Here is a 57671-nt window from a genome sequence, read left to right as displayed (position 1 = left end):
GCCATCGGCGTGCGACTGCCCGGGCGAAGCGCCGGAGTGCGCGTGCGGCCTCCGGCGTGGCGGGCATGGCGCAATGCGCCAGGCTTCGCAACGCCGAGGTGGGCCCGGCCCGCCCGGGGGCAGGGCTCGGTGCACGTTCCATGGCAATCACATGGGCTCCTGTTCGGTCGGGCGGCATCGCCCTGACTCAGGTCCAGCGGCCGGGGAGTCCTTCTCCAACCTGGCCGTCGAAAGCCACGCAGCTGTTCTGCGGCAACCCCAACACTCGTATCCGGACACCTCCCGTTCAATCAGGGACACTGAAACCCGTATACGTAAAGAATCGAAATGCCTTGGAATCTCCGAGGAGAGTGATTCGGTGGACACATGGAGTGACGAGGCGGCCGGCCGGTGGCTGGAGCGCGTGCTCGCGGGGCCGTCCGCCGACGGGCCCGCGCTGCTGCTGGTCGACGGCCCGGCCGGGACGGGCAAGACCCGCCTCGCGGCGCGTCTGGTGGACGGTGCCGCGGCCCGGTCCGTGCGGAGTGTGGTCGTCTCGTTCTCGTCGTCCGGAGCGGCCGTCGAGTGCCGGCCGCGGCAGAAGACGGCCGAGACGGCGGCCGGCAGCGTCCCGCGGCAGTCGCCCGCCCCCGCCGATCTGCCGGGCGCCCTGGCTCCCCTCCTCGAACGCGGCGAGCGTTTCCTGCTCGTCGCGGAGGACGTCCACCGCGCCGACCGCCCGGCCCTCGAACTTCTGCGCGCGCTCCTCGACCGGCCGCCGGACCGGCTCGCGGCGGTCGTCACGTACCGCCCGGAGGAACTGCGCGAGCCCGGCCTCGCCCTGGGCAGGGGGGCGCACTTCCCCGCCTCCCTCGCCGTGCTGCGGCTGCGTCTCGGCGCCCTTGACGCCCGGCAGGTCCGCGAGCTGGTCGAGGAGGGACTCGGCCCTGGCCGCTGCCCGTCCGATCTGATCGTCCGCGTCCAGGAGCGGTCCGGGGGCGTGCCGCAGGTCGTCGCCGACACGGTGCGGCTGCTGCGCGAGTCGGGCGACGGGCGGGAGCGCTACTCGGTCAGGGACCTGGAGGCGGCGGGCGTCCCGCCGCGTCTCGCCGAGCTCGCCCTCGGCCGCACCGCGGCGCTCACGGACCGGGCCCGGCACGTCGCCTGGGCCGCCGCCGTGCTGGACGAGCCGGTGGAGGCGGACGAACTGGCCGCGGTCGCCGGCCCGGACGGCGGCGAGGGCACGAAAGCCCTGGTCGAGGCGGTGCGCGCGGGCGTGCTGCGGGAGGACACCGAGGGCCGTTACGGATTCTTCGTCCCGATGGCGGCGACAGCGGTCTACGGGCAGGTGCCGGGCCCCGTCCGCCGTGAGATGCACCGCAGGGCCGCCACGGCCCTCGGCCGCAGGCACCCGGTGCCGTGGGTGCCGCTGGCCCGCCACCGCCGGCACGGCGGTCAGACCAAGGCGTGGCTGCGGGCCGTTGAGCACGCGGCGCTCCAGTGCGCGGCCGACGGCGAGCACCAGGCCGCGATCGACATCCTCGAGCGGGCGCTGTCCCGTCCGACGGTGCCGCCTGCCGCGAGGGCCCGGCTCGCGCCGCTGCTGGCGCACAGCGCCGTGCTGGGTCTGCGCAGCGACCAGACGGTGACGGTGCTGCGGCAGATCCTCGACGAGCAGTCCCTGCCGGCCGCCGTGCGGGGACAGATCCGGCTCGACCTCGGCCTGCTGCTGTGCAACCAGGCGGTCGCGGGCATGCAGGGCTGGCTGGAACTCCAGCAGGCGGTGGAGGAACTCGAGGAGCGGCCGCTGATGGCGGCGAGGGCCATGGCGGCGCTGGCGATGCCGCTGCTGTCGACAGTGCCGCTGGAGCGGAACCTGTACTGGCTGGAGCGCGCGGAGAAGGCCGGCGCGAACAGCGGCGACGAGGAGGCCCGTACCGCGGTCGCCGCCAACCGGGCGGGCACTCTCATGTACATCGGCGACCCGGCGGCGTGGCAGGTGCTCGAGCAGTTGCCGAGGGATACGGAGGACGCCGCCTGCCGCCAGCACGTCGCCCGCGGGCTGTGCAACGCGGCGGACGGCGCGCTCTGGCTCGGCCAGCTCGGACCCGCCCGCGGACTCCTCGCCGAGGGCGTGGACCTGGCGGCCCGCAGCGGAGCGACGTACGTCGAGCAGGGCGCCCGCGGCACCTCGCTGCTGCTGGACTGGGCCGAGGGCGACTGGTCGGAACTGACCGGCAGGGCCCGCGCGTTCGTGGCGGAGGCGGACACCATGCCGGGCCAGGGCGTCGACGGCCGTACCGTTCTCGGGCTGATGGCGATCTCCAGGGGCGAGTGGCAGCAGGCGACGGCGTGGCTGGCAGGCGACGGCTCGCGGGAGGCGGACGGTTCCGCCGTGCCGCACGTGGCGGCCGCCTCCGGCGCGCTGATCCGGATGGCCCTGGTCCGGGACGACGTCGGGACGGCGGTCGCGGAGGCGTCGATGGCCTGGGACCGGATCAGGGACAAGGGCGTGTGGGTATGGGCGGCGGAGCTGGCGCCGTGGGCCGTCGACGCGACGCTGCGCGCGGGCCGCCGCGACACCGCGCAGAAAATGATCGACGAATACGAGGCGGGCCTCGACGGCCGCCAGGCCCCCGCGTCGTCGGCGGCGCTGGACTGGTGCCGCGCGCTGCTCGCCGAGGCGGACGGCGACCCGCGGACCGCGGCCGAACGGTACCGCCGGTCGGCCCTCGAATACGCGGGCATGCCGCGTCCGTACGCGACGGTGCTCGCCACCGAGGGGGCCGCGCGCTGCCAGTTGGCCTCGGGTACGGACGCGGCCGCCGTGGTGGCCGAACTGACCTCGTGCATCGAGCAGTTGACCGAGCTCGGCGCGGTCTGGGACGCCGCCCGCATCCGGGCCGAGCTGCGGGCGCACCAGCCCGCCGACGAGCAGCGGCCGCGCGGCCGGCCGAGCTACGGCGACCGGCTCTCGCCGCGCGAGCAGGAGGTGGCGGACCTGGCGGCGACGGGCCTGACCAACCGGGAGATCGCGGCGACGCTGCATCTGTCGCCGCGTACGGTGGAGCAGCATGTCGGCAGGGCCCGCCGCAAGCTGGAGTCGCAGTCCCGGCAGAATCTTTCCCGGACGCGCGCCCAGCGCCCCGAATGAGCCGGGCGGCCGACGGCCCGGCGGCGGGCGGGACGGCCGCGTGGCACACGGGCCCGGTCGATTCTTTGCGTATAGGTAGATGAGCGGGTCCCTATAGGCAGCACCGGTCCGGCGGCCCTAGTTTCCGAGTGTGCCCGGGGCTGCCGGGAGGCCGACCGGCCACGCCGCAACCCCACATGCGGCCGTTGTCGGGACGTGGGCTTCCCGGCCCCGGGCACGACACGTCTCCCCTCGCGTACGGCGTATGCACCCGGCCGCCCACGCCGCTTCCCGCGGCCCCCTCCAGGCGGCGGTCACGCCACCAGCAGCACTCCCGCACAGGACAGCCCCGCCACGACCAGCCACGCCGACAGGCCGAGTGCCGCGACGCGGCCGCCGGTGCGGGTCAGGGAGGGCACGTCGACGGCGCTGCCGAGCCCGAACAGGGCGGCGGCGAGCAGCAGTTCCTGCGCGACGTGCGCGGTCTCCAGCGCCGCCGAGGGCAGCAGCCCGGTGCTGCGCAGGGCCACGGCGGCGAGGAACCCCACGACGAAGAGCGGCACCAGAGGCGCCCGTCGCGCACCGCTCGCCCCCTTCGTGGCCCTGTTCCCGCGGCGGGCGGCCAGCGCGACGACGGCGACGAGCGGGCCGAGCATCGCCACCCGCATCAGTTTCACGAGCACGGCCTCGCCGAGCGCGGCGTCCCCCGCGGTCTGCGCGGTGGCGACGACCTGGCCGACGTCATGGACACTGGCGCCCGCCCAGCGGCCGAACTCGGCGGCACCGAGCCCCAACGGCCCCTGGAGGAGGGGAAGTACGGCGATCGCGAGCGTCCCGCAGAGGGTGACCAGGGCGACGGAGGTGGCCGCGTCCCGTTCGTCGCTGTCCCGTACCTCCCCCACGGCGCCGATGGCCGACGCGCCGCAGACGGCGTATCCGGTGGCGATGAGCAGCGGCTGGTCACCGGGCAGTCCCAGCCGCCGGCCGAGCCACCAGGTCCCGAGGAGCGTGGCCGTCACGACGCCGAGCACCATGGCGACGGTGCTCCAGCCGAGGCCGCGCACGTCGTCGAGGCCGAGCCGCAGGCCCAGGAGCACGATCCCGGCGCGCATCAGCCGTCGCCCCGCGAACGAGAGTCCCGGCCGGGCCGGTCCACGTACGATCGCCCGCAGCCGGGGCAGGTGCGCGGCTGCGACGCCGAGTACGACAGCGGCGGTGAGCATCGGCACGCCGGGCAGGATCCGGTGGACGGACCAGGCGAGGGCGACGCCCAGGGCCGCCAGCGCGAGTCCTGGCAGCCGGGTGCCCTCGGCGCGGGCCCGGGGAGGTGCGGCGGGGCGGTCCCGCAGGAGCGCCATCAGCGGTCGGCCGGCAGGGCGTAGACGCGGCGGACGCTGCTGCCGAGCCGGGATATGTCGGCGCCGTAGACGTGCAGGGACACAGCGGTGGAAGGGCCCGGGTTCCAGACCCGGTGGATGTCCCCGGGCGGGGCGAAACCGCAGAAGTCGCCCTGTCCGCTGACCACGTCGGCGGTGGCGACGAGCCGCGCGGTGCCGTCCGCGCGGGCGGCGGGCACGAGCCGGTAGCGCCGCTCGTGCTCCTGGCCCTCGTGCACGCCGGTGGTGCACCAGGAGACGTGGTCGTGCACTGAGGTCCCCTGTCCGGGCAGCCAGACGAGCGCGACGACGGAGAAGCTGCCGTCGTGCTCGGCGTGCAGGAGGTGCTGCCGGTAGCGGTCCGGGTCGCTCTGCCGCTGCTCCGGAGTGAGCAGGTCGTCGGCGCCCAGGTGCGGCGCCAGACGTTCGCCGACCAGGTACGCCGTCGGGTCGGGCGGCAGCCCGCGCCCGACCACCTCGCGCACGCCGGCTACGAGGGCGTCGAGACGTTCGGTGGTACGGGGGGCCGTGAATGCGCTCTGTGCGGTCGGAGCCGGAGTCATACCGGCAAGCCTCGACCGGCGGAACCATTACGTCCAACGACTGTTTCTTCGGTTTCCCCAAGCTCTGCTTATGTATGGGCCTTCGGGGAGCCCGCCCGGCTGCCGCCCGGTCAGCAGCCGGTCTTGTTCGCGGCGACCGTCCTCAGCTCCTCGAGGACGAGCGCGGTCGCGGGGATGCGCAGATGCTCCTTCAGCACGTACGCCGAGATCTTGCGCCGTGAGGCGGGCTGGAGCGGGCGGCCGGCGACCTTGGCGTGGCGCATGAAGTTCAGTACGAGCGCCGGGATCATGGCGACGCCGAGCCCTTCCGCTACGAGACTCTGCACGGCCAGGTTGTCGTCCGTCATGAAGGCGATGTCGGGGACGAAGCCCGCCTCCGCGCACTCGTGGAGGAGGTTGGCGCGGCAGCGCGGGCAGCCGGCTATCCAGCGCTCCGCCGCCAGGTCGGTGAGCCGGACGACCCGCCGCCGGGCGAGGTGGTGGCCGCCGGGCAGCAGCACGGTCAGCTGGTCCTCGAGGAGCGGGATCTCCACCAGTTCCTCCGGCACCTCCTCGTGCAGCCCCGGGTAGGTGAACGCGAGCGAGATGTCGCACTCGCCCCGCGCCAGGCGCCGCAGCGACTCGGGCGGCTCGTTCTCCAGCAGGTCGACGCGGATGGCGGGGTGCGCGGCCGTGAGGCGGGCCAGCGTCTCGGGGACAAGGGTGGAGTTGGCGCTCGGGAAGGCGCAGAGGCGGACCCGTCCGGCGCGCAGCCGGGTCAGGGCGTTCACCTGCTCCTGGGCGGCCGACATGGAGTCGAGGATCGCCGTCGCGTGCCTGGACAGCGCCTCGCCCGCCTCGGTGAGCCGCATGCCCCGGCCGACCCGGACGAACAGCGGTGAGCCGACGTCGCGTTCGAGGGCCTTCATCTGCTGCGTGACGGCGGGCTGGGTGTAGCCGAGGGCACGTGCGGCGGCCGAGTACGAGCCGGTCCTGACCACTTCGTGGAACGTCTTGATGTGCCGGGAATCGAACACCGGTGCATCATAAGCGGATTTTGGGGGGTTCCGGCTCCCGGCCGCCGGCCCTGCGCCGGCTCTGCCCCTTCAGGCGGTGCCCCTGCGGACCGCGTCCCGTCCGTCCGCCCGGACCGGCTACGGCTTGCGGGCCACCGCCCCGTACAGCGAGATCACGGCGTTCTCGTCCACGCTCTCGCCCACGGCGAGTTCGGGGTGCCAGTCCGTCAGCCGCACGATCCCGGGTTCCACCGGCTCCAGGCCGTCGAAGAAGCGGGCGATCTCGTCCCGGGTGCGGGGCGCGAGGGTCACGCCGCCGGCCGCGTACATCGCCACGCCCCGCCCGACGGCGACGGGATCGAAGTCGGCGGTCAGCTGAGAGAGTACGAGGTAGCTCCCGGACGGGAGCGCGTCGACCAGCCGGGCCACCAGGTCGTAGGGGCGGTCGTCGTCGCCGAGGAAGTGCGTCAGCGCCACCAGGGAGAGCGCGACGGGCCGCGTGAAGTCCAGGTTCTCGCGGGCCTGCTCCAGGATGCGCCCGGGATCGCGCACATCGGCCTGGACATAGTCGGTGACCCCCTGGCGGCTGCTGCGCAGCAGCGCCTCCGCATGGGTCAGCACGATGGGGTCGTTGTCGGTGTAGACGATCCGGGCATCGGGGGCGATGCCCTGGGCCACCTGGTGCAGGTTGGGCTCGGTGGGGATGCCGGTGCCGATGTCCAGGAACTGGCGGATCCGGGCCTCGCCGGCCAGCCAGCGGGTGACGCGCTGCATGAACCAGCGGTTGGTCCTGGCGACATGCCGGGCCGTCCCGTCGACGCCCATGATCTGCCGGCCGAGCTCCTCGTCGACCGGGTAGTTGTCCTTGCCGCCGAGGAACCAGTCGTACACCCGGGCCGGGTGCGGCCTGCTGGTGTCGATGCGTGCTGCGGCCGGCTCGGTCCCGGTCATGCGGGGCTCCCTCACTGCTCGACGCCCGTTCTTCCCGGTCACGGGACGATCGCACGATCTTCGCAGGACCTGCTGCGGACGGCAAGCAACTCCCTTACCCGGGAAGCCAGTTGCGTCACAGATCCCGGCCGGCCCGTTCCGCCTCGCGGCGAGCGGGCCGGCTCCGGCGAGCGCCCAGGCGCTCGGACCACAGCGGCCGCTGCTCCTCGAACGCCTCGGTCCGGGTCACAGAAGGCCGTCCCGGAAGCCCTGCCGCCACGACGGATACCGCAGCTCCCAGCCGAGCTCCCGCTTGGCCTTGGCATTGGAGAAGCCGCGCCCCTCGGTCATCATCGTCACCGCCACTTCCCCGGCCAGCAGCCGGGCCAGCCACTTGGGGACCCGCATCGGCGGCTTCGCGCCCGCGCACGCCGCCAGGTGGGGCAGCCACTCGGCGGCCGGGGCCGGTTCGTCGTCGACGATGTTGAACACGCCCTTCGCCCGTTGCTCCACGGCCAGCACGGTGGCGCTCGCCGCGTCGTCGACATGCACCCACGAGCTGTGGCCGGTGCCGCCCCCGACGAGCGGGAACTGCCGCTTGCGTACGAGCTCGACCTGGTCGTCGGTGGCACCGGGCCCGTAGAACCCGCCGTACCGCAGGGCCGCGCCGCCGGCCTTGACGACCACGTCGTCGACGTAACGGATCGCCTCCATCCCCGGGCTCGCCACCGTCCCCGTCATCGGGTCGAGCGGGTCCTCCTCCGTCTTCACCCATCCGCCCTCGCGGATGCCGTTCCAGCCGGCGTAGCTCTGTGCGACGACGTGGGACACGCCGGCCTTCTCTGCGGCAGCGAGCAGGTGGTCCGTCCCCTCGGTGCGCAGCCGGTTGGTGGTGGCGAACCAGCGGTCCATGTGTTTCATGTCCGGCTTGCCGGAGTGCGCCACGGAGATCGCGGTCATCTGGTGCACGATCGCGTCGGGCCGGGCCCCGGCCACCGCGTCGGCGACCGACGCCGCGTCCAGCCCGTCCATCACGACGGCGTCCGCACCCAGCTTTTCCAGCAGGCCCAGTTTGGCGGCGCTCGTCGTCGTCGCCGTCACCTCGTGCCCCCTGGCCACGAGCTGCGGCACCAGTCGCCGCCCCAGGACCCCGGCCCCGCCTGCCACGAACACTCGCACGATCATCACCCTTCCTGGTTCCGAAACGGGCTCTCGCACAAGGGACGAGTGGGCCCGGCACGTCTGTGACATGGGACCGCGGCACCCGTGCCCAGCTGTACGGATCCAGTGGTCACGTCGGTACGCCCCAGTGATCACGTCCGTTACGGCGACCGGCTCCTTAGACTGATCAGCAACCCCTCAAAACAGTGCATAACGATATATAACGATCCAGGACACATCCTCTCCCTCGGGGAGCCGCTCCCGGGAGGCGAGCATGACCACCCGTCGCACCCCCTTGCCGGGCGTCGGCACCCAGTTCGACTTCAGCACGGAAAGCGGCCATCACGTCTCGGTCGTCGTGCACAACGACGGCCGCCGCTTCCTCGGCTTCTACGGCGCTGACGACCCCGACGCCTGCCTGCTCTCCGTGCCGCTGGGACCGGAGGAGGCCACGGCGCTGGCCCATCTCCTCGACGCCGAACCCATCGACGCCGTACGGACCGACGGCATCGACCTCGTCACCGAGCACATCCCCGTCGGCGCCCGGTCGCCCTACGTCGGGCGGCCGCTCGGCGATGCCCGTGCCCTGACAAGAACCGGCGCGTCGGTCGTCGCCGTGCTGCGACGGACAGGGGCGCATCCGTCCCCCGGCCCCGGCTTCCGGCTCGCCACGGGCGACACGCTCGTCGCGGTGGGCACCCGGGAGGGCGTCGACGCCCTCGCCGAGATCATCGCCGGAGGCTGACCGTGCACGACACGACGATGCTGCTGATCGAGCTCGGCGCAATCCTGCTCGGGCTGGGCCTGACCGGCCGCTTCGCGGGCCGCTTCGGTCTCTCCCCCGTACCCCTCTACCTCCTCTGCGGACTCGCCTTCGGCTCCGGCGGGCTGCTGCCGCTGAGCGCGAGCGGTGACTTCGTGGCCGTCGGCGCCGAGATCGGCGTCATCCTGCTCCTGCTCATGCTGGGCCTCGAGTACAGCGCGTCCGAACTGGTCGACAGCTTGCGCACCCAGTACCCGTCCGGCGTCGTGGACTTCGTCCTCAACGCCCTGCCGGGGGCGGGCACGGCGCTGCTGCTCGGCTGGGGCCCGGTGGGCGCCGTCGCCCTCGGCGGCGTCACCTGGATCTCCTCGTCGGGAGTCATCGCCAAGGTCCTCGTCGACCTGGGCCGCCTGGGCAACCGCGAGACGCCGGTGGTCATCGGCGTGCTCGTCATCGAGGACCTGTCGATGGCCCTCTACCTGCCACTGCTCACCGCGTTGATCGCCGGGCTGGGCCTGGCAGGCGCGGGTATCGCGCTGCTGATCTCGCTCGGCACGGTCGGCCTCGTGCTCTACGTGGCCCTGCGCCACGGCCGGCTGGTCAGCCGGGCGGTGTCCTCCGACAACCCCGAGATGCTGCTGCTCGTCGTGCTCGGCCTCACCCTGCTGGTCGCGGGCATCGCCCAGGAGCTCCAGGTGTCCGCCGCGGTCGGCGCGTTCCTGGTCGGCATCGCCCTGTCGGGCGAGGTCGCGGAGGGGGCGCGGAGAATCATCGCGCCGCTGCGGGACCTGTTCGCGGCGGTGTTCTTCGTCTTCTTCGGCCTCTCGACCGACCCGAACGAGATCCCGCCGGTCCTGCTCACCGCGCTCGCGCTCGCCGCGGTCACAATGCTGACGAAGACGGCTACAGGCTGGTACGCGGCCCGCCGCGCGGCCATCGGCGCCCGCGGCCGCTGGCGTGCGGGCGGCACACTGGTGGCCCACGGCGAGTTCTCGATCGTGATCGCGGGCCTGGCGTCCGCGACCGAGCCGAGGATCGGCCCGCTGGCGGCGGCGTACGTCCTCATCCTCGTACTCATCGGCCCACTCACGACCCGCTGGACCGAACCCCTGGCCTCCTGGCTGCTACGCCGCCCCCACACGGTGAGCGGCCCGACCCCCGACCGACTTACGGACACTCCGCCCGAGCGGACAGGGGGCACTCCGGCCGACCCGGCGGGCGCCGCAGCCGAGCCGGCGACAGACACTCCGGCCGGCCCGGCAAGGGGCACTCCGGCCGACCCAGCGGCCGCTACGACCGACCCGGCGAAGGGCGCACCGGCCGGCCCGGCGGACACTCCGACCGACCCTGCGGGCGCTCCGGGCAGCCCGGCAAGGGGCGCTTCGACCGACGCGGCGACCGACCTCTCGGGCGCTACCGACGACCCCGCGGCGGGTCCGGAAGCTGGCGCGCCCGAGGGGATCGCGCGTTGGACGAGCGGGCGACGACGGAGGGACGACCGCTCGTAACGTGGCTCGGGCGGGTGTCGAAACCGGCGGACGCCGCCGGTGCGTGGGGCCGCGAGGCGGTGAGGCCACCGGCCGTCGGGCGACGATGCGGCGAGGCCGCTGACGCCGCCTACTCGTCGGGCGTAGGCCGGCGCGGGCGCCAACGCGCGCGGGGGCGCCGGATGTCACGCACGAGGGTGTAGACCGCGCTCACGAGGACGATGACGCCGAGCCCGACCCACAGCGCCGAGGCGCCCGCCCGGTATTCGACGACGGCGGCGACGAGCAGCATCGAGGCGGCGAAGACGCCGAACGCGGAAATCAGGGTGCTGATGCGATGGGCCACCCGCCCATCCTCGCCGACGATGACGGCCGCCCACCGACCGGGTCCGCACAGGGGCGCGCTGCCGGCCCGTGCCAACGGTGGTGGCGCGGGCGGGCCCGGCCGCCGAGAGGGGCGCAGGGCTCCCGCCCCGGGCCGGGCGAGCGCGGGCGAGCGGCGTGCCCAGGCGGACGCTCCGGCACGCGGCGGCCCGGTTCGGACGGACGCCCGAGCGGTCTGCGCGTGGCGAAAGGCCGGCGAGCGGCGGTCCGGTAGGACGCCCCGGGGCGCGACCGTCCGGTGCGGACGGACGCCCCGACCGTCCGAGATCGTCGAACCGCCGACGAGCGAAGTCGCGCCCGCCGGACGCCTCAATGGGAGACGGCCCGGTTCGGGCAGACGCCCCAGCCGTGGCGGTCCCGTTCAGACCGGACACCCGACCGCCGCGTGCGTGGCGACCAGCCGAGGAGTGACGCCCGGTCGGACGCCCCGGGGCGAAGCGGCACGGTCCAGACGGACGCTTCAGAGGCGAGGCGGTCGTCCGGGCGAGGCCCCGGACCGGCCGCGATTCCCCGGCGCCCGTCCGGCCCGGCCCGGACGGGCACCCCGGCAGGAGCGGTGCCCGTTCAGGCGGACGCCCCGGCCGCCTGAACCGGGTTCAACGCGGCGCAGAGCCAGTCGTGGGCGGCGCCGGGGGTCGGCCGGGACGGGTCGAACAGTTCGCCGGCGAGCTGCCAGTAGCGGTCGATCCGAGGGTCCGCCGCGAGCTGGCCGGCGAGCAGCCGGCGGAAGTCGGGTGTGTCGCGGGTGCCGCACGAGTGGGCGTAGGCGGCTACGAAGCAGTCGAGCGCTTCACCCTCGTGCGGCGGTCTCCGTTCGAGCATGTGCCGCGCCGCGAGCCCGTACGCCTCGCCGAGACCCTCGTAGAGCACGGCCGGGCGGTACCCCGTGTCCGGCTGGTGCACCGCGGGCTGGCAGTCCTTGTTGCCGTGGCAGGGCCCGGAGACGAGGGCGTGCAGCCGCGCGAAGGCGAGGACCTGGGCCGGGGCCGGGTCGTCCGGCGGCTGCGGAACGGCCTGGTCGACGACCGCGGACGCCACTCGCGCCGGGAGCCGTACGGGCAGCCAGCGCCGCCAGAAGCGCGCCAGCGCGGCCGTACTGGGCGGGGCGGTCACGGAACCGATCAGCCGCAGCCGGTCCACGCGTTCCTCGGGGGTGCAGTCCTGGAGCAGCCGGAGGGCGGCCTCCCGCCAGCGCAGGGCGGTCATCCGGGAGCCGATCTCCCGCAGTTGCCCCGCCACGATGTCCTCCAGCGCGTCCTCCTCGTCGAGGACCCGGCCGACGTCGGGGACCGGCAGGTCGAGGGTGCGCAACGAGCGGATCAGGCGCAGTCGTTCGATCGCCTCCGGGCCGTACCGCCGGTGGCCCCCGCTGCTGCGGGCGGCTTCGGGCAGCAGTCCGCGGTCGGAGTAGAAGCGGACGGTCTTGACGGTCACTCCCGCGTGCTCCGCGAGCTCTCCGATGCTCCACATGCCGTCAGGGGACAAGGTTGAACCTCCCTCAGGGGGAGTTCCTACGGTACCGGCGAGCACGGACGGCCCGACCGGCCGGTCGTGCGGACCGCGTATACGAGGAGACGTGATGACGGTTTTCATCCTGGTGTCGGACGCCTTCACCGGCGGCTGGATCTGGCGCGACGTGGCCGCGAAACTCCGCGAGTCGGGCGCCGAGGTGCATCCCGTGACGCTCACGGGCATGGGCGACCGCCGCCACCTGGCGGGCACCGACACGGACCTGGAGACGCACATCCAGGACCTGGTGCAGCTGATCGATCATCTGGACCCCGCTCCGGCGGAACCGGCGGAACCGGACGTCGTGCTGGTCGGCCACGGCTACGGCATCCACCCCGTACTGGGCGCCGCCGACCGCCGCTCGGGGCGCGTCGCCCGGATAGTCCACCTGGACGCCGGCATGCCGCAGGACGGGGACGCCGCCCTCGCGCTGGTGCCCGACCAGACGGTCCACCAACTGCTGGCGGACACCACGCATGAAACGGGGACGACGGCAGAAGGAGCGGCCGTGGCAGGGCAGGCGGAGGACGGGCTGATCCCACCGCCGCCGGCCGACGAATGGCAGCGATGGGGCAGCACCGCCGGAGTCCCGGCGGACGCGCTGGCGCGGCTGGCCCGGCTCGCCGCCCCGCAGCCGAAGGGCACGCTCACCCTGCCCCTGCGGCTCTCGGGCGCGCTGTCCGGGGTGCCGACGACCGGCGTCCTGTGCATCGCCAACGGCTCGAGCATCGCCATGGTCGAGGGCCTGGTCGGCCTGGGCGACCCCCGCCTCCAGGTGCTCACCGACCCCCGGGTGACCTTCTTCGAACTCGACACCGGGCACTGGCCGATGCTCTCCACGCCGGACGAGCTGGCCTCGGTGCTGCGCCGGGCCGCCGCGGGAGAGGGCCACCGGATCTCCCCGTCCGTGAGCGAGCAGCCCGGGCACCTGCGGCCGTTCCTCCTCGACGTACCGGAGCAGCACCGCGAGCGCACGGGACGGGTGGACCTCTACCTCCCCGACACCGACGAGCCCCGCCCCGCGGTGGTCTTCGTCCACGGCGGCCCGGTCTCCGCCGAGGTACGCCCCACCCCTCGGGACTGGCCCGGTTTCGTGGGCTACGGCTCGTACGTGGCGTCGCTGGGTGCGGTGGGCGTGACACTCGACCACCGGCTGCACGACCTCACCGACTACGGGCGTGCCGCGGAGGACATCGCGGAAGCGGTGGAGCTCGTACGGGCCGATCCGCGCGTCGACGGGGAACGGGTGGCGCTGTGGTTCTTCTCCGGCGGCGGGCTCCTGTCGGCGGACTGGCTCGCGGCGCCCCCGGCGTGGCTGCGCTGCGTCGCGGCGACGTATCCGGTGCTCGCGCCCTTGCCGCAGTGGCCGCTCACCGACTCCCGGTTCCGCCCGGCGGCCATGGTGCGCAAGGCGGGCCGACTGCCGGTCGTACTGACCCGGGTGGGACTGGAAAGGCCCGAGATCGCGGCGACGGTAGAGGAGTTCCTGACCGCCGCCGAGGACTGCGAGGCCGCCGTCGAGATCGTCGACGTGCCGCAGGGCCACCACGGCTTCGAGACGATCGACCACACGGACGAGGCACGGGAGGCGCTGGCCCGGGCGGTGCGGTCGGTGCTGGGGCATCTGGAGGGCTGAGACGCCCCGGCGGGGGTGAGCATGCGGCCGGGCCGGCCACCGGCCGGACGACCGCGTTCGATCGCCGCCCGCCGGAAGCGGTCGGATGAGATCCTGGACCGGCCCGCGCAACCGTCGGCGCCTCCACGGGAACCGCCTGCCGGGAAGCACCCGGCGGGTCCCGCCGGTCGGGAATCCGCGCGCCGAGCCACCGACGAACCCGGATGAAAGCGCAGCGAGTTGACGACCGACACGAACGACTTTCAGGCGAAGGAACATCGGGGCAGGGCCGAGTCACGTGTGCGCGGTCTGATGCTCGGTCTGGCGCTCGGGGAGACGCTCGGCGCGACGGGCGGCGCGGCAGGCGACGCGTTGCCCGCCGCCGGGACGCTGCGGGCGGGTGTCGCCACGCAGTTGGCCTGCTTCACCGCAGAGGGGATCATCCGTGCCATGGTGCGCGGTGCGCACAAGGGCCTCTGCCACCCGCCGTCGGTGCTCTGGCACGCGTACTGCCGGTGGGCGGCGCTCCAAGGCATCGACCGGGACCGTTTGGCCGCCCGCTGGGGCACGTTCTCCGGCGGTGAGTGGCCGGACGGGTGGCTCGCCGAGGTCCCGGCGCTCGCGGCACGCCGGGGCACGGCTCCCGCCACCGTGGAGGCGCTGTCCAGCAGGGAGCAGGGCACGGTCGACAAACCCGCGACGACGAGCCGTGGTTGGCACGCCCTGGGCCGTACGCTGCCGATCGCCGCGCTCATCGGCCCGCGCGACGTACGCTCTTCGATCGCCCAGGACCGGGAGATCGCGGCGCTCACCCACGGCGACCCCGCCGCTGGGTCCGCCGCAGCACACGCCACCATGTTCCTGCGCCGCTGTATCGCCGGCGAGGGCGTCGTGGAGGCGCTGCGTTCGGGGCTCACGGCCCTCGGACCGGGCGAAGGGCCGTCCGACGGACCGGCCGCCGCCGCCGAGGACGAGCAACGCCGACTGGCCGATGCGCTGGACCGGTCCGCGGCCGACCCCGCCGACCCGGACGTCCTCCGGCGGCTGGCTCCCGACCCCACCGCTCCGTCGGCGCTCCTCGGCGCCCTCTACGTCGCCGGTTCCTTCCCGGGACGCGACCAGGTGCGGGCGGCGCTGCGCTTCGCGTCCACCGCACCGGACGGCGCGTCCGTGGCGTGCACGACAGGCGCCTTGCTGGGTGCCGCGCACGGCGCGGAGGCGCTGCCGCTGGACCTGGTGAGCCGCCACGAACTGGGCTGGGTGCTCGACACCCTGGCGCGCGACCTGGTGACCGAGCAGTTCGACTCCCCCAGCGGCAGCGAGTACGCGCGGGGATGGGACCCGCACTGGTGGGGACGGTATCCGGGCTGGTGACCGGGATGACCTGGTCGGCGCCTCTTGACGGTCCCGCTGATGGGGCGAGCGATGACTCCTTGTCGCTGTGGCAGTCCCACTTCTGACCGCACACGCGAGAAGGTGGCCCGATGACCGATCTGCACAACGTCCTGAGCGAGCACGTCGATACCGAGTCCCTCCCCGGCGCGGTGGCCATGGTCGCGCGGGGCGATCAGGTGGATGTCCAGGCCGTGGGCCACGTCGACGCCGAGCGCACGGCCCCGATGGCGAGGGACACGATCTTCCGTATCGCCTCGATCACCAAGCCCGTCGTGGCCGCGGCGGTCATGATGCTCGTCGAGGACGGCAGGATCGCGCTGGACGACCCGGTGGGGACGTGGCTGCCCGAGCTGGCCGCGCCCATGGTCGTCCGTACGCCGGACAGTCCGGTCGACGACGTGGTTCCGGCGGAGCGGCCGATCACCGTGTTCGACCTGCTGGTCTCGCGCGCCGGGTACGGCTTCCCGTCCGATTTCTCGCTGCCGGCGGTCGAACCGCTGGTCAGTGAGCTGAAGCAGGGCCCACCGCAACCGCAGGCCGTCCCTGAGACGGACGAGTGGATGGCGGCGCTGTCCCGGATTCCGATGCTCTACCAGCCGGGCGAGGCCTGGCTGTACAACATCTGCTCCGACATCCAGGGCGTACTGATCGCGCGGGTCTCGGGCAGTTCGCTGCCGGACTTCCTGGCGGAACGGCTCTTCGAGCCGCTGGGCATGACCGACACCGCGTTCGCGGTACCGCCGGCCAAGCGCGACCGCTTCACCAGCTACTACCGGGTGGACCCCATGGGCACCCTCGAGCTGGCCGACACACCGGACGGCCAGTGGAGCACGCTGCCCGCGTTCCCGTCGGGCGCGGGTGGTCTGGTCTCGACGGTCGACGACTACCACGCCTTCGCCCGCATGCTCCTCGACCAGGGTGCGACGGCATCCGGCGGCCGCCTGCTCACCGCCGAGTCCGTGGGGCGGATGACCACCAACTACCTGACCCTGTCCCAGCGCAAGGCCGGCGGCCTGTTCCTGGAGGGCATGGGCTGGGGCTTCGGCGGGGCGGTCGACGTGGAGCCGGTCGAACCCTGGAGCGTCCCGGGCCGCTACGGCTGGGTCGGCGGCACGGGCACGGCCGCCCACATCATCCCCTCCACGGGCACCGTCACGATCCTCCTCACCCAACGCCAGATGTCCGAGCCCTCGTTCCCGGAACTGATGCGGGACTTCTGGGGGTACGCGGCGGGGGTGTGAGCGGCCGGCACAACGGCGTGTGCGCACGTGCGAGTTGCCTCGCCGCATCGTGGTAGAGAGTGCGCATGGAATTCTTCTGCTATCACCGCGATCGGCCCGGTTCCCTGCCGCTGCGCCACGAGCTGCTGGAAGAACACTGGTCCTACATGGACGGGTTCGAGAAGGAAATGATCGCTCGCGGCCCGACCATGACCAGCGACGGCCGCACGCCCACCGGCAGCGTGCATGTGATCGACCTGCCGGACCCCGCCGCCGCCCACTCGTTCGCCTTCGGCGAGCCCGGCTACCAGGCGGGCGTGTACCGGGACGTCCTGGTGCGCCGGTGGCGCAACCTGCTGGACCGCACCATGTGGGATTTCCCCGGGGGCCGGACCGGTGGCAACCGCTACCTCGTACTCGGCTTCGGCACCGGGCAGGGCGCCGACCTCGCCGTGCCGGAGGACGGGGACGATCTGATCGCGTACGGCCCGCTGCTGTCGGACGACGGTACCGCCTGGCTGGGGACGGCGGTTCTGGTCCGTGCTCCTGATCCGGCCGCGGCACGCGCGGTCCTGACGGTGGGCGCGTATGCCGACATCGAGGTTCACAACTGGCAGTTCGGAGGGCGGCCGGCATGAACTGGGGGCGCGGCCCGGCGCCCGCTTGTTTCGACTCGCCGGTGCCGGTGCGGGCGGGACGGAAGTGACGCGTGCGCCGGCCGGGCTGGGAGCACAGGTAGGACACAAGAGCGTGCCACCAGGTGGTGTATATGCCACCTTCCAGGTTGTCGAACAGCTCCACCCACTCGGCGTATTCGTTCACGAACGGCAACCGATCGACGAGTCGGAGCGGGACATCATGCGAACTCTCTGGGCCGCGGAGCGGTCAAAACACTGGGGAGTTCGCACGCGGGTTGGTCGCCTGGCACTGCCGGACGGGTCACTCCGAAGTCCCAGTTTTCTGGGCCTGGGACAGCTCCGGGGCCCTCATGGGCCGCGTCCCGTGCTGGATCGCGTCGGCCGCCAGTGCTGCGACGATGCGCTCGGCGGTTTCGGACGGCACCTGCCGGTCGGCCAGTTGGCGTTCCGTCAGTCGGCGGACAAGGCGTGCTCCGTGCCGCGTGGGCGAGAGCAGCACTGTGAAGTGACGAGCGCTGCCGTCCGTCCGGCCCGGAGGATGGTGGGGTGACGAGTTGCTGAGGGTTCGGTGCGTTCACATCACCCAGCGTGTCCGCGCGGCAGGTTCTCGGCCAGGGTCGCCGACGGTACGGCCGGCGTACTGACGGTCCAGGCAGTCCGACGCATGCGGATCGCGCTCTTCTCGACACCCGCCCCGGAACATCCGACGGAGAACCCTCGATGACACGTGACGACTTGTGATGCGGCCGAGGAGGCCGTGGCCGCTGGCCCCACGGCGCCACCTGGACGGCCCGCACCGCCGTGTGCAGACTGGGATCCTCGCCGCACTCCGCATTTTCCGGGGCCGATGTCCGGAGACCGCGCCAACGACGACTGCAGCCTACGTACCAGCGGTGCCGACCGGTGCCGCCGATGCGCTGCTCATCCACGACCGCCGAGGTGGCGGCCGCTCCAGGGACCGGGCAGTTTGCCGGATCCTCCGCAGTTCGCCGCGGTGAAGGCGATCACAACGGACGTCAACGCGACAGGGCCAGCCACACGATGACCCGCTAGGGTGGTGCAGCTCACAGGACATCCGTTCATAGATGTGCTGTTACCGAGTCAACGTGTTGAGACGTCAGCCTTGTCCGCACGCGGCAACCCGGCTGGACGCCGAAGTGTTTGGGGGAACTCGCCATGACCGATACTCCGACTGAGGCTGTCGACGCCGGTGGAGACGACGATGCCGACCGGAAGGTCATCGAGCAGGAGCGGGCCGAGATACGGGAGTTCATCAAGGGACTGAGCGCGGACGACATCAAGTCGGGCGGCTGGTTCACCAAGCTCAGCGCTGAGGCCATGAGTTCCTACACCGCCAAGGTCGACTGGCAGTACTTCCAGGAACGGTATGCGGGCGTACCCGCTGACGCCATCGTCGACCAACGGATCAAGATGGCGGCTCGGTACGCCGCGCTCGAAGGCGGGCTCTCCGCCGGGGCCTACACGGCGGCCGTCGCAGCCACCATCGGAAGCCTTGGTGGTGCCTCGGCGGCGACTGTCCCGGCCGCCGTCGCGACCATGATGGTCGATGTTGCATACATCACCAGGCTCCAGCTTCGCCTGGCCTACGACATCGCAGTCCTCTATGGGGTCCCGCTCGACCTGTCCGACCCCGATGACATGTGGAAACTCATTCGAGTGGCCTTCACGATCAAGAGCGGGGAAGTGGTCCGGGGAGGCGTGGTCAAGGCGGTCCCGGCCATGATGCGGCCGGTGATCAAGCGCTTCTATTCCGGAGCGGTACTGACTGCCGGGAAGGGGCTCCCTGTCGTCGGGAAGTTCCTCCTGCAGCGCAACGTCATCAAGATCGGTATTCCCCTGGTCGGCGTTCCCCTGGCGGTGGTGCTCAACCGCTATACGACGCTGGTCGCGGGGCGGCACGCGCAGGCCGTCTTCCGGAACGAGGCGCGGGTGATCGAAGTCGCCGAGAACCTGAGCAAGCAGAGTCAGCACCCGCAGTTGATGCTGTGGGTCGCGTGGCTCGTCATCAGGGCGAACCGCAAGATGGCCGACGATGAGACGCTGTTGATGCGCCACCTTGTGAGGCTGGTCCGGGAACAGCATCAGGTGGTCGACGAACAGCTCGCTCGCCTTGTCGACATCGACCCCGCCGAAGTGTGGGAGCGCATAGACGCCGAGCAAGGGGATCTGAGCGACATCATCGACGTGGCCGCCCGGGTGGCCACGGTGGACGGTCCCATCAACGCGCGCGAGAAGGTCGTCATTTCCGAGCTTCGGGATCGCTGCCGCCGAGCCTGAACGCCATCGTGCGCCACCTCCCGCAAAACGCAGGGCTTCCGTCCTCCGTGCAGGACTTGTGGACACGGATGTGTTCCGTACGCACAGTCGGTGAAGCTGCCGAGTCCGTTCCCTGTCCAGGCATGGGCCGCATCTCCTGAATCTCTTAAGCCCTATCCGGAGACCCCTCGGCCGAACCGAGGAGATCGCTGACGCTCGGCACAGCCCGACCGACTGCCGCGATGGCACGTTAGAAACGCGGATGCCGCGGCGAGAACCCGACGGCGAACAATCTCAAGACCTGTGGATCGGCCTCGGGCCGGGCCTCACCGCGAGCGGACTGGATCACCGCCGCCGGGTGGAGTAGAGGTGGCGGCCATTACGCCGCCAGCTGCCGCACCCTGTCGTCGTCCGTGACCTCGTACACGTCGATGCGCAGGAGCCTGCGGACGTGCACCGGCACTCGTTCCGCAGCCTTGACGGACGAGGTCGGCACCACCAACGCGTAACGGATCGCTGAGTCCTGGCTCGTCATGCGGCGGAGCAGTTGACCGTAGGCGATGTCGGCGTCGATACCCTTCGCGCTGGTGCGGCCCTTGGCTTCGCAGATCAGCCGTTGATCACCTCGCACGGCTTCGAGGTCGGTCCAGGGGTCCGTGGGGTCGACCGGTGTCCAGCCCTCACCGAGCAGCCACGTACGGAAGGCATCGACGACCCGGTCCTCGTCGCTGTCGCGCGCGAGGATCTTCCGCAGTGCCACCAGATCGGCTTCCTGGTTGCGACGCAGCCGCCCGCGGCCGTCAGCGTCGAGGTCGGCCGGACGGATCACGATCAGCCGCAACGCGTGTGCGGGGATCTCCGTGTCACGTCTGGAGTCATAAAGTGCCCGTTGCTCGCCTCGGTGGACGCCACTGACCGTGAGCCTGTCCGGCTTGTCGAAGTGGGGCACGGGCTGGTCGTGCTGCCGTTCCCGGTACTCGACCACGAGTTGGTGCCCCGGCCAGTAGGCGTCGACCGGCAGCCTCACTCGCCGACCGCTTGTCCCGGGGTCCCCCAGTAGCCAGTCGAACTTGTGTTGAGCCAGGGCGGTTTCGCGAAGTATCCGGCTGCAAAGACCGACTACGTACGACTCGTCGCTGTCTTCTCTTGTCCCCATGGCGGCGCATCATGTCACCCCGAGCTGCTGGAGCGGTCCCCGGACAGGTGCAGTCAGCCGCTCACCGCGATGGGTTGCACGCCTGCTCGCTGTTCGCCCGCTTGTCACGGATTCGAACACGAGACGCCGATGAGCCCGTACGCCGACAGCGCGGTCCGGCCGGGCGTTCTGCACGGCATCCCCGACGTATGCGTCGACGAGCCGGCCTTCCCAGACGGCTACACCGCTCGGTCCGGCACTGGGCACAGTCACGCATTCGCGTGGAGCCTGTGACCGAGAGAGTCGCCAACGAGGCGATCGCCCTGCTCCGCGACGCATGGCTGCATTGCCACAAGTACGCCATTGATGCGGCGCTCGTGGCCGTCGCCCTGCGTCAGCGCGGGCCCGTGACCGCCTTCGCCTCGGACGAGAACGACATGCGCAGCCTGTGTCGGGACCGGGTGGTCGTCGTCAAGCTGTGACGGCTTCCGCGCCCGTCACACTGCCGCGACCTCCCTCTCCGCGCCAACCAGCTCGCGCAGTTTCTCCCGCGTCTCCGGGTCCGTCGAGTAGACGACCGTGCCGACCATCCCCCGCGTCAGCAGCACCTTGTACGTGTTGCGGATCAGACGGTCGACGTCGGCGTCGGAAGTCGACTTCTTGAACACCGGGTCCTTCGAGGCAGCTCGGTCGGTGACCCACTTGTCGCCCCGCCAGACCAGGTCGGGGCCGATGATGACGCCCGACCAGTCGTACTCGAAGCCCTGGGCCGTGTAGACGCAGCCGACCTGGCCGAAGCCTGCCGGGTCGGTGGCCCACAGCGCCGACGGCGGCGCACCGGAGACGGCCCGCTCACCGCGGAGGTTCCACGGGCGTGCCCAGTCGCCGATGAGGACGTCCGCCGGGAGCGGGTCGCCCGGCTTGGGTTCCTTCGACCAGGGCCAGCAGTAGCCGGCGGACATACGGGCGCCGTAGCCCTGGGAGCGGCGTCCTTCGAGGAACATCTCCATCTCCTCGGGGCTGTCGGCCGCCACGAGCTGCATGCGGTCGTCGGGGTCCCAGGTCACCGGGCCGCCCGGCTCCAGGCCGAGGAGTCGTACGACCCACCGCAGGTAGGCGTCGCTGCCACCGCAGCGGAACTGGCTGTCGAGCGGTACGACGTGGCACTCGAGGCCCTTCTTCGCCGCGGCTGCCTTTATCTCGGCCACCGTGCCCATCTCACCGGGCCGCACCACCTGGTGCTCGTCGAGGAGGAAGACGGGAACGCGCGCCACATCGATGAGTTCCTCTATCTGCGGCCTCCCCGTGCGGTGGGCGGCCGGGGTGTAACGGTTGGCCGACGTCTCACGGATGCGGTGGGCCTCGTCGCAGATGAGGACGTCGAGGGTGTTCCTCTCCGTCGTCATGAAGCTGTTGAAGTACTTGAAGAGCTCCTGCACCTCGCGTTTGCGTGCCCCCGCGACCTTACGCATCGTCTTGGTGAACGACTGGGATCCCGTGGCATGCAGTGCGGGGATGCCCTGCCGGTACAGCTCACCCAGCAGGGAGAGCGCGATGACGCTCTTGCCCGTGCCGGGCCCGCCCGTGACGATCACGACCTCCTTGTGGTCGGACCGCTTGGCCTTCCGGACCGCGTTGAGGACCATGCGGTAGGCGACGTGCTGCTCGTCCAGGAGGACGAACTGCTCGCGTACGCGGACCTCCTCGGCGGCAACGGACATCAGCTGCTTGGAAGGGATCGTCCTGCCGGCGAGGAGTTCGTCGGCGGCACGGCCTCCTGGGTGTTTGTCGCTCAGCTTGGTGCGGAGGTGGTCGAGGAACTCGCCTCGGCGCTCGGCGGTGAACAGCTGTCCATTGCCGTCGCGTTCGATCTCGCGCAGGCCGCTCACACCGAACTCGGTCGCGTTGTGGAGGAAGGCCACACCGCTGACGCGTCCCGGGTGCTCGGAGACGGCGCCGTTGAAGTTCACGAGGTACTCGCAGTACCGGCGCACCTGCTCGGCGGGGTTGAGGACGGGGTGTGCGTAGGCGTCGATGTGGCAGAGAGCGGGGTCGTCCTCGTCCGGTTCCGCCTGGCTCCACTGCTTGAGCTCGACCACGACATAGGACGGCTCTCCGGTGACCGGGTGCACACCGGCGAGCACGGCGTCCGCGCGCTTGCTGTTCAGAGGCAGGGCGTATTCGAGCATGACCTCGACATTCCCGAGGCCCGCGTCGTTGAGGGCGTTGGTGAGCGCGGGGATGCTCCGTTCCCAGGAACGGACCTCGGAAGGGCCGGGGCGGTAGCCATGCATGTGGAAGAACTGCTCGGTCAGGTGCAGGAACAGCGAACTGTCCAGTGCCGCGGCCGCGACTGACCTGGCTGACGCACGGAACAACAAGGACTTCCCCCAGGCAGCACGAAGTGACTCGTGCGGGTGGGGGCATGTCCTTCGAGACTCCACGGGGGTGGAGCGGAAGCCCGTCGGGCCGCGATGACGATGTGATCAAGAATACCTGTGCGACAGGTAGTGGGCAGGTCTTGGCCCGGAGCGGGTGACGAGCTTCTCCGTCCGTATCGAAGCGCTGCTGGATTTCTAGTTCGTCACTGCCCACGGCACCGCCGCCACCAGGCACAAGACCTCCGGCGGTGCCAACCTCCACATGTTCAGCGCGCGTCGAGCCGATGGGGTGAGGGTGATCAGCAGGGCAAGACCCGCTGCAGCGATGGTCAGCACAGAGGACAGGACGATCCCGGCGCCGGCATCGTCGTCCTACGGTCCAGAGGGCCGGATGGTGAGCGCTGTCCAGCAGAACCATCCTGCGACGAGGTACAGCATCACCAGCGGCACGCCGAGGCCACCGGAGGCATCTCTGAATTCGGCGATGGTCGACTGCGACGACCGGTCGTGCATCAGCACGGTGTTTCCCTTGCCTTGTCGAAGTTGCCCACCAGCCGGTTCCCGTAGCGCGGGGCCTTCCGGCTCCCTGTGTGGCCGCCGTTGAAGCCGACAGCGTGCCGCGGGAGTGAGGGCCGGTCGCCCGGTACGCGTTGGCGGGAATATACCGTTCGGCTCCAGCTTGGCCCGGCCATGGATCACGTCGGTTCCAGCAGAACGGCCATCAGAGTGCCGTGCACGATCGGATCTTTCGGCAGCGAGAGCCCGAAGAAGCGCTCGACGATGCCCAGTGCGGTGCGGTGCACGTCCTCTCTGTCCCACTCCGGGTCCGGCAGGCCGGCGGCGGCCATCAGGTCCTGCAGCCGGGCGGCCGTCGCCGGGTCGCCGACGACCCCCTGGTAGCCCCACGAGGCGTCGAGGTGCAGATTGAAGGCGCTCACCGGGCGGCCGTCGTGAAAGTAGGCGAAGTGCGGCGGGACCGGCTTGCCGTTGTCCTCGTCGTACTCCAGGAGGCAGACGTGCGCGCCGCCGCGCGAGACCGGTTCCGGCGAGTCGAACTCGCCCGGCCAACCGCCGTACGCCACCGCGTAGGTCCAGTCCCCGTCGCGGCCGAGGCGCAGGCCGATGCCGTCGTAGTAATCGCCGTACGTGTCCTTGATGAGCTCCAACAGAGATTCCCCGGTGTGCTCCCCGACCGTCACGGCGGTGTGCTCCGTGTCGTACAGGACGGTCGCCGCGAGGCGGTCGGCGAGCTCGTCCGGGGACAGCCCGCGGGCGAGCACCACATAGTGGCCCCCGAAGGCGATGGATTGGCGGGCAGCGAGCCAAGTCGTTCCGTCGGTGATGACGACCATCCTGACCGGTCCCTCTGACACCGACGTGCGAGTTCGCGCTCCCGTTGGCAGGCTCGGATCAATAGCGCAGCACACGTGGAGCACCGCGTCTCGGCGTCGGCCATGGACGCTTGGTTCGGCGCCCCCGTCTACCTGACGGGCTGTCCAGCCTGCGACTTGAACCGCCACACCGCGGGCTCCAGACCAGCAGGATCATGGCCGGGAACGGGGCAGTCGACTCGTACACCGCTCGCAACTCGGCGTACCTCGAACCGCGGACACCGGCATCTGCGGCGAATGCGCGCCGGTGGACGTCGACAGCGATCTACGGTCGGCCGACGAGATTCCGATGTAGTCCCCCGCCTTCGGCCCGACGCCCTTCACCGCACGCCCGGCGGCACGATTCGCCTGGCGGTCGAGGCACTTGCTCACCTGTGCCGGGACGAGGACCGCCAGCCAGCACGTGGGCGGTGTCCGGTGTTGTCGTCCAGAGCTTCTGGTTCGGTTACCGTTCCCGGTGGTTATGCTCCGTCCACGGCATCGATGTGCCTGTGCATCTCCGCACGGATGTCATCGACGTCGCCCTCCGCCGGGAGAGGCCACGGCTCTTGTTCTCCATTGGCCATCGCGAGACTGCTGGAGAAACGGACGAGGTGCGTCGCGGGTGCGAAGGAGCCGCGGAGCCACTCGGCGAAGACGGCGGCCTCGTCGGCGGTCACGTCGGTGAGCGTGATGTACGCGTAGTCCGGCGCTTCCATGGCCGCGGTGCCGTCGATCCAAACGTCCGGCGCGAGTTCGAGCTCGAAGTCGAGTACCTGGATGTGGTGGATGCCAGAAGTCCGGTATTCCACGGTCGGCTCAGGGAACGCCTGCCTCAGGGCGCGCTCGAGGGACAGCAGTGTGGACTGCCACGCGTCTCCGGCCTCCGCAGGCGGGTAGAAGGCGAAGTTGGTGCGGATGTTTCGTTCGGTCGGCACTGTGTTCCTTCTTGTCACGGCACGTATCGCGTTGAACCGGGCGTACCCGTCATGGCCATCATGGACTGCCAGTAGGCAGCGTTGTCCTGGCCGTTGGTGACGATCTCCAGGCCTCGTATGCGGCCGGTACGAGGGGACGCGCTATCCGTCTTGCCCCCTTCTCAAGGCGCCTCGAGCGACGCACGCCCAGCGGGGGAGGCGCTGCCGACGGCACACGCCTGGGGGCGGTGGGACTGGTTCGGGCGAATCGCGGGCTGGGGGGCGGGAGCGGGAAGGGGCGTTCACCCCTGGTGAGGGCCGCCCAGCAACGGTGAAGCGGACGGGCATCAGCGGTGGCCGGTACGGGTGACCGGCCACCGCTGCATTCGGCATGGCGGCGCGGCACCTCGTCCACGGGCGGGCTGCGGGCCGGGGCCTGCCCAGCCCCTCCAAGGCCGAGGCTGAACGCCCGAGGTCGGGATCGGTCAGGCGTCGCCGCTGGGCTTGGCGAACTCCTCGATCAGGACGGGATACTGCTCCCCGCCGTGCCCGGCGGCGATCGCACGGTCGGCCATCGCCTTGAACAGCCTCGGCAGTTCGGCGTTGACCCCCACCGCCTCGCTCTCCCCGATCAGATGCTCCATCGCCCGCGCGTCGGTCTCCAGCGCGGACACCTCGGCCGGGAAGGAGCCCCTGTCGATCTGCTCGGCATACCCCGGCAGCCATTCGGCCACGCCGGTAGCGATCTGCTGCGCGAACGGCGCATACGTCGCGGCGTCGACACCGGCCGTCCGCAGCATGGCCGTGCCCTGGAGCCAGGCGTTCAGGACGCTCCACATCATGGCCAGGCCGGCCACGTCGTACAGGGACGCCAGCCCATGGTCCGCACCGAGGTAGGTGACGGTGCCGAGGGCCTCGAGTGTGGGCTTGTGCACCTCGAAGTCCGGCTGCGGACCGCTGTGCAGAATCACCGCCTCCGCGGTTCCGACGGCCGGCGGGACGGCCATGATGGCACCGTCAAGGTAGCGGGCGCCTCGCTGTTCGGCCCATCGGGCGGCTTTCCGGGCCTGGGCCGAGTCGCCCGAGGTCAGGTTGATCAGCGTCGTGCCGTTCAGCTCGACATCGCTCGCGCCGAGCATTTCCCGCACGGCCTCGTAGTCGGTCACGCAGATGATCGTCAGGGAACCTGCCCCGATCGCGTCGCCGACCGTCGGCGCAAGCCGTGCGCCGTCGGCCACCAACTGGTCGGCCTTGGAGGCCGTACGGTTCCACACGGTCGTGGGATGCCCGGCTTTCAAGAAGGCGCCGGCGAGCGCCCGGCCCATGAGTCCGAGTCCGATGACTGTCACAGGTGTGTCGAGTTCGTTGTTCATGGCAGCATCGTCAACGTTGATACCGGTGTGAAGGTCAAGCGAGGTTTCGATGCGGATCGGGGAACTGAGTCGCCGGACGGGCGTCAACGCCCACCAGTTGCGCTACTACGAGGCCCAGGGCCTGCTGGAGGCAGACCGCGGCGCGAACGGCTATCGCGAGTACGAGGAGAGCGCCGTGCTGCGCGTGAAGCAGATCCGGCACCTGCTCGGTGCCGGGCTGTCCTCCGAGGACATCGCGTATCTGCTGCCCTGTGCGGTCGGGGAGGCGCCGGAGCTGATCGGCTGCCCCGAGTTGCTGGCCGCGATGCGGTCACGGCTGCGGCGACTGGACGACCAGATGGCCACGCTCGCCCGGTCCCGCGACGTGCTCGCCGACTACATCGACGCGGCCGAGCGGATGGGCGGCGAAAGCTATCCGCCCTTCGACGGGGCCGACTTGCAGCCGGTGCCCGCCTGAACGGCCGTGGTGCGTCGGCCTGTGGAATGTGCCCGGCCGCCTTCCACGATCCGCGTGAGCCGGACGCCTGCCAAGCGGGCCGGACAGCTGGTGGCGCTCAGTGCTGGATCAGGCCGCCGACCGGCACGGGAGCGACACGGCCGGTCGCCGGGACGGTTTGCGCCAGTGCGACGCCGACGTCCACCAGTGATGACCGACGCAGGCGAGTGACGTCGGGAACGGGAGTCCAGACCGGCTCGGCGGTCTCGCCGTTCGGCTCAGGCCGGAGTCGGCCGCCGATGATGCGGACCCGGTAGAAGATGCCGACATTCTGGTGCTCGACTCCCGCCCGCGCGGCAGCCGCGGGAATCACCCTCGAGTCCACACCCAGCAGGCGTTCGACCATCGCGTCGCAGCCGGTCTCCTCGGTGACTTCCCGGGTCACAGCATCGAACGGGTCCTCCGCGTGCTCGACCCTGCCGCCCGGAAGAGTCCAGGTCCAGTCGCCCTTCGGTGATACGTGCCGCACCAGCAGCACCTGGCCGTCCTCGATGCACACGGCGTACGCCGCCAACCGGAAACTCATCCCCGCACCTCCCGCCGGCCCCATTCCCAACGCCCAAGGTCTACCAGGCGTCAGACTCGGGGCTTCGCCCCGGCGAGCTCGGGGCTTCGCCCCGGCGAGCATCGCGGTCAAGTTCTTCGTGGCGCCGGATGACGTGTTCAGCGGCGCCGACGCTGCGTAGGAACGGCCTTGCCCGGCCCGTCCGGTGAGCCGGACGGGCCGGGCAAGGCAGGTTCCGTGCGCGGCAGGTTACGGCGTGACCGCCCTGCCCCCGAACGTGACCACGAGGCGGCCGTCGGACCCGTACGACCAGTTCAGGGCTCCCGCGTAGGAGGAGCAACGGGAGCCGTTGGAGCCGGTCCAGAACTGGTTCGTGCTGTCGGCGTTGCCCACGGTCTTGTCGTTCGAGCCGTCGCCGCTGCGGCACGAGACGTTGTTCCGGAACACCGAAGTGCCCGCGTCGAAGGAGAAGTTGCGCTCGGCGTTGTCGATGCTGATGTTGTCCGAGACCGTCATCGTGCCCGGGTTCCTGTTGTAGGTGAACCCGTGCTTGCCGTTGTCGTAGGCGATGCTGCGCCGGATGACGTGGTCGACCTCGATGTCCTCGCCGCCGAGCTTGTAGCCGTTGCGGTCCCCGCTCGAGTTCTGGGTGCCGTCGGAGAGGGTGCCGTTCCCGTAGGCGAGGGAGTCCTCGATGGTCACGGCGCCGATGGGCCCGGTGTCCGACTTGGTGTAGAGGTCCCAGCCGTCGTCGATGTTGTTGTGGGCCACGGCGTAGCGGAAGACGTTCCCGGGGCCGGAAGTGAGCTTCGCGGCGAAGCCGTCGGCGTCCTCGCCGTCGGAGTCGGCGTTGTCGTGCGACTCCGCGCTCAGGACGAGGTTGTTGGACGGCCACTGGTCGCGGGGAGTGCTGGAGAGCATGCGCGAGAGCTGCAGCCCGGTGTCGCGGTTGAAGCGTGTCACCGTGCGCTCGAAGATGTTGTTGCTGCCGCCGACGAAGATCCCGTTGTCACCGGCACGCTCTACGACGATGCCCTTGACGTGCCAGTACGACCCGTTCACGGCGAGCCCGCGGTTCGCCGGGTCCTCGCTCTGGGCCGAGAAGTTCAGTACGGGCGTCTCGCCCGGGTAGGCGGACAGTTCCGTGCGGTCGCCCGAGGTGCCGTTGTTGCCCTGGGGGATGGTGACCGTCTGCGAGTGGCGGTAGGTCCCGCCGCGCAGGTAGATCGTCCCGCCGGGAGTGATGCGGCTGATCGCGGAGGTGAGCGTCGTCGGGTCCGACTGTGTTCCGGACGCGCTGTCGGTGCCGTTCGGCGCCACGTACAGCGCCGATCCCGACGGCGGCGGGGTGGTGGTGTCGCCGCTCGTCTCGACATCGAGGTAGTCGATGTTGGGCAGGCCGGCGGAGGTGGTCGGGCTGAGCCGGACGGTGTTGCTGCCCGCCTGCACCGGCACCGTGAGCGTCTTCGTCGCCCACGTGCCCCAGGCGCCGGTGCCCTCGAACGACGCCGATGTGGCCGTCGAGCCGTTCACCGTGACGGTGGCGGGTCGTGCGGTACCGCTGCCGTTGGCGAAGCGCACGCCCAGAGTCGCCGTGCCGGCGGAGGGGGCGTTCACGGTGAACTGTACGTAGGCACCGGACGCGTTGGTGCCGTTGCAGAATCCGCTGCCGGAGTAGCCGGACCAGTCGGAGTCGATGGTGCCGGTACAGATCGCGGAGGTGTTCTCGGCCTCGTAGCGGATCGACGCGGCCTGCGCCGGGTTGCCGGACAGCGCGACGAGCGCGCCGGCGAGCAGGCCGGCGCACGCGAGGGCGGGGCGTAATTGCATCGTTCGTCTCCAGGTTGGTCGGCTCGTGCGACACGGGGTCGATGAAGAGGGGGGTCGAGCAACTGCGCGGGGCTGACGTCCGATCGGTCCGAACGCAATAATGGGGAGGCTCGGTAGTTCAACTCCATGAACTGCTCTACGAGTTCGGTATTGCGATGTCCATGGGGTAAGCGCTTTCCCCGGAACCTAAGCGTCTACCGTGCGAGCGTCAATAGACATGTACTTGATTATTTTTCATGGACATGAACGCGCTGTTGCCGGGTCGATGAGACCTGGGTCGGATGCTGTGCGGCGCAAGCGATCGCTTCAAACCTGCGGGGTGCTGCGTCAGGCGCCACCCAGAGTCCGTCAGCACCACGCGTCCCGGCGGACGTGTGCTTACCGCCTCGCGTGCGAGCAGGTCGAAACGGACGAGGACCGGGCCCGGGCGGCCACAGGGCGAGCGCGCGATCTCAAGTTCGTCGTACGGGACCACGGTGCAGGACGGCGCAGGGGCACTCCGCCGCGGGTGCGGGCGGTGCCGCCGTCAGTGCGGACCAGCGGGGGTACGGGCGGGCAGGCGGGTACGGGCGGGCAGGCGGCGGATCGTCGCCTGCGAAGGCGTTGCGCCCCGCCAGCCGCCCCTCACCCGCCGTCCCCCGGCCCCTCAGGCCTCCGCGTGCAGCACCTCGCGGAGAGTCTGCGCGAACTCGACCGGCGCCCCGTGCTGGCCGTACTCGCCGCCCATGAAGCCACCGTGGTCGCTGGGGAAGATCGCCGGCTCGGTGCCCAGTCCGGCGGCGACCTCCGCCGCGGCGCGGGCGCAGAACTCGCCCTCGGACTCCTTGCCCGCCGCGACGACGATGCGCGTGGAGGCGGCGCGCAGCGCGTCGAAGTCGGGCCGGTAGCCGGTGCAGCCGCGCATGTTCTGGCCCAGCAGCGGGTCGTCGCGCGAGCCGTCGTCCTCCGTCGGCAGTCCGAAGGCGGCGGGGTCGGGGGCCGGCTCGTCGGCCCAGTCGGCAGGGAAGGGCCCCTTGCGGCCGGCCATCGCGATGAACTTGGCCATCGCGGGCCCCAGTCCGTCCCGCATGTACGTCGCATGGATGTCCGCGCAGACCGCCAGCGCCGCCTCACTGTCCGGCAGGACCGGCGCCGCCGGCGGCTCGTGCGCGACGAGTGTGCGCACCAGTTCCGGGTGCCGCGACACCAGGGCGAGCGCGTTCACGGCACCACCGCTGCTCGCGAACATGTCCACCGGCCCGGCGCCGAGCGCCTCGATCACCCGCCGCAGATCGTCGGCGTGCTCCTCGGGCACGATCTCCGCCGCGCCGTCCTTACGCACGCTGCGGCCGGCCCCGCGCGGGTCGTAGGTGACGACCGTCCGGTCGGTGAAGTGCGACGCCAGCGTGACGAAACCGCTCGCGTCCATCGGTGAACCGACCAGGAACAGGACGGGTGCGTCGGCCCCGGCATCGGCCCGGCCTCCCCTCACGTCGTACCAGATCGTGGCACCGGGGGTCTCCAGCGTGCGGGTCTCGATCTCGACCATCGTCGTATCTCCTCATGTCTGTTCCGTCACTGAAGCAGACCGGTGGCCCTGCCGGAACTCATCGCTCCCGTGCGCATCAATAAGTGGGAAAGCGAAGGCGCCTCAGTTCTCGATCAGCGGCCGGCCCCGCGCGATAACCCCTGGACGTCGGTTCCGCCACCGGCGAGGATGCGAGTGATCGTCCTGTTCCGTGGTCCACCCGTTCCACTGTTCCAGCGTGACCTGGACGATCCGCCCCCGGCGGTGACCGCGCCGGAGGCGGATACAGGTACCCGAGGCGGCGTGGCGGCCAACTGCCGTGAGGCCGGCGCGTTGCGTGTTCAGGACCGACGGTCACGGTGCCTTGTGAGACCTGGGGGATCGAGTGCAGCCGACAGCGACGTCCGTACGTGCCGTGAACCGGCTCACCGAGCGGTGGGTCGGCAGCCTGCCGGGACCGGGCGGGACCGTCGTCTCCGCCACGAGCCTGTGGCCGCTGCTCGCCTGTCTCCAAGACGCCGCCTGTGGACCGGCGCGGGACGAACTCGGGGACGCGACCGGCCTCCCCGCCGCAGAGGCGGCCGGAGCCGCGCGCGGATTCCTCGAGGCGCTGGGCGCGATCCGCGGCACGCGGGCCGCGTTCGGTCTCTGGACCCGAGCGGATCTGCCGATGCATGCCGACTGGGCGGCACGGCTGCCCGCCGGAACGACCGGCACAATCACCGGAGACCAGACAACCGACCGCATGACGCTCGACGGATGGGCCGACGATCGCACCGAAGGCCTGATCCGCAGGATGCCGGTGGACATCGACGAGTCCACCCGGCTCGTGCTGGCCGCGGCGCAGTCGGTGCGGACACGATGGCTGCAGCCGTTCTTCGAGACGGAGGTGGTCCCGGACCACGGCCCGTGGCAGGGGCGTTTGCTGCTGGGGCTGCACCGCACCACCTCGCTGTTGGACCGGGTGGCCGTTGCGGAGACCCCCGACGGCCCTGTGACGGTGCTCAAGATCCTCGGCGGAACCGGTGTCGACGTCCATCTTTTGCTGGGCGCCCCTGACATGACGCCCTCCCAGGTACTGCGTCACGGAATCGGCACTCTCGCGGGCGCCGGCCCGGCCCCGGTGCCCGGTGACCGCCTTCCCCTCGGGGAGGCCGGCCCGGGTCTGCGCGTGTCGAACGTACGCAGCCGAACCCCGGAGCCCGTCCTCGAAGTCCTCACTGTCGGGTTCCGCGTCACGGCGGACCACGATCTGCTGAAGGCGCCTGCGCTGTTCGGCCTGTCCACGGCCTCGGACAGCAGTCACGGCCACTTCCCGGGCATCAGCCCTGATCCGCTGGCGGTCGGCTCGGCCGGCCAGGGCGCGGTTGCCGTGTTCGACGCCAAGGGCTTCGAGTCCGCGACCGTGACCGCGATCAGCATCATCGCCGCCGGGATGCCGCCTCCGCCGCGGTACGCCGTCCGCCACGTCGAGGCGGTTCTCGATCGCCCGTTCGGTTTCCTGACCGTCCACCGCACGTCCCGTCTGGTCCTGTCGGCGGGATGGGTGACCGAGCCCCTGCCCTTCCCCGAGGACCAGGAGTACGACGAGTACGACGAGCAGCGCGGGTACGACGAGACGGCCCGGACGTGACCGCGCTGCTCGTGGGCCCGGCCGTCAACCCGGCCGCCCCGTCAGCCCTGTTGCTGCGCCTGCTGGCGCCGGAGCACGAAGGTGTCTGGTCGGCGCCGGCGTCCCGGCGCGCCTCCTTCCCGAGATGGGCACGAGTTGCTGGGGTGACCCACGCGCCGGGCGGCCCCCGGAGGACGGCCGGCCGAAGACGCGAACACACCTTCGCGCGGCCGGCCGGCGAAGCGAACACGCCTTCGCGGCGACGTCACTCGCGTGGTCGCCCGGGCCGACGCCACGACCGGCGCAGGACGGCCGGCCCACCCGGTCAGTCGCGGGGACTCACGGTCATGGGGATGCGGTCCGCGTGCACGACGGCGGAGGCGACCTCCTTGGGCGTGTGTCCTGGAGCGGGGCTCAGCTTCCATCGCTGCAGGACGGTCGCGATGGCGATCGTCGCCTCGGTCCAGACGAACTGGTCCCCGATGCACTTGCGGTTGCCTGCGCCGAACGGGACGTAGGCGTGACGGGGGACGGCCGCTCGCCGCTCAGGAAGCCACCGGTCGGGGTCGAACGACGCGGCGTCGTCGTAGACGGCGGGGTCCCGGTGCAGGGCGTAGAGGCTGAACGCGACCTCGGTCCCGGCGGGGAGCCGGTGCCGGCCGAGCTGCACCGGCACGGTGGTCCGGCGCATCAGCAGGGTGACCCCGTGCAGCCGCAGCACCTCGTCGAGGACCCGGCGGATGCTCGTCAGCCGCGGGACGTCGGCGATCGTGACCGGCCCCTCCCCCACGACGGACCGGATCTCGGCGACGATCTGCTCCTCGATGTCGGGGCGGGCGACGAGCTCGTGGAACGCCCAGGCCAGAGCTGACGCGGTCGTCTCCGCACCCGCGAACATCACGGTGCTCAGCTCGTCCCTGACCTCCGTGTCGGTCAGCCCCTGCCCGCTGTCCTCGTCCTGGGCGGCAAGCAGCAGGGTGAGGAGGTCGGACCGGTCGGTCTGTCCGTCGCGGCGTGCCTGGGCCACCACCTCGTCGATCACGGAGCGCAGTTGGGCGGCGGCCCTGTCGAAGTCCCGGTTCGCCCGGATCGGAAGCCGGTCGAGGAACTTGGGCGAGGCCGCCCGTATGAGGAGATTCTTCAAAAGTACGGGGAGGTTCTTGCGCACGGCTTCGACGGCCGGCATGCCCATCTCGGTCGAGAACATCGTGTCGGCGAGCGTCTCGATGGCGTACTCGGCCATCGCCTGCTGGATGTCGACCACACTGCCGGGCGCCCACGAGTCGGCCATCGCCTCCGCGTTGCGGCGCATGGTGTGGGAGTAGCCGTGTATACGCTCCTTCGAGAACATCGGCTGGACCATCCGCCTGTGCCGGCGGTGCAGTTCGCCGTCGGCGTTCGCCAGGCCGTTGCCCGCCAGGGGGCGCAGCCGGTCGAAGAACCTTCCCTTCTCGAAGCTGCGGGCCTGGGCCACGGTGATCTCGTGCACGAGTTCGGGTGTGGTGGCCACATACACCGGCAGGCGCCCCAGGTCGACGCGGACCACATCGCCGTGACCGCGGAGCGACTGCACGAACTTGAGCGGGTCGCGCCACAACGTGAGCGCATGCCCCAGAAGAGGTACTGCGCCAGGGGCGCGGGTGACGACCGATTCGGCTCTGCCCAGCTCTTCAACTGACATAAGGGGGTCCTCTCTTGCTCTCTGCGGTCGGCCGTCCTGGGGATGACCTGGCCTGATCACACCATCCGCAGCGGTTCCGCGCGAGGGCGCACAGGGAGGGCAACACCCCCATGCGGCACCTGTGGTGTTATGTGATGTTGTGCTGACAGGGGGTCAAGAAGCGTATGCTGCGGACGCTTCCCGCTTCTCGATCCTCCGAAGAGGACGCCTCACGCGGAGGCAGCGCACCGCCTCGGTGCCCCAGCGACGCGCGTACCGAGAGGCCGCCGCTCGCCAGGACGCGGAGGGGTGCCACTCACGGGTTGAAAGGGCGGCTGGGGCATCACGTTGACCGCAAGCAGTCGCCCTCGGAGGGCCTCGTGACCATCCCGTATGCAGACGGCACCGGAACGCCTGCCGCCGTCCCGCCACCTCAGTGTCCCGCGCACGCCCACGGCCTGGACGGACGGCAGCGCCTGTACGGGCCCGAGGCGGACGCACCGTACGCCCTCTACGAGAGAATGCGCCGCGAGCACGGCCAAGTGGCGCCGGTGCTGCTCCCCGGTGACGTACCCGCGTGGTTCGTCCTCGGGCACAGGGAGAACCTCGACGTCATGCGCAGCCCGTCGCTGTGGTCGTGCGACTCCCGTATCTGGAACGTGAAGTTGGCGGCCGATTCGCCGCTCCTGCCGATCACGGCCTGGCAGCCGCTGCTCGTCTTCGCGGACGACCCGGAACACGCGCGGCTGCGGGCGGCGGTGACGGAGAGTCTGGGCAAGTTCAACCGCCACGGCATTCGCCGCTACGTGGTCCGGCACACCCAGCAGTTGGTCGACTCGTTCTCCCGCACCGGCCGGGCGGACCTCGTCACCGATTTCGCGGAGAAGCTGTCGGTCCTGGTCCTCGCGCGCCAGATGGGCGTGCGCGACGAGGACGCGCTCCCCCTCGGTACGGCCGTGCGCAACATGGTCAAGGGCACAGAGACGGCGCTGCAGAGCAACGAGTACGTCGTCTCCCTCATGTCCGACCTGGTGGAGCGGAAGAAGGCCGCCCCCGGTGACGACCTCGCGAGCTGGCTCCTGGCCCATGAGTCGGAGCTCAGCGACCAGGAGGTGATGGAGCACCTGCGCCACGCCATCGTGGCCGCACACGAGAACACGACCAACCTGATGGCGAACACGCTGCGGACGGTCATGACCGACCGGCGCTTCCGCGCGAGCCTCTCCGGTGGGTCCCTGACCCTGCCCGACGCCCTGGACCAGGTCATGTGGGACGCCCCGCCCATGTCGGTCGGCGCGTTCCGGTGGGCGCGACGGGACACCAAGCTGGGTGATCAGGTCATCCGGGCGGGCGACATGGTGATGCTCGGCCTGGCGGCAGGCAACGTCGATCCGGAGATCCGGCCCGACCTGAATGCGCCCGTGCACGGCAACCGTTCGCATCTGGCGTTCAGCGCCGGTCCGCACGAGTGCCCCGGCCAGGACATCGGCCGCGCCATCGCCGACACCGGCATCGACACACTGCTGGCACGGCTCCCCGACATCGAACTCGCCGTGTCGGAGGCTGAGCTGGACTTCACCTCCTCGCTCGTCTCCACCCGGCTCAACAGCCTGCCCGCACGCTTCACCCCGCGTCGCGGTGGAGTCGCGGAGGCACCGGAACCGAGCGCTCCGGCCAAGGCGCAGCCGCTGCCGACGGCCGTCGCGCCGGCCCGGCCGCCGATGCCGGTGGCGGCCGATGTCGCGCCGCCGCGGGCCGCCTGGTGGCAGCGCTTCCTCGGGATCCGCACGCGGTGACGCCCTCGGGCCCGAACCTGAGGTTCGGGCCCGCCACGGGCCGGGGCGGGGGCCGCCGAGCCGGGCGACACGGCAAAAGAATGTGCGTATCCGGATTCCGGTTGACACGCTGAGGTCATGAACCACCGGCCAGACCCCCGCCCCGCCGTCCCCGCCGCCCCCTCCGCGTCCCGTCCGAGGGAGTGGGTCACCACGCCCCTCACCGCGGACCTCGTGCGCGGTGCGCTCGATCTGGAGCGCACCGAGCAGGGCCTGCTGCCGCACCGGCTGCCCGCCCGGGCCCGGGCGCAGTTCCCCGACGGGCAGGTGGCCATGGCGGAGTCCCAGCCTTCCGGCGTACGGGTGGTGTTCCGTACCCGGGCCACCGCCGTCGAACTGGACGCCCTGCGCACCAAGGTGGCCTACGAGGGCGCTCCGCCCCGCCCCGACGGCGTGTACGACCTGCTCGTCGACGGCCGGCCGGCCGGGCGCGCCAGTGTCACCGGCGGCAACGTCCTCATGACGGACATGGCCACCGGGTCGGTGGAGAGCCGGCCCGGCCCGGTCGGCACCGTCCGCTTCACCGGACTGCCGGACCGGGAGAAGGACGTCGAGATCTGGCTGCCGTACAACGAGATCACCCTGCTGGTGGCCCTGCGCGCCGACGCCCCTGTCGAGCCCGTTCCCGACCGGGGCCGCAGGGTGTGGGTGCACCACGGCAGTTCGATCAGCCACGGCTCGGACGCCGAGAGCCCGACGACGACCTGGCCGGCGCTGGCCGCACTGCGCGCCGGTGTGGAGCTGACCAACCTCGGTCTGGGCGGCAGCGCCCTGCTCGACCCGTTCACCGCCCGCGCCATGCGGGACACCCCGGCCGACCTGCTCAGCGTCAAGATCGGCATCAACCTGGTCAACACCGACCTGATGCGTCTGCGGGCCTTCACCCCCGCGGTGCACGGCTTCCTCGACACGCTCCGCGAGGGGCATCCCACCACGCCGCTGCTGGTCGTCTCGCCCCTGTACTGCCCCATCCACGAGGACACCCCGGGCCCCAGCCTCCCCGATTTCAGCGAACTCGGCGCCGGGAAGCTGCGGTTGCTGGCGGCGGGCGACCCGGCGGAGCGCGCCGCGGGAAAGCTGACGCTCAACGTCATCCGGGCGGAACTGGCCCGCATCGTGCGAGAGCGGGCGGCCGACGACCCGCACCTGCACCACCTCGACGGCCGCGAGCTCTACGGCGAGGCGGACTTCGACGACCTGCCACTGCCCGACCAGCTCCATCCGGACGCCGCGACACACCGCCGCATGGGCGAACGCTTCGCCGAGCTGGCCTTCCGCGACGGAGGGCCGTTCGCGGTAAGCGCCGCATGACCGCCGCCGAGGGGTACTGAACGCCGGCGGAGAGTACCGGTCGCGGGGGTGGGGGCGGCGGGAGGTGGATCCGCGGGTGCTCGTCGCGGAGCCGAAGGGACGGGCCGCCGAGCGGAACGGACAGTTGATCGTCGTGCGGTCAACTGCCGTGCCGGTGCCATGGGGTTGGGCCCGTTGAGTCGCTCGCCCGACCGGGCCACGCCCACCCCGCGCGACCCGTATCCTGAGCCCCGCCCGCAATGATCATCGGTTTCCCGTATCGGAGGCGTCCCCGCGTTGGCCACGGATCTCAGTTCCGTCATCGGCGTCCGCCAGACCCTCGTCGTCATCGTGCCGGTACGGCTCACCGCCCGCCCCCTGTGGCAGGTCGGGCCCATACCCTTCGACCTGGGCAGCCGCCGCACCGACGCCGCGACCCGGGAGACGTACTTCACGCCGGCCGCCGCGCGTGCCCTGTACGGGACCCCGGAACGGCCCTGCCGCTGGCACCGGTTCATGGACGTACGGCACGAGGCGCTGCATCTGAAGGGCGTCGAGCTGCTGCGTACCGCCACCGCCCGGCATCAGGACCACGCGCTCGCCGTCCTCCACTTCGACGTCGAGGGCCCCGCACTGCTGGAGACGCTGCGCGCGATCGGCCGGCGCGACACCGCCGTACCGGATCCCCTCGACGGTCCCCTGTCCCCCGCCGCCCTGCTCCACGGCATCGCGACGCCGCGCGGCGTTTCCGCGCCCTTCGCGATCGCCCGCCCGTACACGGTCGCGTTCCTGACGCCCGACGTTCACCACACGCCCGCGCTGCGGGACGACGAGGGCCGGCTGCCGGAGAGCGCCGACCGGTGGCTGTGGTCCCTCGCCTCACGGTCGACGGCAGCCGACTTCCCCACGCCGCTCGAGGAGTGGCCCCGGCGGACCGAGCACGCACTGCGGATATCCGCCGACTGGAGCGCCCTCGTACTGCGACACGGCGCCGCGTTCCTCGGCCACCGGGCCGACCCGGGCGGCAGCGACTTCTACGCCTTCGCCGAGTTGCACTCCCGCACCGTCTACCTCGACGCCCTGCTCCTCGGCACCATCCAGCGCGACCACATCGACGAGCTCACCGACGGGCTGTCCGGCGTATTCGACGGGCCCAAGCTGGCCCGCCGGGTGTCCGCCCTGGAACGGCACATCGCCACCTTCCGCAGTACCTACTGGCGCCAGCACCTCACCGCCCACGGCCCGGCCAATGAACTGCTGCTGACGTTCCAGGTCCAGCACCGGCTGCCTGCCCGGTTCGACGAGATCCTTGCCGAGGCGGCCGACTATGCCCGGCTGGTCCAGACCCAGGAGAGCCAGCAGATCGCCGGCGCACTCGGCGTCCTGACGATCCTGGGTCTGCCCCTGGGCACGGCCCTGAGCATCCTCCAGGTCCTTGGCGCCAAGGGCCTCACCGCCCTCGCCGTCGCCCTGGTCGGAGCCCTGGCGGCGACAGCCCTGGTGCTCACCACCCGCTACGGACGCCTGGTCCTGTCCTCACTGCGGGGACGAAGCACGCGCGGCGACCGCTGACGGCCCAGCGCTGGCATGGCAGTCCCCCACAGACGTCGTTCCTCCTGACGCGTACGACGTCGATGTCGACGGTGACCGGTCGGATCACCTCGTTCAGCCCGGCCTTTGTCCGCGCCGCCTCGGCGTCGCGAGCATCGCCGGGCGGCACCCCTGCGGGCCTGTGACCCACGTCACAAGCGGTTCCTGTCAGGAATCAGGTCGCTGTTCCGCTCAACTCGCAAGGAGCAAGCGAACCGACAGGAGCGACACATGAAGCACCGCATCGTCGTCCTCGGCGCCGGCTATGCCGGGGCCTACGCGGCCGGGACCCTGGCCCGCCGACTGGCCCCGGCGGACACCGAGATCACCGTGGTCAACGCCGAGCCGGACTTCGTCCAGCGGCTGCGGCTGCACCAGCTCGCGGCCGGACAGGAGATCGAGGCTCCGAAGCTCGCCGACCTCTTCGCGGGCACGGGGATACGGCTGCGCCTGGCCCGTGTCACCGCCGTCGACCCCGAGCGCCAGGTCGTCTCCGTGGCCGACGCGGGCGGCGGCGGCGAGCTCGGCTACGACACACTTCTCTACGCGCTCGGCAGCCACGTCGCCGACCACGGCGTCCCCGGCGTGGCCGCGCACGCCTTCGACGTCGCCGGCCGACCCTCGGCGCTGCGCCTGCGCGAGCGCCTGGACAGCCTGGGCAGGCGGGGCGAAGGCGGGAGCGTGCTGGTCGTCGGCGACGGGCTGACCGGCATCGAGACGGCCACCGAGATCGCCGAGTCCCGGCCCGGCCTTTCGGTGACGCTGATCGCCCGCGGCGAGCTGGGCGCCCCACTCTCCCCGGGAGCCCGCAGCCACCTGCGCCGGGCCTGCGACCGGCTGGGCATCACCGTCCTGGAGCACACCGGCGTCGAAGCCGTCGAAGCGACGCGGGTGCTGTGCGCCGACGGCACCGTCCTGGCGTCCGACGCGACCGTGTGGACGGCCGGGTTCACGGTCCACCCCATCGCCGCCACCAGCGGGCTGGAGGTCACCGAGAACGGTCGGATCGTCGTCGACCGCACCATGCGGTCGGTCTCGCACCCGAACGTCTACTCCGCCGGTGACAGCGCCTACGCCGTCGGCGACAACGGCCGGCCGCTGCCGATGTCCTGTGCTTCGGCCGGCTCCACCGGCCAGCAGGCGACGGCGGCGATCGTGGGACGCCTGACCGGCCGCAAGGTCTCGAACGTCAAGCTGTTCTACCTGGGCAACCACATCAGCCTCGGCCGGCGGGACGGCATCCTGCAGACGGTCGACGACGAGGCGCGGGCGAAGCCGAAGTACGTGAGCGGCCGGAAGGCCGCGCGGATCAAGGCGGGCATCCTCAGGATGTCGCTGTGGGGCGTCGCGCACCCGACCTTCTATGTGCCCAGGCGCAAGAACCGCCTGGCCGCCGCACCGAATTCGACCATCGACCGGCGCGTGGCCGCCTAGGGTGGTCCGCGTGGACAGCACCGCCACTGATCGCTTCGACACCGGTCGGTTCGAGGCCAGCCGGAACCGGCTGGCCTCGCTGGCGTACCGTCTGCTCGGTTCCGCCACCGACGCCGAGGACGCCGTGCAGGACGCGTTCCTGCACTGGCAGGCCGCCGACCGGCGGCTGATCAAGGTGCCGGAAGCTTGGCTGACGAAGGTCGTCACCAACCTGTGCCTCGACCGGCTCCGCTCGGCACAGGCCCGCCGCGAACGCACCGTCGGCGCCTGGCTGCCCGAACCACTCCTCGACGGCGACCCCATGCTCGGCCCCGCCGACACTTTCGAGCAGCGTGAATCGGTCTCCCTGGCCGTGCTGACCCTCATGGAACGCCTGTCACCTCTCGAGCGGGCCGTCTACCTCCTGCGTGAAGCGTTCTCCCACAGTCACGCCGAGATCGCCGAGATCCTCGACATGACCGAGTCCGCAAGCCAGCAGCACCTCCACCGGGCCCGGCGCCGCATCACCGCGGCGCGCCGCCGCGGTGGCAGCGAAGTCGACGAGGCGTCAGCCCGCAGGATCGTCGAGGAGTTCCTCGCCGCGGCCTCCTCGGGCCGCACCGAACGGCTGGTGGCGCTGCTCACCGACGACGCGACGGCGATCTCCGACGGCGCCGGACTGGCCGAGAGGCTGCTGCGGTTCGACACTCCGCAGCGCGTCGCCGCCGTCGCACGGGCCGGCTTCAAACCCACCCCCGCCAAGCGGCGATTCGCCGGCGGCACGCCTGCCGTGCACTACGCGACCCTCAACGGCTCCCCGGGCGTCCTCTTCGTGGTCGGCGACCGAGTCATCGGCACCGTGACGTTCGACATCGCCGACGGCAGGATCGCAACCGTGCGCGGCATCGCCGCCCCCGCCCGCATCGCACGCGTCACCGAAGCCTGGCGGCAGCACGAACCGGACGCGCCGCTCATCACCCGATGGTGACCCGACGCCGACCCTGGCCGGGCACAGCACCGCGCTGCGGTGTACCCCTCGGCGTGGGCGACGCCCGAGCCGGTCCGGCCCGTCAGACCGGGTAGCCCATCTCCTTCGCCTCCTTCACGACCTGGGCGAAGGAAGCGGCCGGGTTCAGACGCTCCACCAGGTCCTGGGTCAACGGCCGCTGCTCATATATGCGGCGCACTGCGTCCAGGTCCACGGGTCGCTCGTAGTAGTCCTCGGCGAACGACTGGAACGCCTCCGGGCTCGGGTCGACGGGCAGGTCGAACATCCACCCGGAGCCGTCGGGGTCGTCACTGTCGTCGGGGAAGTCGATCCGGCCCGCGTGCCAGCGGTCGTCGCCCGTCCGGCGCCACAGGCAGAAGGTCACACTGGGCATGTCCTCGTCCATGAAGGCCGGCTCCTCGACGTATTCCCGGAACACGTCGGGCACGTCGTCAAGCACGCCCGGCCAGACCGTGTCGTCGGCGTACGGGCTCATCGGCGACTCGTGGTCGAAGCCGCGGACGTACACCCCCGCGGACGAGAACACGATGTCGAACTCGTCCCCGCTGCCGTTGCGCATGGCGAAGACCTCTTCCGTGTCCGACCATGCGGCGTCGAAGGTGTAGTACCGGTAGTCGCCCTGGTTCAGCACGGCTTCCGCCATGGCGATCGACCGGCACAACTTCAGCAGGTCGGGAATGGCGGGCAGCGCGGCGGCGACGTCATGAACAGTCATGCGCCCATACAAGCCCACCCCACTGACAACGCGGCGCCGACGGCGATCCTCACACCGCACGGGCGCGGCCGTCCGGGTCGTCCCGCCCGGTGAGGGGCGTGGGTCGCCCGGGTCGTCCTGGCCTCTGGGTCACCGGACGTCAGCGATGTCCTTGGGGAGGCCCGGCCGTGAAGTGCACGTCCGACGCGTGTGCCGTGATCTCGACGTCGTTCCCGAGGGCCCACTCGGCGACCCGCGAGACCGTCGCGGCGGGAATCGCGTCGCTGATGCCGGGCGCAGCCGGGATGTTCTGCGTCGCATGTGCGTCGTGCGGCAGGACGACCCGGTAGCCGAGCGCAAGGGCCGTGCGCGCCGTCGCCTGGACGCACATCTCCGACATCACACCGCAGACGGCGATCGACTTCACGCCCGAGTCGGTGAGCAGGCTCCCCAGCGACGTCCGTGCGAAGCCGTCGTCCTGCGGTTTGCGGATCACGACCTCTGTGGGGCCGTTCAGGACAGGGTGGTGGAGTTCCCAACCCGGGGTGTGTGGTTCGTCCTCCGACCCGGCGGGCCCGTCGTTCTGCAGGTGGACGACGAGCGCCCCGCTCTTCCGCGCCCGGGCTATCAGGTCGGTCGTCCGGTCCACCAGGCGCGCCGCGTCAGGGACGGCGCCGTCGCCGGTGACGAACGCCGACTGGACGTCGACCACGATCAAGGCCTCTACAGGAAGGGGGAGATGAGTCATGCGGCCCATCATGTCCGTCGCCGGCACGCACCTCCACCGGATTGCGGGCCGCCCACGCCGGCTCTCTCGCGGGCGGCCGCACCGCCCGGCACGGGGGCGCCGGGCGGGGGCCTGGGGTCGTTGTCGGACCCCGCCGTTAAAGTCGGTGGAGATCGTCCGCGCCGTCACGGCGACCGGGCGTCCCCATGGCGGAGAGGCGCGCTGCCTCCCCGAGTTCGAACCACCACAGCAAGGAACACCACGTGAACGACACCAGCACCCCGGCCTCCTACCAGCTCCTGCCCGGGGCGGCCGACTCCCCCGTGATCCTGCACGTCCCGCACTCCGCCCGGGCCGTGCCCGACGGTGTACGCGCCGGCATCGTGCTGGACGACGCGGCGCTCCAGACGGAGCTCGACCACATCACCGACTCCCACACCGCCGAGATCGCCGCGGGCGCCGCCGCGTCCGCGACCGTCACGCCCTGGCGATTCGTCAACGAGCTCTCGCGTCTCGTCGTCGACCCCGAGCGCTTCCCCGACGAACGGGAGGAGATGCTGGCCGTCGGCATGGGCGCCGTCTACACGCGTACCACGCACCGGGAACAGCTTCGCCCGTCCGGCTTCGACCCGGCGGCGCTGATCGCGGACTACTTCGTTCCGTACGCGCGGGCCGTGACCGACGCCGTGGACGCCCGCCTGGACGCCGTGGGGCGGGCGTTCGTGATCGACGTGCACTCGTACCCGACCGAGGCCCTCCCCTACGAGCTGCACGGCGACGGTCCCCGGCCCCCGATCTGCCTCGGCACGGACTCCTTCCACACGCCGCCGGAGCTGCTCGCCGCGGCGCGGAAGGCGTTCTCGGGCTTCGGCGGCACCGGCCTGGACAGCCCCTTCGCGGGTACGTACGTCCCGCTGAAGCACTACGGCCAGGACCGGCGGGTCGGCGCCCTGATGATCGAGATACGCCGCGACGTCTACATGTCGGAGTCCGGCGGCCCCGCCGGACCGGGCCTCGAGGCCCTGGCCGCGGCGCTCGCCGAACTGGTGGACGCGGTGGGGGCGTCGGCCTGAGCGGGCCCGTCCCGGGCCGTCGGCGCGGCCCGGGACCCCGTCGTCACCGCCCGAGGAAGTAACTCGGGTGCGGCGGCTGGTTGTACGCGGTGTTCTGCCAGGCCAGGCCGGTGCGGTACATGCGGTCCTGGAGCAGGGTGGTGAACCGCTTGTCCGTCTCGATGGGCGTGGAGTAGATCCGCAGTGCGGTGTCGCCGGTCGTCGGCCAGACGACTTCCTCGCGCCAGTCGCCGAGGATGTCGCCCGAGAGCGACGGAGTGGACTTCGTACCGTTGTTGGAGTGCACGCCGGAGGCGGTCAGCAGCCTCGTTTCGCCGCTCGTGCCGTACTTGTCGACGCGGGTGCCGTCCAGCAGCTCGCGCGTCGTGTCACCGTCCCACCAGGCGAGGAAGTTGACCGACGACGGCTCTCGGCCGCGGGTGCTGCCGGTCTTGTCGCGTATGGAGGAGTCGGCCGCCGACCACATCTCGGCGCCGGCGTTGCCCGCCCAGATGTCGCCGGCCACGCCGCGGCCGTTGTCGCTGCCCGATCCGGTCTTCCAGCGGACGCCGCCGTTCGCCGGGTCGATGTACAGCGAGGACGGCTGGCTGGTCGACTCGGAGACCTTGAAATACTCCAGGCCCGGGTCGTCCGGGTCCAGGTCCGCCAGATGCTGGGCGTCGCCGTGGCCGGTGCGGGTGGTCCACAGTCCACTGCCGTTGTCGTCGACGGCCATCGCACCGTAGACGATCTCGTCCCTGCCGTCGCCGTCCACGTCGCCGATGGACAGGCTGTGGCTGCCCTGTCCGTCGTAGCCCTTGCCCTGGTTGGTGGAGCTGTTGGTGTCGAAGGTCCAGCGGCGGGTGAGCCGACCGTCCCTGAAGTCCCATGCGGCGATGACGGAACGGGTGTAGTAGCCGCGGGCCATGATCAGGGAAGGAGTGCTGCCGTTCAGGTACGCCGTGCCGGCCAGGAAACGGTCGACGCGGTTTCCGTAGCAGTCGCCCCAGTTGCACACGGTGCCGCGCGCGGGCACGTAGTCCACGGTGGAGACCGCGGCTCCGTCCGAACCGCGGAACATCGTGAGGTACTCGGGGCCGGTCAGGATCCGGCCCTCGCTGTTGCGGTGGTCCGCACCGGAGTTGCCGATCACCGTGCCTGTGCCGTCGCGGGTTCCGTCGGCGGTCTTCATCGCCACCTCGGCCCTGCCGTCGCCGTCGTAGTCGAAGACCTGGAACTGCGTGTAGTGGGCGCCCGACCGGATGTTGCGGCCGAGGTCGATGCGCCACAGGCGGGTGCCCTCGAGGGTGTAGCCGTCGACGATCGTGTTGCCGGTGTAGCCGGCCTGGGAGTTGTCCTTGGAGTTGGTGGGGTCCCACTTGAGGACGATGTCCAGGTCTCCGTCGCCGTCGAGGTCGCCGACGGAGGCGTCGTTGGCCGCGTAGCCGAAGTCGGAGCCGCCGGCCGGTTTGGAGATGGGCACGTCGAGATACCCGGCGCGCAGTTGGACGGCGTGGGCGGAGAAGCCCTGCTCCTGGCCGTTGACGACGGCCTTCACCTGGTAGTCGGCGTGGGACGGCGCGTTCTTGTGCCGGAAGTTCGTCGAGCCGGTGATCGGCCGGTCGTTGACCTTCGTACCGGCACGGTAGACGTTGAACGCCACGTCGCCGGGGTCGCCCGCCAGCAGGCGCCAGCTGACGAGGTTGTCCGCCCCGTCGTGGACGCTGACCAGTCCGCGGTCCAGGTTCTCCGCCTGCACGGTGGCTGCGGCCGTGACCGGACCGCCGGCGCTCGCGGTCGAAGCCGGGGAGGGGGACGGGGCCGAGAGCGCGAGCGAGAGCGTTGCCGCCCCGCCGAGCACCAGGCCGCCGGCTAGGCCTGCTGCCCCGATCCTGCGCAGATGTCTCGGGCGCCTGTGGCGGCCGTCGAGTCCGATTCGCACGTGTCCTCCTGAAGTGGGGGATGGAAGTCCGGGCCGTTGCTGCACTGTTCGTCGCCGCCGTCCGTGGGAAAGTTGCCGCCTCCTCCGTGAAGAAGTCCCCGCGGTGCGTTCGGTGTGGGGGCGCACCGCCGATCCCTGACCCGACCGTGCGTCACGCACCCTGGGACACACGGCGGCACTGGGGCGGGGCCGGCCTGCCCGCCGCCGTGGTGGCCTTCCGGACATCGGCGCTCTGCGACAGACTTGGGCCCTGCGCAACGACAGGCGCCGCCGCCCGGCGGGTGACCAGGCGCTTCCGTGGAGGGGGACTCTGCGATGGCCGACGCACCGGACAACGCACTGCCAGACGATGAGGTGCTCGCGGCTGTCGCCGAGCACCGGGGACGTTCGGGCGACACGGAACTGCAGCGCCTGGCGAGCAGCGCCAGGATCGAGCACCAGCCTCTCCTCGACTGCACCGTAACCCGCTGCATCGAGTCGCGGACGACGGGCGAGCAGACCCGCCCGGCGCCGTTCGACCTGTCGGGACGCCCGGTCGTCGAGGACCTGGACGCCTATCGGCAGGACCCTCCGAAGGATCCTCGCCGGCGTGAGACCGTGCACGTCGTTCTGGAGGGTTCGGTCCGTGAAGTGCCGTGCCACGACTGCAGCAACGGCAAGCAGCAGTGCCCCAACTGCAAGGGGACGGGGCGCCTTCAGTGCGAGCCGCAGGTGCCGTGCACGGACTGCAAGAGCGTCACTTCCTGCACCAAGTGCCGCGGGCGGGGAGGATCACGCAAGGCTCCCGTGACACCCGTCGCGCCGCAGAACGTGAAGCGCCCCGGCGTACGCGTCGACTGCGCCCTGTGCGAGGCGTCCGGTACGGCGTGCCCGCGCTGCCTGGGCTGGGGAAAGACGCTGTGCACCGACTGCGGCGGTGACGGCAAAGTGAAGTGCCGGCATTGCCAGGGGCGGGGACGGTGGAGCTGCGACACATGTACGGGCAAGGGACGCCTCACCGTCTGGCGGGGCGCGACCATCACGCGGGCGCCGGAGGACGAGGACGTGACTCCCCCACCGCCGCGCGCGCCGTGGATCATCCGGTCACGGCTCAAGGGCAGGGGCGCGTGGCGGGAGACAGTGGTGGGGGCGAAGGACCGGCTGCCCACGGATCTCGCCGCTCACCATCGTTCCGCGATCGAGCGGAGCCTCGTGAAGAAGAGGGGCGAAGTGAGCAGGCAGGTCTCGATCCGCCACCTGCCGCTCGCGCGCGTGGTGCTGGCGGAGGAACAGGACCGCGTCTATTACGTCTACGCGGGCGTGACCCGGCCCCAGCTGACCTGGATCCCGTCGCGCCGATGGGTCTCGCGTGTCGCCGCGGGGGCAGCCGCCGCCATGACGACGGCCGTTCTGCTCTTCGTCGCGCTGCGGTAGGGGCTGTCCTGGCGTCCTGTGTGGAGACAGACCAAGTAGTGGGCCGCGACAAGCACCTGCGGGAAGTGGGCGCGAGCTCAGCTCGCTGCGGCAGTTCGAATCCCCAGAGCGACCAGTACGGCTCCCGCCAGGCGGTTCGTCCAACGCCGGAACCGGGGGGTGTCGATCCTTGTCCGCGAGGCAGCGACCACCGATGTCCAGAACAGCAACCACACCAGCACGACGGCCACATGCGCGACCGCAAGCGTGGCCATCTGCGGCGCGACGGAACTGTTGGAGGTGACGAACTGTGGCACCAGGGTGAGATAGACCGACGCTGCCTTTGGATTGAGGACGTTGGACCAGAATCCTTGACCGAAGCTCTCGAGCTGAGCCCACGGCAGGCGCCATCGCCCCGGCTCCGCCGGTTGGACACCCTGACGCGTTGAGCGCCACGTGGTGACGCCCAACCAGATGAGGTATAAGCCGCCCAGGAGCTTCACCACCGTAAGTGCCTGAGCTGACGCCATGACCAGGGAAGACAAGCCGATCGCGGCGAATGTTGCGTGCACCAAGAGCCCGCATGCTGAACCTAGTGCGACACGGACGCCGTCGGCCCGCGAACCAGCGATCACCCGCTGTGTGACGAGGGTGAAGCTGGTACCGGGGATCAGTGTGAGGGGTACGACTGCGGCCACGAAGGCAAGCACTTGATGCCACTGCACACAAAGAGCCTTTCAGAATGCGCTGCGAGTCGTCACAAGCACATGGTGATGCAGGCGAGTCGGAGGTCGCGCCAGGCGAAGGTCCGCTCGACGACCCAGCGGGCGAAGGGTGCGGCGGCACGGACAGCCTCGCATAGGCTGGCCGCCTCATCGAAAGCACTGCAACGAGGATCGGCCCATGGGCAGCAGCACCAGGATCCGCCTGATCGAGCCCACCGACGCCGCTCCGATCGCTGCGCACCGGGTGCGGGACTTCGAGGCCTTTCGGCCGTGGGAACCGGCCCAATCGGCCGACTTCTTCACCCCGGAGGGCCAGGCAGAGCGGATCGACAGCCTGCTGGCCGGATACCGGGCCGGCACGGTCTGGCCGGGGGTGGTGCTCGCCGATGACCAGGTGATCGGGCAGGTTACCGTCGGAGGCATCCTGCCGCAGCCGCACCTGCGCCGTGGCTCCGTCGGATACTGGATCGCGAGCGTCGCCCAGAATCAAGGGCACGCCGGGAACGCCGTCGGGCTCGTACTCCGGGTGATGACGGACGAACTCGGGTTGCACCGTGCCGAGGCGTCCACCAGTCTGGAGAATCTTGCGTCGCAGCGGGTGCTGCGACGCAACGGGTTCAGTCCGTACGGCGTCGCGCACTCCTCGATCTTTCTCGATGGGAGCTGGCGGGACGGGCTGCTGTGGGAGCGCCTCCTCAGCGACCAGGACTTGTCCGGTCGATCGTGATTACTCCTGGCTCATGTCGTTGATGTGGACACAGGACTGGGTGGTCTGAGTGATGCGGAGTGGGAACGGCTGCGGCCGTTTCTGCCGGTCGGTAACAGGCGTTGCGGCCGGTGGCAGGACCATCGGCAGGTGATCGACGGGGATTCTGCACCGGGGCGGACCGGTGTGCAGTGGCGTGATCTCCCTGAACGATTCGGGCGCCCTGGAAAACGGTCTACGAACGCCACCGGCTGTGGTCTACCTCGGTACGGCAACTGCGGCAGCCCTCATCATCTGACTCCGGACATGAGCGGCCGGACAAGTCATAGCCACGTCACTCCGCCTCGGCCGTGTAGCGGGCGTGCTGGTGCCGCACGTGGAGAGTGTCGGGGTGGTCCGGGCCGAGGACCCGCACGCGGTCGGGAACCAGGTCGGCGTACAGATCCCGCGCGGCAGCCGGGTCACCCGCCTCAGCCGTGCAGAAGGCATGCCAGTCCCGTGCGCGGAGGGTCTCCGGATCGTCAGCACCCAGCACCCGGATGTGGTCGCCCACCAGATCGGCATACAGATCCCGCGCGGCAGCCGCGTCACCCGCCTCGGCTGTATAGCGGGCGTGTTGGTACCGCACGTGGAAAGTGTCGGGGTGGTCCGGGCCGAGAGCCCGGCTACGGTCGGGAACCAGGTCGGCATACAGATCCCGCGCGGCAGCCGCGTCACCGGCCTCGGCCGTGTAGCGGGCGTGCTGGTGCCGCACGTGGAGAGTGTCGGGGTGGTCCGGGCCGAGGACCCGCACGCGGTCGGGAACCAGGTCGGCGTACAGATCCCGCGCGGCAGCCGGGTCACCCGCCTCAGCCGTGCAGAAGGCATGCCAGTCCCGTGCGCGGAGGGTCTCCGGATCGTCAGCACCCAGCACCCGGATGTGGTCGCGCACCAGATCGGCATACAGATCCCGCGCGGCAGCCGCGTCACCCGCCCCAGCCAGCGCCTGTACCTCACGGGCACGTTCTTGCAGGTCCGCCGCGAGGGGACGTGTCGTCGCAGGTGGTCGGAGCGGTTCGGTCGGGGCCGCGGATGTCGGACTGCCGAAGCCCTCTATTACGGCAAGCGCCTTGGCGGGGAGCCAGCTTGTGGCGGCGTGGGGGGCGACGGTTCGGTCCCGGTGATACCTGAACTCCTCCAGCATCTGGCTCAGGGTGGGCCGCGCCTGCGGCTCTTTGGACAGGCACCGCCCCACCACGTCAGCCAGCTCGCTGGGCAGGCCGTTCAGGTTCGGCGGCTGATACAGAGTCTGCGCCAGGACATCGCCCGCGCTCGGCCCCTGGAACGGTGCGTGCCCCGTTGCCGCGAACACCATCACCGCACCCAACGCAAACACATCACTGGCCGGTTCGGCGGCTCCCCGAATGTGCTCGGGAGCCATGAACCCCGAGGTGCCCATCACGTTCGTGGAAGCCGTACCAACTGCGTCCAGTGCCTTGGCGATCCCGAAATCGATCACTCGCGGTCCGTCAGCGGTCACCAGCACGTTCGCCGGCTTCAGGTCCCGGTGCACCAACTCCGCCCCATGGACCGACAACAGGGCCTCCGCGATACCGGCCGCTACCCACCACACGCCTGCCGGTGGCAGTACTCCAGCCCGCTCAACGAGGTTGTCGAGCGGCGGTGCGGCAACGAATGCGACGGCCATCCAGAGCAGTTCCGCGTTCGGCGGGGACACCTCGACCACAGGTGCGGTGAACGCTCCACTCACCGCCCGAGCCGCTGATGCCTCCCGCACAAAACGTGCCCGGAACCCTTCTTCGTCCGCAAGATGCGGCCGGATCACCTTGACCGCATACAACCGCGTGCCGAGGCCACGAGCCAGGTACACGCGGCCCATTCCGCCCTGCCCCAATACCCGCAGCACCGTATACGGACCCACCATCGTCGGGTCCCGGCCGTCCAGCGGACTGCCCCACATCAGATCCGCCACAGAGCTCCTCACACGCGAACTGGTCCCCGCGGCCCATCATTGCCCAGTCGAGGAGATCACCGCCACCGCCGTGTACGACTTCGCGGCGCACTGCCGCTGCTGGACCGGGATCGGCTCAGATACCCACGCGGCTCAGCACCGTGTCCAGCCCCGGCTCCAACGGATGCCCCCGGTGTGGCTGGTGTGATCACGGCGTCGGAGGCCTCCCTGCACATCCCCCTTACCGGGCGCCGGGCCCGCCTCGCGCACGAACCGGACGCTCCGCCGGCCCGCTCCGTCGTCCGGCGTCTCCCAGTGGGCTGCGCACCGCATCGTCCCGTCAGAGGAAATGCCCGCTTGCGAGATAGGGAGCCGGGGGCTCCATGTCGCGGACCGCGATGTATCCCTCCTGGCCGATGTCGAGGCGGGCGGCCAGACCCACGTCGAGTGCCCACTCGTTGGCGGTGGTGATGCAGTTGACGAGCGTCCTGTCCTTCGCGGACGCAAGAGCCTCCCACAACAGGTGCTGCGCGGTCTCCGGGTGCGCGGCCGCCAGCAGGACCGCCCGGCCCGCGTCGTCGATGTAGACATAGCCCGGGCGGCCGTTCGCCCGGGAGACGACGAGCCGCAGGGTGTCGAGCAGCTGGATGTGGTCGGGGCCGTGACCGGCGCCGCGCAGGTCCTGGTCCAGCCGGTCCATCCACTCCAGGTCGCCGGCATGCCCCTCGGCGAGCCCGGCGACGGCCCCGGTGGCGGGGAGGGTGGCACGGTCGACCGTACCGACCATGCGCATCTGCGGGTGCAGCGAGAAGCCCGCCATCCGGTACCGGCGGGTGGCGGCGGGGTGCACGGTGGAGGAGAAGATGCCCTGCCGGCCGTCGGCGTGGGCCAGGACGGCGTCCATCAGCCGCTTGCCGATGCCGGAACCCTGACGCCCCGGCAGCACGCCGTACGTGGCGAGGTACCAGAGCCGTTCGCGGTTCTGCGACATCGCGAAGCCGACGACCTCCTCCTCGTCGCCCTCGACCGCTGCCCAGCAGCCTGCCGGATCCACGTTCAGGAAGTGGCGCATGCGGTCGATCCACTGCGCGGACGCGGCGGCGGAACGCGGTTCCGGCTCCGGATCGCCGACCCTGCGGGTGCTTCTGTCACCTTCGAGGAAGACGATCCCCGAGGCGCGCTCCGCCGAAGGGAGGTCGTCTTCCCTCATCAGCCTGACGCGTACCGCGTCGGCCCGCCCCGAGCCGGTCGGAACACCGTCCGCCGGTACCTCGCCCGTCCCTGCGTCGTCCGTCGGTTCCAAATCCGCCCGTTCTGCTTTCGCCCGTGCCGAATCCATCGGCGCAGACTACCCACCGTCGCCACTGGTACGCGCCGCGATTTCGGGCAGTCCGACGCCGTCCCGGCCGCCCACTCAGCGCATGTCTCCCGCCCACTGCGTCAGTTCCGCGCGGGCCGCCCGCAGCAGGTCGGCGGAGGGCGCCGTCGCACCGTCCGTCACCAGGGCGACGTGGACGCCCGGGGCGCCGCCCTGTGACGTGAGCAGGAGGCGGCGGCTGCCCGTGCCGCCCGGTTCGGGGGCCCCCGCCACGGGCGTGCCGGGTTCGTACGAGGGCAGGCCGTGCAGCGCTCCGAGGTCGGATACCACCGTCGTACGGGCAGGGTCGAACGACGCCGGGAGGTGCAGCTCCGTCGGGGCGGACGTGCCGTCCGGGCGCCAGAGGAGCACCCCGTACCGGCCGCTGCCGACCAGTTCGGCGAGGCGTGGCATCGAGGCCGGGACCGGGTTCCAGGTGAGCGTGGTGGAGCCGTCGCGGGAGCGGTCCTCGTAGCTGAATCCGACGACGCGGCCCGCCGTCGCGCTCGGCCAGAGGCGGTCGAGGAGCCGTGCGTCCTGGCGGAGCACGGCGGTGCCCGAGTCGTCGAGGCGGACGGCGGACAGGTCCTCGTCGTTCCAGGCGTCGCCCTCGGTCAGGACCTTGTCGGGGTTGCCGTTCATGAGCTCGTGGTGGCGGCCGTTGTAGATGTCCCACTGCCACTGGGTACCGGAGAGGACCTGGCCGGAGTCCTGCGGCCGCGACCACCAAGTGCCGCCCGACAGACGGGAGTCGAGGGCCTGGTACATCGCCTTCAGCACGGTCGGCGCCTTGTCGGCGACCGCCCCCGCCAGGGGGTGGCCGAACTCGCTGACGATGCCGGCCGTGCCGGCCCCGGCCGCACGGTCGCGGACGGTGGCGAAGTCGCCCGCGTACTGGCCGTTCTTCGCCTTGCCCCACATGAAGACGCCGGAGATGGCCTTCTGGTCGTAGAAGTGTGTGTTGAAGACATAGCGGGGGCCGAGGGCGGAGCCCGCGTCGAGGAGGCCGCCTTCCTGCCGCTGGAAGTCGAGATTGGCGTTCCAGAAGAGGTTGGGTTCGACGAAGGCGGGTTTGTCGCGCCAGCCCGCCTCGTCCATCCGGGCTCGGAACTTCTCGTAGAACGGCCAGAGCACGTCCCGTTCCCATGCGCGGCTGCTCTGGCCCGGTTCGTACGTCCCCGCGTGCGGTTCGTTGTACGGGTCGAATCCGGCGATGCCCGCGAACTCGCCGGGGGTGAGATGTTCGGCGAGGTACGCCATCACCGACCGGGCGGTGTCGAGGAAGGCGTCCTGGACGCCGCCCCTGTTGTGCCAGAAGTCGTACGTCGCCTGGGTGACGGCCTTGTTCTGCGTGATGTTCTGGCCCCAGAACAGGCAGACGCCGCAGGATTCGCGCGGGTAGTTCCCCTGCGCCACGGCCCAGGCGGGGGCTCCGTCGCCGGTGTACCAGCTGTCCTCGTGGAAGAGGTGGCGGGAGTAGAGGTCCTGGTGGAAGTCGGGGTAGACGCGGATACCTGCCCGGAGGAAGGCGCGCAGCTGTTCGGTGACGGCGGCGAGGTAACGCTCGTCGACGCGGCCGCGTACCGGTTCCGCGTATGCCCAGGAGAGCAGGAACCTCGCGGTGTTGGCGCCGCCGAGTCTGCGCATCGCGGCCGCGGACTTCTCGGCGTCGGCGACGGAGGCGAAGGGCAGGCCGCCGTTCTCGTGGAGCTTGGTCCCGCCCGAGACGTTGTAGCCGCGCAGCACGACCTCGCGGCCGAGCCCGTCGGTGAAGCGTCCGTCCTCGACGGTGAGGGTGGCGGCGGCCGCCTCGTCGAACCAGAGGGCACCGGGCAGCCGGTCCGGGGCGGAGGCCGTGGCAGTGGCCGTAGCCGTGGCCTGGGACGCTTCGGCGCTCGTCAGTGCGGCAGTCACAAGGACCGCGGTCAGGAGAACGAGCAGACGCGCACGCATCTTCGCCATGCCCCACACCGTGACTGACGGTCCGTCAGCTTGTCAACGCCCGGGCCATCAGCACGTCCCCAGGGGGAACAGGCGTGCTCCGAGCCATGAGGGGCACCCGTATTCACGACACAGAACTACAGGAAGGGTACGGTCATGGAGATATCCGGCATCATCAGCGCGATCCTCATCGGCACCCTGATCGGCGTGCTCGGACGGCTGGTGGTACCCGGCCGGCAGCACATCGGCGTCCTGTGGACCATCGTCGTCGGCATCGCCGCCGCCTTCCTCGGCACCGCTCTCGCCGCCGCGTTCGGCGTGGCCGACACCGACGGCGTCGACTGGGTCGAGTGGCTGTTCCAGATCGCACTCGCCGCGGTGGGCGTGGCCGCGCTGAGCCGCGCGAAGGCGCTGCGCTGACCCGGAGCCCTGATGTCGCCCGTGTGAAGCCGGCGGTCGGCCGAGAGCGTCGCAGGCGACGTGGATCTTGCTGGTCAGGCCGCCTCGGGAGCGTCCGAGTGCGAGCCGCCGGAGCCCCTTCTTCGGGCTCCGGCGGCGTGCTGGTGAACACGGACGAGGGTGGAGTCGAACGACACCTGCCCGTCGATGTCCCCCGGACCGCGTCCGCCTGGGCGGCCCGGAGCATCCGCTCGAAAGTGCCGTCCAAGGCCGACCGGCGGAGGCGGGTGTGCAACATGGCCCCCCAAGGCCGTACCGCTCGGGCGCATCCCGCCAGGCCACCCCGGCACGGACCTACGTGGCACAGGCAGAGAGCTCTGCGGAGCAACGGGTGAGGAGAAACGGTCAATACCTGTGGATCAAGCGGTCTATAGACTCCCCCGATGACCAGCGATCTTCTCCGTCTCACCGTCCTGGGATCTGCGACGCCCTATGCGAGCGTGGACAACGCGTGCTCCGGCTACCTCGTGTCCGGCGGCGGCACCCACGTCTGGGTGGACGCGGGCAGCGGGACGCTGGCGCAGCTGCAGCGGCATGTCAGGCTCGATGAGGTGGACGCGATCTGGATCTCGCACCTGCATGCCGATCACAGCGCGGACCTGCTCACCGCCTACTACGCGGCGCTCTTCGCGGACATTCGACTCGCCGCGCCCATCCCTCTGTACGGACCGCCCGGAATCGCTGACCGGTTGGCCCATTTCCTCACCAACAGCACGACACGCAGCCCGGTCGAGCGCGCCTTCGCCGTCCATGAGCTGAGTGACGGGCATCAGGCGCGCGTCGGCGCGCTCACCATGACCAGCCGGGCAGTGGCGCACGGCATACCGGCCTTCGCCGTGCGCATCGAGGCGGAGGGTCGATCGCTGGTCTACTCCGGCGACACAGCACCGTGCACGAGCCTCACGGAACTGGCCGAGGGATGCGACGTGCTGCTGTGCGAGGCCGAGAGCGCCCAGGCGCCGACCGAGGGGGAACAGGTGCACCACACGCCCGAAGACACCGGCGACACGGCCGGCGCGGCCCGAGCAGGCCGGTTGATCGTCACCCACGTCGGCCGATTCCTCACCCCGCAACAGGCGGTGGCACGCGCCTCGGCCCGGTTCGACGGGCCCGTCGACCATGCCGCACCCGGTACCACGTTCTCGGTCGGCCAGGCCACAACTACCGGTCGGTAGACCCTCTTCTTGGTCCCGCTGCGCAATCGGTCCACTCGCGCCAGCCCCCCTCACGTACGGTGCCTGACAAGGCTTCACCGACCGTGAGCCGGCGCATCCACCGGGCCTGTGCTCGGCCTGGTGCGCCGTTGGGCCGAGTCCGCCTTCCAGCGAGTCAGCCGACGTTCGCAGGATCCTCGGTTCGTGCTCCGGTGCCGGCGAGGCGACCCGCTCCGCCCAGCTTCCGGCACAGCAGCGCGTCCGGTGTCCGGGACGAGCCCACGCGGCCGGTGTACGCGATACCGGCCGCGTACTCGTCGTCCGCGCACTGACCCTTGAAGCGGCCGTGGGCGAAGTCCCCACCGCGCGCCTCGGGCGGGCGGTTGTCGCCACGGTCGAACCAGACGGTCCGGCCGCCCGCGCCGAGCGGCGTCCGGGTCGCGACGCACAGGGCGGCCGAGACTGCTGCTCCGCGGACGCTGTAGCCGGTGAGGAAGTGGCCTGTGGGGCACTGGAGCTTGGTGTAGCCCGACGCCCAGTCGCCACCTGCCGCGACGTGGCGCTCGTCGCGCACCACCTCGTACGGGCCGTCGACCGCCCAGAGGTCTCGGGCTGTCGTGTCGGTGCACAGGCCACGCGCCCCGGTGTGGGCCAGGCCCGCCAGTCGCTGGCCGTCGGGGCAGGCCGCCTTGCGTGCGCCGACGTCCCAGTCGCCCGCGGCCCGCATCCGCAGCGACTGGACGAAGTCGCCGTGGTCCGGGCCGAGCATGGACCAGCGGTCCGTGGAGGGGACGGGACCGGTGCGCCCCTCGGCGGCGACGAGGCGGCTCCACGCGCCGGCGCGCCAGTCGTCACCGTCGAAGACGCCGATGCGCCGGCCTGCGGAGTCCCAGTGGAGCAGGGCCCAGCCGTTGCCCTTGCGGTCCTCGTGCCAGCCGACCATCGGCCAGTACGCGAAGTCGGCGTCCCTGGCGATGAGATGGTCGACGAAGTTCTCGAACCAGGCGCGTGGCTTCTCGCCGTGCTCGTCACGGCCGCCGATGCCGAACTCGCTGATCCACACGGGGGCGGTGAAGTGCCGGCCGGCCTGGCCGGACACATAGAAGGCCTGCCGGTCGAGTACGTCGAACAGCTCCTCGCGGCCGAGGTCGCGGTAGCGGTTGTCGGAGGTCTCGCCCACACCGGTGGCGCCGGTGTGGTGGGGGCCGGTGTAGTCGTAGAAGTGGGCGGAGTAGACGAGCTTGCCGGACCGTACGAGCGTGTGGGACAGCCGCTGCACGGGCTCGAGCGTGGGGCGCCCGTGCGGAAGGCCGTCGACGGGGACGCCGGTCCAGTTGATGCCCTCGACGATGATCAGGAGGTCGGGGTCGGCCTCCTGGAGGATGCGGTCACCGACGCGCTGCGAGGCGGCGAACCAGTCATGGCGGTCACCGAGCCCCCAGTTGGGGTCGTCCCAGACCGAGCGGCGCACCTCGTTGTAGAGGTCGGCGCCGACGACGCGCGGCTCGTGACGGTAGCGGCGGGCCATGAAGAGCCAGTCGGCCTCCCACTCGGCGTCGGCGCGGCTCGCGTTCCAGCGTTCGTTTCCGTCGACCCCGCAGCACCAACGGGTGGTGTTGGTGTGGTTGTTGAGGACGACGGCGAGTCCCGCGCCGGTGAGGGCGGCAACGACGGCGTCGTAGACCTGGAGGGGTGTACGACCGCGCAGGGCCGGGTTGGCGGCCACCGACGCGTCGGCGACGGGGCGCCGGTCGTGCACCATCTCGTTGGAAAAGGGCAGGCGGACGCTGTTGAGCCCCAGCTCACGGAAGCCGGCGACGATCTCGGACATGGGGGCACGATCGAGGCCGAGCGGAATACGGTCCGCCTTCTCGCCCGCGTGGTGGTTCGCCGGGTCCTCGCGGTCGCCGGTTCCGGTCCAGGTGCCGCTCGCGCCGTGCCAGTTGCCGGACTTGAGCTTGAAGCGGTTGCCGTCGGCGTCGACGATGTAGCGGCCGCGGGTACTCAGCGGCGGGGTCCAGTCGGGGGCGGCCGAAGGAACGGGGCCGGCCGCGGGCGAGGGGACGGGGGCCGAAAGGGGAGCGGCGGGAGACGGGACGGGGGCCGCCTCGTTCGGTAAGGCCACGGTCGACGCCGGCGGGAGCGGTGGCGCCGTAGCCGCCGCCTCTGCCGGGATCGTGGCCGCCGTGCTCGCCAGGAGCGCGGCCAGGGCGGTCACGACGA

The 57671-nt window shown here is 71.1% G+C and carries 46 protein-coding genes and 4 pseudogenes (2 of these 50 running past the window's edge); 22 read left to right on the top strand and 28 right to left on the bottom strand.

Going from position 1 to position 57671, the window contains the following annotated elements; all coding sequences use genetic code 11:
- Positions 1-67, bottom strand: the 5' end (the start) of a protein-coding gene (locus ACTMTU_RS03035) for an ATP-binding protein (protein ID WP_441261831.1). The gene continues 353 nt to the left of window position 1, outside the view; the window shows 67 of its 420 coding nt (coding positions 1-67); the start codon lies at positions 65-67; its stop codon lies off the left edge, out of view.
- Between the two features lie 291 nt (positions 68-358).
- Between ACTMTU_RS03035 and ACTMTU_RS03030 the strand changes: the two genes are divergently transcribed.
- Positions 359-3133, top strand: a complete 2775-nt coding sequence (locus ACTMTU_RS03030) for a helix-turn-helix transcriptional regulator (protein WP_441261830.1) — start codon at positions 359-361, stop codon at positions 3131-3133.
- Between the two features lie 293 nt (positions 3134-3426).
- Here the strand turns inward: ACTMTU_RS03030 and ACTMTU_RS03025 are convergent, their stop codons facing one another.
- The 5 genes from ACTMTU_RS03025 to ACTMTU_RS03005 all read right to left on the bottom strand — a co-directional run bounded on the left by ACTMTU_RS03025 (position 3427) and on the right by ACTMTU_RS03005 (position 8161).
- Positions 3427-4470: a YeiH family protein gene (locus ACTMTU_RS03025; protein ID WP_441261829.1), complete on the bottom strand. Its 1044-nt coding sequence runs from the start codon at positions 4468-4470 to the stop codon at positions 3427-3429.
- The gene (locus ACTMTU_RS03020; protein ID WP_441261828.1) at positions 4470-5051 is read right to left on the bottom strand and encodes a cysteine dioxygenase; all 582 of its coding nucleotides are present in this window, start codon (positions 5049-5051) and stop codon (positions 4470-4472) included. Before ACTMTU_RS03020 ends, ACTMTU_RS03025 begins: the two co-directional genes overlap by 1 nt.
- 110 nt (positions 5052-5161) lie before the next feature.
- Entirely contained in the window at positions 5162-6067 is a 906-nt protein-coding gene (locus ACTMTU_RS03015; protein ID WP_441261827.1) for a LysR substrate-binding domain-containing protein, read from the bottom strand.
- Positions 6068-6184: 117 nt separating this feature from the next.
- A complete protein-coding gene (locus tag ACTMTU_RS03010) occupies positions 6185-6997 on the bottom strand; it encodes an SAM-dependent methyltransferase (RefSeq protein ID WP_441261826.1) in 813 nt (270 codons plus the stop codon).
- A gap of 225 nt (positions 6998-7222) precedes the next feature.
- Positions 7223-8161: an NAD-dependent epimerase/dehydratase family protein gene (locus tag ACTMTU_RS03005; protein WP_441261825.1), complete on the bottom strand. Its 939-nt coding sequence runs from the start codon at positions 8159-8161 to the stop codon at positions 7223-7225.
- 250 nt (positions 8162-8411) lie between these two features.
- On the opposite strand from ACTMTU_RS03005, the gene ACTMTU_RS03000 reads away from it, so the two are divergent.
- On the top strand, positions 8412-8882 hold the full coding sequence (locus tag ACTMTU_RS03000; RefSeq protein ID WP_441261824.1) for a cation:proton antiporter regulatory subunit: 471 nt from the start codon (positions 8412-8414) through the stop codon (positions 8880-8882).
- A gap of 2 nt (positions 8883-8884) precedes the next feature.
- Positions 8885-10018 (top strand): annotated as a pseudogene (locus ACTMTU_RS02995) (cation:proton antiporter); the annotation flags it as partial.
- Between the two features lie 499 nt (positions 10019-10517).
- Here ACTMTU_RS02995 and ACTMTU_RS02990 read toward each other — a convergent pair.
- Together ACTMTU_RS02990 and ACTMTU_RS02985 are read right to left on the bottom strand one after the other, a co-directional pair.
- Entirely contained in the window at positions 10518-10733 is a 216-nt protein-coding gene (locus ACTMTU_RS02990; RefSeq protein WP_441261823.1) for a hypothetical protein, read from the bottom strand.
- A gap of 602 nt (positions 10734-11335) precedes the next feature.
- Positions 11336-12241 carry a helix-turn-helix domain-containing protein gene (locus ACTMTU_RS02985; RefSeq protein ID WP_441261822.1) on the bottom strand — a complete coding sequence of 302 codons (906 nt, stop codon included), beginning with the start codon at positions 12239-12241 and terminating at the stop codon, positions 11336-11338.
- Positions 12242-12350: 109 nt separating this feature from the next.
- On the opposite strand from ACTMTU_RS02985, the gene ACTMTU_RS02980 reads away from it, so the two are divergent.
- The 5 genes from ACTMTU_RS02980 (at position 12351) to ACTMTU_RS02960 (ending at position 19446) form a co-directional block, all read left to right on the top strand.
- On the top strand, positions 12351-13916 hold the full coding sequence (locus tag ACTMTU_RS02980) for an alpha/beta hydrolase (RefSeq protein WP_441261821.1): 1566 nt from the start codon (positions 12351-12353) through the stop codon (positions 13914-13916).
- A 219-nt stretch (positions 13917-14135) separates the two neighbouring features.
- Positions 14136-15269, top strand: coding sequence for an ADP-ribosylglycohydrolase family protein (locus tag ACTMTU_RS02975; protein WP_441261820.1), 1134 nt, complete (start codon positions 14136-14138; stop codon positions 15267-15269).
- Between the two features lie 110 nt (positions 15270-15379).
- Complete coding sequence (locus ACTMTU_RS02970) at positions 15380-16531, top strand: serine hydrolase domain-containing protein (protein WP_441261819.1); 1152 nt, start codon at positions 15380-15382, stop codon at positions 16529-16531.
- 65 nt (positions 16532-16596) lie between these two features.
- Entirely contained in the window at positions 16597-17148 is a 552-nt protein-coding gene (locus ACTMTU_RS02965; RefSeq protein ID WP_441261818.1) for a YciI family protein, read from the top strand.
- Between the two features lie 1176 nt (positions 17149-18324).
- Positions 18325-19446, top strand: a complete 1122-nt coding sequence (locus tag ACTMTU_RS02960; RefSeq protein WP_441261817.1) for a hypothetical protein — start codon at positions 18325-18327, stop codon at positions 19444-19446.
- Between the two features lie 358 nt (positions 19447-19804).
- On the opposite strand, the gene ACTMTU_RS02955 is transcribed toward ACTMTU_RS02960, so the two are convergent.
- The gene (locus ACTMTU_RS02955) at positions 19805-20452 is read right to left on the bottom strand and encodes a hypothetical protein (RefSeq protein WP_441261816.1); all 648 of its coding nucleotides are present in this window, start codon (positions 20450-20452) and stop codon (positions 19805-19807) included.
- A 398-nt stretch (positions 20453-20850) separates the two neighbouring features.
- On the opposite strand from ACTMTU_RS02955, the gene ACTMTU_RS02950 reads away from it, so the two are divergent.
- Positions 20851-21042 carry a hypothetical protein gene (locus ACTMTU_RS02950; protein WP_441261815.1) on the top strand — a complete coding sequence of 64 codons (192 nt, stop codon included), beginning with the start codon at positions 20851-20853 and terminating at the stop codon, positions 21040-21042.
- A 15-nt stretch (positions 21043-21057) separates the two neighbouring features.
- Here the strand turns inward: ACTMTU_RS02950 and ACTMTU_RS02945 are convergent, their stop codons facing one another.
- The 6 genes and pseudogenes from ACTMTU_RS02945 to ACTMTU_RS02920 all read right to left on the bottom strand — a co-directional run bounded on the left by ACTMTU_RS02945 (position 21058) and on the right by ACTMTU_RS02920 (position 26601).
- The gene (locus ACTMTU_RS02945; RefSeq protein ID WP_441261814.1) at positions 21058-22941 is read right to left on the bottom strand and encodes a DNA/RNA helicase domain-containing protein; all 1884 of its coding nucleotides are present in this window, start codon (positions 22939-22941) and stop codon (positions 21058-21060) included.
- Between the two features lie 372 nt (positions 22942-23313).
- On the bottom strand, positions 23314-23460 hold the full coding sequence (locus tag ACTMTU_RS02940) for a hypothetical protein (protein ID WP_441261813.1): 147 nt from the start codon (positions 23458-23460) through the stop codon (positions 23314-23316).
- A 176-nt stretch (positions 23461-23636) separates the two neighbouring features.
- A complete protein-coding gene (locus ACTMTU_RS02935) occupies positions 23637-24293 on the bottom strand; it encodes a DUF6461 domain-containing protein (RefSeq protein WP_441261812.1) in 657 nt (218 codons plus the stop codon).
- 500 nt (positions 24294-24793) lie between these two features.
- Positions 24794-25249 carry a hypothetical protein gene (locus ACTMTU_RS02930; RefSeq protein WP_441261811.1) on the bottom strand — a complete coding sequence of 152 codons (456 nt, stop codon included), beginning with the start codon at positions 25247-25249 and terminating at the stop codon, positions 24794-24796.
- Positions 25250-25263: 14 nt separating this feature from the next.
- Positions 25264-25371, bottom strand: a pseudogene (locus ACTMTU_RS02925) (restriction endonuclease fold toxin-2 domain-containing protein); the annotation flags it as partial.
- 342 nt (positions 25372-25713) lie between these two features.
- Positions 25714-26601, bottom strand: coding sequence for an NAD(P)-dependent oxidoreductase (locus tag ACTMTU_RS02920; protein ID WP_441261810.1), 888 nt, complete (start codon positions 26599-26601; stop codon positions 25714-25716).
- Positions 26602-26650: 49 nt separating this feature from the next.
- On the opposite strand from ACTMTU_RS02920, the gene ACTMTU_RS02915 reads away from it, so the two are divergent.
- Positions 26651-27058 (top strand): MerR family transcriptional regulator, encoded by a 408-nt coding sequence (locus ACTMTU_RS02915; protein ID WP_441261809.1) that lies wholly within the window; start codon positions 26651-26653, stop codon positions 27056-27058.
- Positions 27059-27155: 97 nt separating this feature from the next.
- Here ACTMTU_RS02915 and ACTMTU_RS02910 read toward each other — a convergent pair whose 3' ends face one another.
- The 3 genes from ACTMTU_RS02910 to ACTMTU_RS02900 form a co-directional block, all read right to left on the bottom strand.
- Positions 27156-27623: an NUDIX hydrolase gene (locus ACTMTU_RS02910; RefSeq protein WP_441261808.1), complete on the bottom strand. Its 468-nt coding sequence runs from the start codon at positions 27621-27623 to the stop codon at positions 27156-27158.
- Between the two features lie 228 nt (positions 27624-27851).
- Positions 27852-29432 carry a carbohydrate-binding protein gene (locus ACTMTU_RS02905; RefSeq protein WP_441261807.1) on the bottom strand — a complete coding sequence of 527 codons (1581 nt, stop codon included), beginning with the start codon at positions 29430-29432 and terminating at the stop codon, positions 27852-27854.
- Between the two features lie 646 nt (positions 29433-30078).
- A complete protein-coding gene (locus ACTMTU_RS02900; RefSeq protein WP_441261806.1) occupies positions 30079-30960 on the bottom strand; it encodes an alpha/beta fold hydrolase in 882 nt (293 codons plus the stop codon).
- A 364-nt stretch (positions 30961-31324) separates the two neighbouring features.
- Here ACTMTU_RS02900 and ACTMTU_RS02895 point away from each other — a divergent pair, with 364 nt between their 5' ends.
- Positions 31325-32572: a proteinase inhibitor I4 serpin gene (locus tag ACTMTU_RS02895; RefSeq protein WP_441261805.1), complete on the top strand. Its 1248-nt coding sequence runs from the start codon at positions 31325-31327 to the stop codon at positions 32570-32572.
- A 304-nt stretch (positions 32573-32876) separates the two neighbouring features.
- Here ACTMTU_RS02895 and ACTMTU_RS02890 read toward each other — a convergent pair whose 3' ends face one another.
- Positions 32877-34232, bottom strand: a complete 1356-nt coding sequence (locus ACTMTU_RS02890; RefSeq protein ID WP_441261804.1) for a cytochrome P450 — start codon at positions 34230-34232, stop codon at positions 32877-32879.
- Positions 34233-34591: 359 nt separating this feature from the next.
- Between ACTMTU_RS02890 and ACTMTU_RS02885 the strand changes: the two genes are divergently transcribed.
- The 5 genes from ACTMTU_RS02885 (at position 34592) to ACTMTU_RS02865 (ending at position 41327) form a co-directional block, all read left to right on the top strand.
- Positions 34592-36007, top strand: a complete 1416-nt coding sequence (locus ACTMTU_RS02885; protein WP_441261803.1) for a cytochrome P450 — start codon at positions 34592-34594, stop codon at positions 36005-36007.
- Between the two features lie 117 nt (positions 36008-36124).
- Positions 36125-37357: a GDSL-type esterase/lipase family protein gene (locus tag ACTMTU_RS02880; RefSeq protein WP_441261802.1), complete on the top strand. Its 1233-nt coding sequence runs from the start codon at positions 36125-36127 to the stop codon at positions 37355-37357.
- Between the two features lie 276 nt (positions 37358-37633).
- Positions 37634-38908, top strand: a complete 1275-nt coding sequence (locus ACTMTU_RS02875) for a hypothetical protein (RefSeq protein ID WP_441261801.1) — start codon at positions 37634-37636, stop codon at positions 38906-38908.
- A 249-nt stretch (positions 38909-39157) separates the two neighbouring features.
- The gene (locus ACTMTU_RS02870; protein ID WP_441261800.1) at positions 39158-40360 is read left to right on the top strand and encodes an NAD(P)/FAD-dependent oxidoreductase; all 1203 of its coding nucleotides are present in this window, start codon (positions 39158-39160) and stop codon (positions 40358-40360) included.
- Between the two features lie 10 nt (positions 40361-40370).
- Entirely contained in the window at positions 40371-41327 is a 957-nt protein-coding gene (locus ACTMTU_RS02865) for a sigma-70 family RNA polymerase sigma factor (protein WP_441261799.1), read from the top strand.
- Positions 41328-41409: 82 nt separating this feature from the next.
- Here ACTMTU_RS02865 and ACTMTU_RS02860 read toward each other — a convergent pair whose 3' ends face one another.
- Positions 41410-42063, bottom strand: a complete 654-nt coding sequence (locus tag ACTMTU_RS02860) for a hypothetical protein (protein WP_441261798.1) — start codon at positions 42061-42063, stop codon at positions 41410-41412.
- 139 nt (positions 42064-42202) lie between these two features.
- Positions 42203-42790, bottom strand: coding sequence for an isochorismatase family protein (locus tag ACTMTU_RS02855; protein ID WP_441261797.1), 588 nt, complete (start codon positions 42788-42790; stop codon positions 42203-42205).
- 242 nt (positions 42791-43032) lie between these two features.
- Between ACTMTU_RS02855 and ACTMTU_RS02850 the strand changes: the two genes are divergently transcribed.
- A complete protein-coding gene (locus ACTMTU_RS02850) occupies positions 43033-43842 on the top strand; it encodes an N-formylglutamate amidohydrolase (RefSeq protein ID WP_441261796.1) in 810 nt (269 codons plus the stop codon).
- A gap of 43 nt (positions 43843-43885) precedes the next feature.
- Here the strand turns inward: ACTMTU_RS02850 and ACTMTU_RS02845 are convergent, their stop codons facing one another.
- Complete coding sequence (locus ACTMTU_RS02845; protein ID WP_441261795.1) at positions 43886-45763, bottom strand: rhamnogalacturonan lyase; 1878 nt, start codon at positions 45761-45763, stop codon at positions 43886-43888.
- A 315-nt stretch (positions 45764-46078) separates the two neighbouring features.
- Here ACTMTU_RS02845 and ACTMTU_RS02840 point away from each other — a divergent pair, with 315 nt between their 5' ends.
- On the top strand, positions 46079-47176 hold the full coding sequence (locus tag ACTMTU_RS02840; RefSeq protein WP_441261794.1) for a hypothetical protein: 1098 nt from the start codon (positions 46079-46081) through the stop codon (positions 47174-47176).
- Between the two features lie 77 nt (positions 47177-47253).
- Here ACTMTU_RS02840 and ACTMTU_RS02835 read toward each other — a convergent pair whose 3' ends face one another.
- Positions 47254-47880 (bottom strand): LysE family translocator, encoded by a 627-nt coding sequence (locus tag ACTMTU_RS02835; RefSeq protein WP_441261793.1) that lies wholly within the window; start codon positions 47878-47880, stop codon positions 47254-47256.
- Positions 47881-48058: 178 nt separating this feature from the next.
- Between ACTMTU_RS02835 and ACTMTU_RS02830 the strand changes: the two genes are divergently transcribed.
- Positions 48059-48607, top strand: coding sequence for a GNAT family N-acetyltransferase (locus ACTMTU_RS02830; RefSeq protein ID WP_441261792.1), 549 nt, complete (start codon positions 48059-48061; stop codon positions 48605-48607).
- 24 nt (positions 48608-48631) lie between these two features.
- A pseudogene (locus ACTMTU_RS02825) lies at positions 48632-48799 on the top strand (transposase); the annotation flags it as partial.
- A 121-nt stretch (positions 48800-48920) separates the two neighbouring features.
- Here ACTMTU_RS02825 and ACTMTU_RS02820 read toward each other — a convergent pair.
- The 3 genes from ACTMTU_RS02820 to ACTMTU_RS02810 all read right to left on the bottom strand — a co-directional run bounded on the left by ACTMTU_RS02820 (position 48921) and on the right by ACTMTU_RS02810 (position 53856).
- A complete protein-coding gene (locus ACTMTU_RS02820; RefSeq protein ID WP_441261791.1) occupies positions 48921-50558 on the bottom strand; it encodes a protein kinase domain-containing protein in 1638 nt (545 codons plus the stop codon).
- A 319-nt stretch (positions 50559-50877) separates the two neighbouring features.
- Positions 50878-51747, bottom strand: a complete 870-nt coding sequence (locus ACTMTU_RS02815) for a GNAT family N-acetyltransferase (RefSeq protein ID WP_441261790.1) — start codon at positions 51745-51747, stop codon at positions 50878-50880.
- A 204-nt stretch (positions 51748-51951) separates the two neighbouring features.
- A complete protein-coding gene (locus ACTMTU_RS02810; RefSeq protein WP_441261789.1) occupies positions 51952-53856 on the bottom strand; it encodes a cellulase family glycosylhydrolase in 1905 nt (634 codons plus the stop codon).
- Between the two features lie 135 nt (positions 53857-53991).
- On the opposite strand from ACTMTU_RS02810, the gene ACTMTU_RS02805 reads away from it, so the two are divergent.
- A complete protein-coding gene (locus ACTMTU_RS02805) occupies positions 53992-54255 on the top strand; it encodes a GlsB/YeaQ/YmgE family stress response membrane protein (protein WP_441261788.1) in 264 nt (87 codons plus the stop codon).
- A gap of 27 nt (positions 54256-54282) precedes the next feature.
- On the opposite strand, the pseudogene ACTMTU_RS02800 reads toward ACTMTU_RS02805, so the two are convergent.
- Positions 54283-54411 (bottom strand): annotated as a pseudogene (locus tag ACTMTU_RS02800) (IS5/IS1182 family transposase); the annotation flags it as partial.
- Positions 54412-54677: 266 nt separating this feature from the next.
- Here ACTMTU_RS02800 and ACTMTU_RS02795 point away from each other — a divergent pair.
- Positions 54678-55469: an MBL fold metallo-hydrolase gene (locus ACTMTU_RS02795; protein ID WP_441261787.1), complete on the top strand. Its 792-nt coding sequence runs from the start codon at positions 54678-54680 to the stop codon at positions 55467-55469.
- Positions 55470-55623: 154 nt separating this feature from the next.
- Here the strand turns inward: ACTMTU_RS02795 and ACTMTU_RS02790 are convergent, their stop codons facing one another.
- A protein-coding gene (locus ACTMTU_RS02790; RefSeq protein WP_441261786.1) for a glycoside hydrolase family 5 protein crosses the window boundary here: on the bottom strand, positions 55624-57671 show its 3' portion. It continues 31 nt past the right edge of the window; the window shows 2048 of its 2079 coding nt (coding positions 32-2079); its start codon lies beyond the right edge, outside the window; the stop codon is at positions 55624-55626.

Source organism: Streptomyces sp. OZ13 (assembly GCF_052068155.1).
Taxonomy (GTDB): domain Bacteria; phylum Actinomycetota; class Actinomycetes; order Streptomycetales; family Streptomycetaceae; genus Streptomyces.
This window is presented reverse-complemented; position numbering and strand designations above follow the sequence as displayed.

Excerpts from the sequence above, each read along its gene's own strand:
- ACTMTU_RS03005 (WP_441261825.1), bottom strand. The coding sequence starts at position 8,161 with ATGATCGTGCGAGTGTTCGTGGCAGGCGGGGCCGGGGTCCTGGGGCGG.
- ACTMTU_RS02910 (WP_441261808.1), bottom strand. The coding sequence starts at position 27,623 with ATGAGTTTCCGGTTGGCGGCGTACGCCGTGTGCATCGAGGACGGCCAG.
- ACTMTU_RS02900 (WP_441261806.1), bottom strand. The coding sequence starts at position 30,960 with ATGGTCGAGATCGAGACCCGCACGCTGGAGACCCCCGGTGCCACGATC.
- ACTMTU_RS03000 (WP_441261824.1), top strand. The coding sequence starts at position 8,412 with ATGACCACCCGTCGCACCCCCTTGCCGGGCGTCGGCACCCAGTTCGAC.
- ACTMTU_RS02935 (WP_441261812.1), bottom strand. The coding sequence starts at position 24,293 with ATGGTCGTCATCACCGACGGAACGACTTGGCTCGCTGCCCGCCAATCC.
- ACTMTU_RS02970 (WP_441261819.1), top strand. The coding sequence starts at position 15,380 with ATGACCGATCTGCACAACGTCCTGAGCGAGCACGTCGATACCGAGTCC.
- ACTMTU_RS03025 (WP_441261829.1), bottom strand. The coding sequence starts at position 4,470 with ATGGCGCTCCTGCGGGACCGCCCCGCCGCACCTCCCCGGGCCCGCGCC.
- ACTMTU_RS02815 (WP_441261790.1), bottom strand. The coding sequence starts at position 51,747 with ATGAGGGAAGACGACCTCCCTTCGGCGGAGCGCGCCTCGGGGATCGTC.
- ACTMTU_RS02985 (WP_441261822.1), bottom strand. The coding sequence starts at position 12,241 with ATGTGGAGCATCGGAGAGCTCGCGGAGCACGCGGGAGTGACCGTCAAG.
- ACTMTU_RS02805 (WP_441261788.1), top strand. The coding sequence starts at position 53,992 with ATGGAGATATCCGGCATCATCAGCGCGATCCTCATCGGCACCCTGATC.
- ACTMTU_RS02860 (WP_441261798.1), bottom strand. The coding sequence starts at position 42,063 with ATGACTGTTCATGACGTCGCCGCCGCGCTGCCCGCCATTCCCGACCTG.
- ACTMTU_RS02830 (WP_441261792.1), top strand. The coding sequence starts at position 48,059 with ATGGGCAGCAGCACCAGGATCCGCCTGATCGAGCCCACCGACGCCGCT.
- ACTMTU_RS02905 (WP_441261807.1), bottom strand. The coding sequence starts at position 29,432 with ATGCAATTACGCCCCGCCCTCGCGTGCGCCGGCCTGCTCGCCGGCGCG.
- ACTMTU_RS02960 (WP_441261817.1), top strand. The coding sequence starts at position 18,325 with ATGACCGATACTCCGACTGAGGCTGTCGACGCCGGTGGAGACGACGAT.
- ACTMTU_RS02855 (WP_441261797.1), bottom strand. The coding sequence starts at position 42,790 with ATGACTCATCTCCCCCTTCCTGTAGAGGCCTTGATCGTGGTCGACGTC.
- ACTMTU_RS02870 (WP_441261800.1), top strand. The coding sequence starts at position 39,158 with ATGAAGCACCGCATCGTCGTCCTCGGCGCCGGCTATGCCGGGGCCTAC.
- ACTMTU_RS03010 (WP_441261826.1), bottom strand. The coding sequence starts at position 6,997 with ATGACCGGGACCGAGCCGGCCGCAGCACGCATCGACACCAGCAGGCCG.
- ACTMTU_RS02840 (WP_441261794.1), top strand. The coding sequence starts at position 46,079 with ATGGCCGACGCACCGGACAACGCACTGCCAGACGATGAGGTGCTCGCG.
- ACTMTU_RS03020 (WP_441261828.1), bottom strand. The coding sequence starts at position 5,051 with ATGACTCCGGCTCCGACCGCACAGAGCGCATTCACGGCCCCCCGTACC.
- ACTMTU_RS02965 (WP_441261818.1), top strand. The coding sequence starts at position 16,597 with ATGGAATTCTTCTGCTATCACCGCGATCGGCCCGGTTCCCTGCCGCTG.
- ACTMTU_RS02890 (WP_441261804.1), bottom strand. The coding sequence starts at position 34,232 with ATGTCAGTTGAAGAGCTGGGCAGAGCCGAATCGGTCGTCACCCGCGCC.
- ACTMTU_RS02810 (WP_441261789.1), bottom strand. The coding sequence starts at position 53,856 with ATGGCGAAGATGCGTGCGCGTCTGCTCGTTCTCCTGACCGCGGTCCTT.
- ACTMTU_RS02915 (WP_441261809.1), top strand. The coding sequence starts at position 26,651 with ATGCGGATCGGGGAACTGAGTCGCCGGACGGGCGTCAACGCCCACCAG.
- ACTMTU_RS02795 (WP_441261787.1), top strand. The coding sequence starts at position 54,678 with ATGACCAGCGATCTTCTCCGTCTCACCGTCCTGGGATCTGCGACGCCC.
- ACTMTU_RS02920 (WP_441261810.1), bottom strand. The coding sequence starts at position 26,601 with ATGAACAACGAACTCGACACACCTGTGACAGTCATCGGACTCGGACTC.
- ACTMTU_RS02880 (WP_441261802.1), top strand. The coding sequence starts at position 36,125 with ATGAACCACCGGCCAGACCCCCGCCCCGCCGTCCCCGCCGCCCCCTCC.
- ACTMTU_RS02980 (WP_441261821.1), top strand. The coding sequence starts at position 12,351 with ATGACGGTTTTCATCCTGGTGTCGGACGCCTTCACCGGCGGCTGGATC.